Origin of the sequence: Pantoea sp. AG1095 (genome assembly GCF_003208415.1) — a bacterium.
Lineage (GTDB): Bacteria > Pseudomonadota > Gammaproteobacteria > Enterobacterales > Enterobacteriaceae > Pantoea > Pantoea leporis.
Genome location: NZ_QKMJ01000002.1, coordinates 346,029 through 403,699 on the forward strand (window position 1 = coordinate 346,029; position 57,671 = coordinate 403,699).

At 51.8% G+C, this 57,671-nt stretch carries 43 protein-coding genes (2 of these 43 cut by a window edge); 31 read left to right on the forward strand and 12 right to left on the reverse strand.

Annotated elements, in window-relative coordinates; translation table 11 throughout:
- From baeR to DEU53_RS08240, 8 genes are all read right to left on the reverse strand, one after another.
- Positions 1–85 carry the beginning of a two-component system response regulator BaeR gene (baeR, locus tag DEU53_RS08205; protein WP_101763346.1) on the reverse strand. Its footprint begins 623 nt before the window's first position, so the window shows 85 of its 708 coding nt (coding positions 1–85); the start codon lies at positions 83–85; the stop codon falls past the left edge of the window.
- Positions 86–94: 9 nt separating this feature from the next.
- A complete protein-coding gene (baeS, locus tag DEU53_RS08210; protein ID WP_110866635.1) occupies positions 95–1,480 on the reverse strand; it encodes a two-component system sensor histidine kinase BaeS in 1,386 nt (461 codons plus the stop codon).
- Positions 1,477–2,883, reverse strand: coding sequence for a multidrug transporter subunit MdtD (gene mdtD / locus DEU53_RS08215; protein ID WP_110866636.1), 1,407 nt, complete (start codon positions 2,881–2,883; stop codon positions 1,477–1,479). Before mdtD ends, baeS begins: the two co-directional genes overlap by 4 nt.
- 16 nt (positions 2,884–2,899) lie before the next feature.
- Positions 2,900–3,298 (reverse strand): tRNA(fMet)-specific endonuclease VapC, encoded by a 399-nt coding sequence (vapC, locus tag DEU53_RS08220; protein WP_110866637.1) that lies wholly within the window; start codon positions 3,296–3,298, stop codon positions 2,900–2,902.
- The gene (gene vapB, locus DEU53_RS08225; protein WP_101763423.1) at positions 3,298–3,531 is read right to left on the reverse strand and encodes a type II toxin-antitoxin system VapB family antitoxin; all 234 of its coding nucleotides are present in this window, start codon (positions 3,529–3,531) and stop codon (positions 3,298–3,300) included. The genes vapC and vapB overlap by 1 nt, the downstream gene beginning before the upstream one ends.
- Before the next feature lie 71 nt (positions 3,532–3,602).
- Entirely contained in the window at positions 3,603–6,674 is a 3,072-nt protein-coding gene (mdtC, locus tag DEU53_RS08230) for a multidrug efflux RND transporter permease subunit MdtC (RefSeq protein WP_110866638.1), read from the reverse strand.
- A complete protein-coding gene (locus tag DEU53_RS08235; RefSeq protein WP_110866639.1) occupies positions 6,671–9,793 on the reverse strand; it encodes an MdtB/MuxB family multidrug efflux RND transporter permease subunit in 3,123 nt (1,040 codons plus the stop codon). Before DEU53_RS08235 ends, mdtC begins: the two co-directional genes overlap by 4 nt.
- Positions 9,793–11,013, reverse strand: a complete 1,221-nt coding sequence (locus tag DEU53_RS08240; RefSeq protein ID WP_110866640.1) for an MdtA/MuxA family multidrug efflux RND transporter periplasmic adaptor subunit — start codon at positions 11,011–11,013, stop codon at positions 9,793–9,795. Before DEU53_RS08240 ends, DEU53_RS08235 begins: the two co-directional genes overlap by 1 nt.
- A 240-nt stretch (positions 11,014–11,253) precedes the next feature.
- Here DEU53_RS08240 and DEU53_RS08245 point away from each other — a divergent pair, with 240 nt between their 5' ends.
- Both DEU53_RS08245 and DEU53_RS08250 read left to right on the forward strand, forming a co-directional pair.
- Positions 11,254–12,216, forward strand: coding sequence for an aldo/keto reductase (locus DEU53_RS08245; protein WP_110866641.1), 963 nt, complete (start codon positions 11,254–11,256; stop codon positions 12,214–12,216).
- Positions 12,217–12,434: 218 nt separating this feature from the next.
- Positions 12,435–13,769 carry a carbohydrate porin gene (locus DEU53_RS08250; protein WP_199559687.1) on the forward strand — a complete coding sequence of 445 codons (1,335 nt, stop codon included), beginning with the start codon at positions 12,435–12,437 and terminating at the stop codon, positions 13,767–13,769.
- A 116-nt stretch (positions 13,770–13,885) separates the two neighbouring features.
- On the opposite strand, the gene yegD is transcribed toward DEU53_RS08250, so the two are convergent.
- The 3 genes from yegD to DEU53_RS08265 form a co-directional block, all read right to left on the reverse strand.
- Positions 13,886–15,238: a molecular chaperone gene (gene yegD, locus DEU53_RS08255; protein ID WP_110866643.1), complete on the reverse strand. Its 1,353-nt coding sequence runs from the start codon at positions 15,236–15,238 to the stop codon at positions 13,886–13,888.
- Positions 15,239–15,315: 77 nt separating this feature from the next.
- Positions 15,316–17,880 (reverse strand): diguanylate cyclase, encoded by a 2,565-nt coding sequence (locus tag DEU53_RS08260; RefSeq protein ID WP_110866644.1) that lies wholly within the window; start codon positions 17,878–17,880, stop codon positions 15,316–15,318.
- Positions 17,881–18,041: 161 nt separating this feature from the next.
- Entirely contained in the window at positions 18,042–18,653 is a 612-nt protein-coding gene (locus DEU53_RS08265; protein ID WP_101763357.1) for a phosphatase PAP2 family protein, read from the reverse strand.
- Positions 18,654–18,883: 230 nt separating this feature from the next.
- Between DEU53_RS08265 and udk the strand changes: the two genes are divergently transcribed.
- The 3 genes from udk to asmA all read left to right on the forward strand — a co-directional run bounded on the left by udk (position 18,884) and on the right by asmA (position 22,046).
- On the forward strand, positions 18,884–19,522 hold the full coding sequence (gene udk, locus DEU53_RS08270; protein WP_008104883.1) for a uridine kinase: 639 nt from the start codon (positions 18,884–18,886) through the stop codon (positions 19,520–19,522).
- A 72-nt stretch (positions 19,523–19,594) separates the two neighbouring features.
- The gene (gene dcd / locus DEU53_RS08275; protein ID WP_007888946.1) at positions 19,595–20,176 is read left to right on the forward strand and encodes a dCTP deaminase; all 582 of its coding nucleotides are present in this window, start codon (positions 19,595–19,597) and stop codon (positions 20,174–20,176) included.
- A 76-nt stretch (positions 20,177–20,252) separates the two neighbouring features.
- Positions 20,253–22,046, forward strand: coding sequence for an outer membrane assembly protein AsmA (gene asmA, locus DEU53_RS08280; protein ID WP_110866645.1), 1,794 nt, complete (start codon positions 20,253–20,255; stop codon positions 22,044–22,046).
- Positions 22,047–22,149: 103 nt separating this feature from the next.
- On the opposite strand, the gene DEU53_RS08285 is transcribed toward asmA, so the two are convergent.
- Positions 22,150–23,706, reverse strand: a complete 1,557-nt coding sequence (locus DEU53_RS08285; RefSeq protein ID WP_110866646.1) for a TerC family protein — start codon at positions 23,704–23,706, stop codon at positions 22,150–22,152.
- A 786-nt stretch (positions 23,707–24,492) separates the two neighbouring features.
- Here DEU53_RS08285 and wbaP point away from each other — a divergent pair.
- The 26 genes from wbaP to DEU53_RS08415 form a co-directional block, all read left to right on the forward strand.
- Positions 24,493–25,926 (forward strand): undecaprenyl-phosphate galactose phosphotransferase WbaP, encoded by a 1,434-nt coding sequence (gene wbaP, locus DEU53_RS08290; protein WP_101763360.1) that lies wholly within the window; start codon positions 24,493–24,495, stop codon positions 25,924–25,926.
- Positions 25,927–26,199: 273 nt separating this feature from the next.
- Complete coding sequence (locus DEU53_RS08295; protein WP_101763361.1) at positions 26,200–27,330, forward strand: polysaccharide export protein; 1,131 nt, start codon at positions 26,200–26,202, stop codon at positions 27,328–27,330.
- Positions 27,331–27,339: 9 nt separating this feature from the next.
- Positions 27,340–27,774: a protein tyrosine phosphatase gene (locus tag DEU53_RS08300; RefSeq protein WP_101763362.1), complete on the forward strand. Its 435-nt coding sequence runs from the start codon at positions 27,340–27,342 to the stop codon at positions 27,772–27,774.
- A 12-nt stretch (positions 27,775–27,786) separates the two neighbouring features.
- Positions 27,787–29,964, forward strand: coding sequence for a tyrosine-protein kinase Wzc (wzc, locus tag DEU53_RS08305; RefSeq protein WP_110866647.1), 2,178 nt, complete (start codon positions 27,787–27,789; stop codon positions 29,962–29,964).
- A 181-nt stretch (positions 29,965–30,145) separates the two neighbouring features.
- Positions 30,146–31,282: an EpsG family protein gene (locus DEU53_RS08310; RefSeq protein ID WP_110866648.1), complete on the forward strand. Its 1,137-nt coding sequence runs from the start codon at positions 30,146–30,148 to the stop codon at positions 31,280–31,282.
- Positions 31,283–31,297: 15 nt separating this feature from the next.
- A complete protein-coding gene (locus DEU53_RS08315; RefSeq protein ID WP_110866649.1) occupies positions 31,298–32,020 on the forward strand; it encodes an SGNH/GDSL hydrolase family protein in 723 nt (240 codons plus the stop codon).
- A gap of 24 nt (positions 32,021–32,044) precedes the next feature.
- Positions 32,045–33,223, forward strand: coding sequence for an acyltransferase (locus DEU53_RS08320; RefSeq protein WP_110866650.1), 1,179 nt, complete (start codon positions 32,045–32,047; stop codon positions 33,221–33,223).
- A 74-nt stretch (positions 33,224–33,297) separates the two neighbouring features.
- Entirely contained in the window at positions 33,298–34,215 is a 918-nt protein-coding gene (locus DEU53_RS08325) for a glycosyltransferase family 2 protein (RefSeq protein ID WP_101763367.1), read from the forward strand.
- Between the two features lie 73 nt (positions 34,216–34,288).
- Positions 34,289–35,041, forward strand: a complete 753-nt coding sequence (locus tag DEU53_RS08330; protein WP_110866651.1) for a glycosyltransferase family 2 protein — start codon at positions 34,289–34,291, stop codon at positions 35,039–35,041.
- Positions 35,042–35,091: 50 nt separating this feature from the next.
- A complete protein-coding gene (locus DEU53_RS08335) occupies positions 35,092–36,126 on the forward strand; it encodes a glycosyltransferase (RefSeq protein ID WP_101763369.1) in 1,035 nt (344 codons plus the stop codon).
- 57 nt (positions 36,127–36,183) lie between these two features.
- Positions 36,184–38,394 (forward strand): phage tailspike protein, encoded by a 2,211-nt coding sequence (locus tag DEU53_RS08340; protein ID WP_110866652.1) that lies wholly within the window; start codon positions 36,184–36,186, stop codon positions 38,392–38,394.
- Positions 38,395–38,626: 232 nt separating this feature from the next.
- Positions 38,627–39,889 carry a colanic acid biosynthesis pyruvyl transferase WcaK gene (gene wcaK, locus DEU53_RS08345; RefSeq protein ID WP_101763371.1) on the forward strand — a complete coding sequence of 421 codons (1,263 nt, stop codon included), beginning with the start codon at positions 38,627–38,629 and terminating at the stop codon, positions 39,887–39,889.
- A 4-nt stretch (positions 39,890–39,893) separates the two neighbouring features.
- A complete protein-coding gene (locus DEU53_RS08350) occupies positions 39,894–41,117 on the forward strand; it encodes a glycosyltransferase (RefSeq protein ID WP_101763424.1) in 1,224 nt (407 codons plus the stop codon).
- Positions 41,114–42,454 carry an MOP flippase family protein gene (locus DEU53_RS08355; protein WP_008104858.1) on the forward strand — a complete coding sequence of 447 codons (1,341 nt, stop codon included), beginning with the start codon at positions 41,114–41,116 and terminating at the stop codon, positions 42,452–42,454. The genes DEU53_RS08350 and DEU53_RS08355 overlap by 4 nt, the downstream gene beginning before the upstream one ends.
- A gap of 326 nt (positions 42,455–42,780) precedes the next feature.
- Positions 42,781–43,674 (forward strand): UTP--glucose-1-phosphate uridylyltransferase GalF, encoded by an 894-nt coding sequence (gene galF / locus DEU53_RS08360; RefSeq protein WP_101763372.1) that lies wholly within the window; start codon positions 42,781–42,783, stop codon positions 43,672–43,674.
- Between the two features lie 48 nt (positions 43,675–43,722).
- On the forward strand, positions 43,723–44,736 hold the full coding sequence (gene galE / locus DEU53_RS08365) for a UDP-glucose 4-epimerase GalE (protein ID WP_110866653.1): 1,014 nt from the start codon (positions 43,723–43,725) through the stop codon (positions 44,734–44,736).
- Between the two features lie 418 nt (positions 44,737–45,154).
- Entirely contained in the window at positions 45,155–46,234 is a 1,080-nt protein-coding gene (gene rfbB / locus DEU53_RS08370; protein ID WP_101763374.1) for a dTDP-glucose 4,6-dehydratase, read from the forward strand.
- Entirely contained in the window at positions 46,234–47,121 is an 888-nt protein-coding gene (gene rfbD, locus DEU53_RS08375; RefSeq protein ID WP_110866654.1) for a dTDP-4-dehydrorhamnose reductase, read from the forward strand. Before rfbB ends, rfbD begins: the two co-directional genes overlap by 1 nt.
- Before the next feature lie 39 nt (positions 47,122–47,160).
- Positions 47,161–48,042 carry a glucose-1-phosphate thymidylyltransferase RfbA gene (gene rfbA / locus DEU53_RS08380; protein ID WP_101763425.1) on the forward strand — a complete coding sequence of 294 codons (882 nt, stop codon included), beginning with the start codon at positions 47,161–47,163 and terminating at the stop codon, positions 48,040–48,042.
- On the forward strand, positions 48,042–48,590 hold the full coding sequence (rfbC, locus tag DEU53_RS08385; RefSeq protein ID WP_110866655.1) for a dTDP-4-dehydrorhamnose 3,5-epimerase: 549 nt from the start codon (positions 48,042–48,044) through the stop codon (positions 48,588–48,590). The genes rfbA and rfbC overlap by 1 nt, the downstream gene beginning before the upstream one ends.
- Before the next feature lie 55 nt (positions 48,591–48,645).
- Positions 48,646–49,581 (forward strand): glycosyltransferase family 2 protein, encoded by a 936-nt coding sequence (locus DEU53_RS08390; protein WP_255421531.1) that lies wholly within the window; start codon positions 48,646–48,648, stop codon positions 49,579–49,581.
- A 17-nt stretch (positions 49,582–49,598) separates the two neighbouring features.
- Positions 49,599–50,894: a rhamnan synthesis F family protein gene (locus DEU53_RS08395; RefSeq protein ID WP_110866656.1), complete on the forward strand. Its 1,296-nt coding sequence runs from the start codon at positions 49,599–49,601 to the stop codon at positions 50,892–50,894.
- Positions 50,894–51,694 carry an ABC transporter permease gene (locus tag DEU53_RS08400; RefSeq protein ID WP_101763379.1) on the forward strand — a complete coding sequence of 267 codons (801 nt, stop codon included), beginning with the start codon at positions 50,894–50,896 and terminating at the stop codon, positions 51,692–51,694. Before DEU53_RS08395 ends, DEU53_RS08400 begins: the two co-directional genes overlap by 1 nt.
- 4 nt (positions 51,695–51,698) lie before the next feature.
- Positions 51,699–52,472, forward strand: a complete 774-nt coding sequence (locus tag DEU53_RS08405; protein ID WP_101763380.1) for an ABC transporter ATP-binding protein — start codon at positions 51,699–51,701, stop codon at positions 52,470–52,472.
- Positions 52,473–52,602: 130 nt separating this feature from the next.
- Entirely contained in the window at positions 52,603–54,012 is a 1,410-nt protein-coding gene (gene gndA / locus DEU53_RS08410; protein WP_110866657.1) for an NADP-dependent phosphogluconate dehydrogenase, read from the forward strand.
- Between the two features lie 303 nt (positions 54,013–54,315).
- On the forward strand, positions 54,316–57,671 hold the 5' portion of the coding sequence (locus DEU53_RS08415; RefSeq protein WP_110866658.1) for a rhamnan synthesis F family protein. It continues 877 nt past the right edge of the window; only the first 3,356 of its 4,233 coding nucleotides appear in the window; its start codon is at positions 54,316–54,318; the stop codon falls past the right edge of the window.

Genomic DNA, 57,671 nt, shown 5'->3' on the forward strand with positions numbered 1-57,671 from the left:
CCTGCAGATAATCAATCATCAGCTGCGCCAGTTTGGGTTCATCTTCTACAACAAGGATCAGAGGGTCGCTATTTTCCGGGCTCATAAGTGGCGTCTAGTGAGGAACATACGGCAAGTTTAGCGTGATTTGCAGTCCACCTAAATCAGAGTGATCCGCACTGATGCTGCCGTCATGTGCTTCCACGATGTTTTTACAGATCGCCAGGCCAAGCCCAGAGCCGCCGCTGGCGCGATTGCGTGAACTTTCCGCGCGGAAAAATCGTTCAAATAATTGTGCCTGATGGGCCGGATCAACGCCCGGCGCGCTGTCCGCAAAGCGCAGCTGCCAGTTTTCGCCCGCCAGCTGCATCGAGAGCTGCACCGCGCCGCTGCTGTCGGTGTAACGCAGGCTGTTTTCCAGCAAATTGGTGAACAGCTGCATCAGGCGATCGGGATCGCCAAAGCTCTCCGCCTGCGCGGGTAACGCCAGATTGAGTGCCAATCCGCGGCTGCGATAACGTTCGCCGAAGCTGCCGGCCACCACTTCCAGCAGAGTGACCAGATCAACCGGCTGCTTGCGATAGGCGAGGGCACCCGCGTCGGACAATGACAGCTGATGCAGATCCTCCACCAGTTTCGTCAGCACCACCACTTCGCTTTGCAATGAACTGATGGCTTCCGGCGTCAGCTTGCGCACGCCATCCTGCATCGCTTCCAGCTCACCGCGCAGAATCGCCAGCGGCGTGCGCAGTTCATGGGAGATGTCGGCCATAAAGGCGCGGCGGTTGCTTTCGTTCTTTTCCAGCGAACTGGCAAGCTGGTTGAAGTCGCGGCCCAGTTGGCCGAGTTCATCGCTGCTGCCGACTTCCACGCGGGTAGCGAAATTGCCCGCCGCCAAATGGTGCGTGCCATCCACCAGCCGTTTTACCGGTGCCAGTAAACCGCGCGCCAGCAGCCAGGTGACCAGCGCGGCGAGTAACCCAGTCAGCGCCACAATCATCCAGCTGGTGCGTCGCTGCTGCTGATCAAAGTTGATGTCGGTGCTGCGCGTCAGACGTTCAGCCGGTGAGGCAATCACCCAGCCAACAATTTTGCCGTTGCTGGTGGTGATATTGCGCCGGGTACCTTCCGGCGGCACCGGCTGGCGCGGCCCTGACAGCACTTTGTATTGCTGATCGATAATCCAGAACTGCGTGCGCCAGCCGTGCGGCGGTAACTGATTCACGCTGCCCGGATTCTGCTCCAGCGAGCGCAAAATAGAAAAAATCAGCTTGTCATTGCTGCGCAGAAAATCCCAGCTACCGTGCTGTTCATACTGATCGGCCAGCGCATCGCTCAGCAGGGTTAAGCGCTGCTCGTTGCCTTTTTTGATGTAATCCACAAAGCCGTGCTCAAAGCTGAGCCGCACGCCCCAATGCATGGTGATGATCACCAGCATGCAGGTGGAAAAAATCGCCGCAAACAGCTTGGCACCAATGCCCCATTTTACCGGCCGCTTCATCCTTTGCTCCTGCCTCTAAGGTCAACGTTTTTACTGACATCCTTCGGTACGCGCCAGAACACCAGCGCCGGCAGCGCAATCACCAGCGCCATGCACAGATAGGTGTAAATGAAGGTTTGATGCGCCGCCGGGCTGTCGGCTACCACGCCGTGGCCAAATGCGCCCAACAGCAAACCGGCCACGGTGACGCCAATACTCATCGACAGCTGCATGATCATCGACAACAACGAGTTGCCGCTGGAAGCCAGATCGTCCGGCAGTTCCTTTAGCGTCAGGGTATTCATCGAAGAGAAGCGGATGGCGTTGACCATGCCCTGCAGCAGTAACACCACCGGCAGCAGCCAAATCCATCCCAGCAGCGCCACCAGCGGGAACAGCAGCACCACCAACGCCAGCGCCAGGGTCGCGCCGACCAGCGCATTGCGATAGCCGAACAGGTTGACGATGCGCACCACCACGCGCTTAGTCCCCATATTGCCGAGCACCATTGGAATCATCATCAATCCGGCGTGGAATGGGCTGTAGCCGAGGCCGACCTGCAGGAAAATGGGCGTCATAAACGGCAGCATGCCGCTACCGATGCGGCCGGTAAAACTGCCGATCAGGCCAATTGAATAGATGCGGTTATCAAACAGTTTCAGGCTGAACAGTGCGTTATCGTTGTTGCGGCCGTGCATCAGGTAGAACAGCAGCGAAAACACCCCAACCAGAATCAGTAAGCCGAGCAACAGCGGCGATCCGCCGGCGCTGCGCTGACCATCCAGCGCCAGCGTTAAGGTCGCCATGCCGACGGCCAGCAGCACAAAACCGAGGAAATCGAAGCGCCGCGTCTGCATGGTGTAATTCGGCATCAGCGTCAGCGTGGCAATCGCACCAATGATGCCAACCGGAATGTTGATCAGGAAAATCCAGTGCCAGCTGGCGTACTGCACCAGAATCCCGCCCAGCGCCGGGCCGAGCAGCGGACCAATTTGTCCCGGCGTGGTGACGAAGGTCATCGCCGACATATATTGCTCGCGCGGCACAATTTTCATCACCGTTAAGCGGCCAACCGGCACCATCATCGCGCCACCAATGCCTTGCACCACGCGCGCCATAATCAGCTCATCGAGCGTGGCGGAGAAGGCGCACAGCAGCGAGCCGATGCTGAACAGCACAATCGCGCAGAAGAAGATATTGCGCACGCCAAAACGGTCCGCCAGCCAGCCGCTGATCGGCAACGTAATCGCCACGGTCAGCACATAAGAGACGATCACCGAGTGCATATTCAGCGGACTGACGTTGAGATCGCGCGCCATCGACGGGATCGCGGTATTGACGATGGTGGTATCCAGCGCCTGCATAAAGAAGCCAAACGCGACGATCCACAGCTGCCAGCGCACGGTGGCGTTTTGAGGTGACATGCAGGTACCCGTTATGTCAGATCCAGTTTTCGCAGATCAGCCCATTCACGCGTGAAAATTCACGCAAATTGTTCGATACCAACGTCAGGGCGGCACTGCGTGCATGAGCGGCGATGTGAAGATCGTTCAGGCCGATCGGCGTGCCATTTTTCTCAAGCTCTGCGCGGATAGCGCCATAGTGGAAAGCGGCTTTGGCATCGTAATTCAGCACATCAAGGCGTGAGACAAAATCTTCAACGGTACGTAGGTTCCGCTCAGGAAAGGCGCTCTTTTCTGAGCCGTGAAACAGCTCCGCCAGGGTGATCGTCGAGATAACCATCCGGCCGACATTGGCGTTAAAACGTTCGAGCACTTCAATCGGCCGCCGCTTGATGACGTAGATAACAATATAGGTATCCAGCATGTAGCGATGCATTAAAACGCTTCCCGCTCAGATTGTTCCTGCGAAGCACGCTCATCCATAAAATCATCGCTCACCGTCGGACCGTCGAGGAAAAAACTGTCCCAGGCGTTCTCTATGGGCGTGAGGATGCGCTCCTTGCCAATCGCTCTGACGGTGACGTTTTTTACATCATCAGGAAAACGAACGTCTGCTGGAATGCGAACGTTTTGTGTCCTGTTGCTGGTGAACACGGTACCTTGTGACATATAAACCTCCACAGTAATGAACGGGTTAAAGTTTACGCTCTTCATGCTACATAGCAAGCGTATGTAGCAGGTCATTCAGCGGCTAACTGAACCTTTTTCTTACGCCGCCGCAACTTATCCATCATCAAATAGACCACCGGCGTGGTGTAGAGCGTCAGCAGCTGGCTCATCACTAAACCCCCGGCGATGGTGATGCCGAGCGGCTGACGCAGCTCCGCGCCGTCACCGCTGGTCAGCACCAGCGGCAGTGCGCCAAACAGTGCGGCGAGCGTGGTCATCAGAATCGGGCGGAAACGCAGCTGGCACGCCTGGAAAATCGCGTCGCGCGGCGACAGATTGCCGTTGCGCTCGGCATCCAGCGCAAAGTCGACCATCATGATGGCGTTCTTCTTCACGATACCGATCAGCAGCAGAATGCCGATCAGCGCAATCAGGCTGAACGGCGTGTTGAACAGCTCCAGCGCCAGCAGCGCGCCGACGCCCGCCGACGGCAGCGTGGAGAGAATGGTCAGCGGATGCACGTAGCTCTCATACAGAATGCCCAGCACGATATAAACCGCCGCAATCGCCGCCAGCATCAGGTAGAGCTGATTGGATTGCGACTGCTGGAACACCTGCGCGGTGCCGGCAAAGCTGCCGCGCACGCTGGAAGGCACGCCAAGCGCGGTGATGGTACGGTCAATAGCTTCAGACGCCTGCGACAGCGATACGCCTTCCGGCAGGTTGAAGGAAACGGTGGACGCCGCCGACAAGCCTTCGTGGTTCACCGATAGCGGCGCGTTGGCCGGTTGCCACTTGGCAAACCAGCTCAGCGGAATCGCTTTGCCGTCGCTGTTAATCACAAACATCTGATCGAGTGAACTGATGTCCTGGGTGTAGCGCGGATCAACTTCCATCACCACTTTGTACTGATTAAGCGGCTGATAAATGGTGGAGATCTGGCGCTGACCAAAGGCGTTATTCAGCAGGGCATTAGCGGCAGAGACATCAATGCCGAGCCGCGCCATGCTTTCACGGTCGTAAGTCAGGTTCATTTCACTGCCGTTGTCCTGCTGATCCGAGTTGACGTCCGCCAGCTCGGGCAGGGCGGCGAACGCCTGACGGATCTTCGGCTCCCATTCGCGCAAATCATTCAGGTTATCCGACAGCAAACTGTACTGATAGCTGGCGTTGGACTCACGTCCGCCAATACGAATGTCCTGCACCGCGTTGAGATAGAGATTGGCACCGGGCTCTTTCGCCAGCTTGATACGCAGCCGGGCAATCACTTCCTGCGCGCTTTCGCTGCGCTCGGAGAGCGGCTTGAGCGAGACGAACATCGAACCGCTGTTGGTACGTGAACCGCCAGTAAAGCCGGTGACGTTATCCACTGCCGGATCGGCTTTGATGATGTTCATGAAATCCTGCAGCTTGCCGCGCATCGCCTGGAACGAAATGCTCTGATCCGCCGAGATAAATCCTTGTAAGCGGCCGGTATCCTGTTCCGGCATAAAGGTTTTCGGGATCGAGATGAACAGCCAAACGGTGAGCGCCACGGTGCCGAGCAGCAACATAAGCACCCAAATGGCGTGATTCAGCACCCAACCCAATGAGCGCGCGTAGCCGTTTTGCACCTTCATCAGCAGCTTGCCGAAACCGCGGATGCGCGGCTGGCTGCGTTTGACCTGCGGTTTCAGCAGATAGGCGCACATCATCGGCGTCAGCGTGACCGAGATAAACAGCGAGATCAGAATCGCCACCGACAGCGTAATGGCGAACTCCGAGAAGAAGCGACCAATAATGCCGCCAATCATCAGCAGCGGCAGAAACACGGCAATCAGCGACAGGCTCATCGACAGCACGGTAAAACCAACCTCGCGCACGCCGGTCAGCGCCGCCTGCAGCGGTTTCATGCCCGCTTCGACGTGGCGCGCAATGTTCTCCAGCACCACAATGGCGTCATCGACGACAAAACCGGTGGCGATGGTCAACGCCATCAGCGACAGGTTATTCAGGCTGAAGCCACACAGATACATGGCGGCGAAGGTGCCAATCAATGAAACCGGCACCGCAGCGGCGGGGATCAGCGTGGCGCGCCAGTCACGCAGGAAGGCAAACACCACCAGAATCACCAGCGCGACGGCGATGATCAGCGACTGCTCCACTTCATGCAGCGAGGCGCGAATCGTTGGCGAACGGTCCTGCGCAATTTGCAGATCGATGGCGGCGGGGATCACGTCATGCAGTTCCGGTAATTCGCCACGAATGCGGTCGACGGTATCGATGATGTTGGCTTCCGGCGATTTACGCACCACCAACAGCACCGCCGCTTTACCGTTGGTCATCCCGGCGTTGCGTACATCCTGCACCGAATCCTGCACGTTAGCGACATCGCTGAGGCGCACCGCCGCACCGTTGTTGTAGTGCACCACCAGCGGCTGATATTCGCTGGCGGTTTGCAATTCTCCATTAGTACGTAACTGCCAGCGCTGCTGCACGTCATCAATCGCGCCCTGCGGACGGCGCTGGTTGGCGTTGCTGATGGCGGTGCGCACCGCATCCAGTGATACGCCCTGGTTGAACAGCGCCTGCGGATTGAGTTCAACGCGCACCGCCGGCAGCGAACTGCCGCCGACCGTCACATCGCCCACGCCCTCAATCTGCGACAGTTTCTGCGCCAGTTGCGTTGAGGCGTAATCATACAGCTGACCGGGATTATAAATGTCCGAGGTCAGCGTCAGGATCATGATCGGCGCATCGGAAGGGTTGGCTTTGCGATAGCTGGGACGGCTCGGCATGCCGGTTGGCAGCAGGCTTTGCGCGGCGTTGATCGCCGCCTGCACATCGCGCGCCGCACCGTTGATGTCGCGATCAAAATCGAACACCAGAATGATGCGCGTGCTGCCTAGCGAGCTGGTGGAGGTCATTTCGCTGACGCCCGCGATGCGTCCCAGAGAGCGCTCCAGCGGCGTTGCCACCGATGCCGCCATGGTTTCTGGCGACGCACCGGGCAGCGAAGCCGAAATCAAAATCACCGGGAAATCCAGCTGTGGCAGCGGCGCCACCGGCAGCAGACGGAAGCCGAGAATACCGGCCAGCGCAATCGCCAGCGTCAGCAAAGTGGTGGCGACCGGACGATGGATAAACAGCGCGAAAAACTTCACGACTGCGCCTCCGGGCGCTTAAAGCGACGGCGCGTTGCGTGCGACAGGCGATCAAACAGCAGATAGATCACCGGCGTGGTGAACAGCGTCAGCACCTGGCTCACCACCAAACCGCCCACCATGGCGATGCCCAGCTGACGACGCAACTCCGCGCCAACGCCGGTGCTCAGCATCAGCGGCAGTGCACCGAGCAGTGCCGCCAATGTGGTCATCAGAATTGGGCGGAAACGCAGCAAGCACGCCTGATAAATCGCCTCGCGCGGCGGCATGCCTTGCTCACGTTCCGCTGCCAGCGCGAAGTCGATCATCATGATGGCGTTTTTCTTCACGATACCGATCAGCAAAATAATGCCGATAATGGCGATGATATCCAGCTCATTACCGCTCAGCATCAGCGCCAGCAGCGCGCCGACACCGGCGGTGGGGAGCGTCGAGAGAATGGTGATGGGATGGATAAAGCTCTCATACAACACGCCGAGCACGATATACATCGCCACCACCGCCGCCACAATCAGCCACACGGTGCTGGACAGCGCCGCTTCAAAGGCCAGCGTGCTGCCCTGGAACTGCGTCATCATTTCGGCGGGCATGCCCACCTGATCTTCCGCTGCGCTCACCGCTTTCACCGCATCGCCCAACGAATACCCTTCCGCGACATCAAACGAGAAGGTCGCCGACGGGAACTGGTCGAGATGGTTAATGCTGAGCGCGGCGTGGCGCTGCTCAATCTGCGCGATGGCGCTAAGCGGCACGCTGCCGCCGTCGCTGCTGGTCAGGCGAATGCCGTCGAGGCTCGCCAGTCCTGGCGTGGCATCGCTGTTCTGCTCCAGCACCACGCGATACTGATTAGCCTGGGTGTAAATGGTGGAGATCAGGCGCTGGCCAAAGGCGTTATACAGCGCGTTATCCACGTCGGCCATGCTGATGCCGAGGCGGCTGGCGCTGTCACGATCGACTCTTACAAAAGCTTCCAGACCTTGATCCTGCCAGTCGCTGCTGACGTCGCGCAGTTGTGGCAGCGTGTTAAGTTGCGCCAGCAGTTTCGGCACCCACAAACTCAGCGACTCCAGCGAACCCGATTGCAGAGTGAACTGGTACGGCGTACGGCTCGCCTGGGTATCAATGGTCAAATCCTGCACCGGCTGCAGCCACAGCGAAATGCCCGGCACTTTGGCTAACGCCTGTTGCAGACGCTGCTGCACAGCCGGAATGCGATCGTCACGCTCATCCAGCGGCTTAAGGTTGATTTGCAGGCGCGCGCTGTTGAGCGCGGCGTTGGTGCCATCGACGCCGACAAACGAGGTCATGCTCTGCACCGCCGGATCTTTCATGATGATCGAGGCGACATCGCGCGTGCGCTCTGCCATGTTGGCGTAAGAGACCGACTGTGGCGCCTGCAAGGTGCCCTGAATAATGCTGTTATCCTGCTGCGGGAAGAAGCCTTTGGGGATCACGATCCACAGCAACACGGTGATCAGCAAGGTGCCGAGCGCTACCGATAAGGTGATCCACGGATGCAGCAGCACGCGCGTTAAGCCGCGTCCGTAACGGGCAATAATGCGGTCAAACATCGCTTCGCTGGCCCGCGAGAAGCGGTTCTGCTTGCGCAGCGATTCAGCGCTTAACATGCGGGCGCACATCATCGGCGTCAGCGTCAGCGACACCACGGCGGAGATCAAAATCGCCACCGCCAGCGTCACGGCGAATTCGCGGAACAGGCGGCCAATCACATCGCCCATAAACAGCAGCGGAATGAGCACCGCAATCAGCGAGAAGGTGAGGGAGATAATGGTAAAGCCAATCTCGCCCGCGCCTTTCAGCGCCGCCGTCAGCGGCTTTTCGCCCTTTTCGATATAGCGCGAGATGTTCTCGATCACCACGATGGCGTCATCAACCACAAAACCGGTGGCGATGGTCAGCGCCATCAGCGTCAGGTTGTTGATCGAGAAGCCCAGGAAATACATCGCGGCAAAGGTGCCGACCAGCGACAACGGCACGGCGACGGCGGGAATGAGGGTCGCCGGAACGTTACGCAGGAACAGGTAGATGATCATCACCACCAAACCCATCGCCAGCATCAGTTCGTGCTGGGTATCGCTAACCGAAGCGCGGATGTTGGTGGTGCGGTCGGTAAGCAGTTTCACCTCCACCGATTTAGGCAGCGTGGCGGTTAATCCGGGCAGCATGGCGCGAATATTATCGGCGGTGGCGATGATGTTAGCGCCGGGCTGGCGCTGCACGTTGAGCACAATCGCCTGCTGACGGTTCGCCCAGGCGCCCAGCCAGCTGTTTTCGGCACCTTGTTCGATGGTCGCCACATCGCCCAGTCGCACCGGCGCGCCGTTGTTATAGCTGATGATCAGCTTGCGATAGTCTTCCGCCGAGGTCATCTGATCGTTAGCCGACAGGGTAATTGAGCGCGTTGGGCCGTCGAGGCTGCCTTTCGCCGAATTGACGTTAGCGTTAGTAATGGCGGTGCGCACCGATTCGCTGGTCAGGCCGAGCGCAGCCAGCGCCTGAGTGTTCATTTTCACACGCACCGCAGGACGTTGCCCGCCCGACAGCGTGACTAAACCCACGCCCGACACCTGAGAAATCTTCTGCGCCACGCGCGTTTCCACCATGTCCTGCACCTGCGTGAGCGGCATGCTGGTGGTGGTGACGGCGAGCGTCATGATCGGCGGGTCGGCCGGATTTACTTTACTGTAGACCGGTGGATTTGGCAGATCGCTCGGCAGAAGATTGGTGGCGGAGTTGATCGCTGCCTGTACTTCCTGCTCGGCAACATCCAGTGGCAGCGTCAGCTGAAACTGCAATGTGACAACCGACGCGCCGCCCGAACTCTGCGACGCCATCTGCTTCAGGCCGGACATCTGGCCAAACTGGCGTTCCAGCGGCGCGGTAATGGAAGAGGTCACCACATCGGGAGAAGCGCCGGGATAGAGCGTAACCACCTGAATGGTCGGATAATCGACTTCAGGTAACGCGGAGACCGGCAGAAAACGGTAGCCGAGCACGCCGGCTAACAGAATGGCGATCATCAGCAGCGTGGTGGCGACCGGGCGCAGAATAAACAGGCGCGAAGGTCCACCGCTGCTGTCAGGAGGCATCACCTGCATTATTGACGCTCTCCGCGTGCGGGCTGCGCAGCGCGCGTGCTGTGGGTCGCGGCGCTTTGCGGTGCCACCACTTCAACGGTGGCACCTTCCGTCAGGCGATCGAGCCCGTCGGTCACCACGCGTTCGCCTGCTTCGAGGCCCGCACTGATCACCACTTTCTGGCTATCCTGTAACCCAGCGGTGACGCGTTTTTTGCTCACTTTGTTGTCGCTGTTGACCACCCAGACAAAGTGACCGTCGTTGCTCATCTGCAACGCGGCGGTGGGGATCACCACCGCATCCTGCAAGGTGTCCACTTTCAGACGCGCATTGACAAACTGATTAGGGAACAGCGTATCATCTTCGTTGCTGAAGCGTGCTTTGAGTTTGATGGTGCCGGTGGTGGCATCAATCTGGTTATCGAGGCTCAACAGCGTGCCGCTGGTCAGCAGCGTTTTGTTGCTGCGATCCCAGGCTTCGACGATCAGCGGCTGTCCGCTTTTCTGCGCTTTGAGGATTTGGCTGATGTTGTTCTCGGCGACGCTGAACACCACGTCAATGGGGTGCGTTTCGGTGATCACCACCAATCCGGTGGTATCGCCGGAGGTGATGTAGTTGCCGACATCCACCTGCTTCAAGCCGACGCGTCCACCAATCGGCGCAGTGATGCGGCTGTAGGTGAGATTGAGCTGGGCGCTGGCGACGTTGCCTTCATCAGCTTTAAGGGTGCCGAGCGTTTCGCTCACCAGCGAACGTTGCGTATCGAGTTCCTGCTGCGATACCAGCGAGGTTTTCGCCAGTTTTTCATAGCGACTGAGATCGCGGCGCGCGTTGGCAAGCGTAGCCTGGTCTTTTGCCAGTTGGCCCTGCGCCTGAGTTAACGCCACCTGATAAGGGCGCGGATCGATTTCCGCCAGCAGCGCGCCAGCGGCCACTTGCTCTCCTTCCTGGAAGTGCAGCGCCATCAATTGGCCGTCAACGCGGCTGCGCACCGTAACGGTGTTGGCGGCGGTCACGGTGCCAAGGCCACTGAGGAAATACGGCACGCTTTGGGTGGTGGCAGCGGCGGCTTGCACTGGCGCTAAGGGGCGTTTGCCACCTGCGCCGCGACCACGCTGCTGCTGACCTTCGGCCTGCGGCTGTTTATTCGGTTCCGCTGGATGCTGCCACCAATAATAGCCGCCCGCCAGCACGGCAATCACGGCTACGGCCAGTAAGCTTGTTTTAATTCGACGGTTCATCAAGGCGTGTGCTCTCCAGCATTTCTCGTTTTCCCCAATGCGAAATATAAAAATAGCCATTTCGCAAACGAATGATTGTAGTCGCCCGGACCGGGCAAAAATTGAAGGAAATAAGAATATCGCCCCATTGAAGGTAAGTATTCATATTCTGTAAATATTCTGCCAGCAATAGGCATAAGCGCGGCAATTTCCTTTGCTAAGCTCAATACAGACCTGTCTCGTTTGAATAAGGAGAACAAAATGAGTCAACAGAAACTCCGCCAGCTCGGCGACAGCGGTATTGAAGTTCCCCGTCTCACCTTTGGCGGCAATGTGTTTGGCTGGACGGTGGATGAGAAAACCTCATTTTCCCTGCTTGATGCGCTGGTGGAGAAGGGCTTGTTCTTCATCGATACCGCCGACGTTTATTCGCGCTGGGCGCCGGGTAATGAAGGTGGCGAATCGGAAACCATCATCGGTAAATGGCTGAAGAAAAGCGGCAAGCGCGACAGCATCGTGCTGGCCACCAAAGTCGGCATGGAGCTGTCGCCGGAGAAAACCGGCCTCAAGCCGGCTTACATTCGTCAGGCGGTAGAAGATTCGCTGCGCCGCCTGCAAACCGACGTCATCGATCTTTATCAGGCGCACCGCGATGATGACGCGACGCCGCTGCTGGACACGCTGAAAGCCTTCGATTCGCTGATCAAAGAGGGCAAAGTGCGTGCCATTGGCGCGTCTAACTATAACGCTAAACGTCTGCAGGAAGCGCTGGACGTGAGCAAGCAACATGGCCTGGCGCGCTATGAAACCCTGCAGCCGGAATACAATCTCTACGATCGTCAGGAGTATGAAAGCGGTTTGGAGCAGGTTGCGGTGAAAAATGGCCTCGGCGTGATTAACTACTATTCGCTGGCCAGCGGCTTCCTCAGCGGTAAGTACAAAAAGCCAGAAGATGCCAGCAAAAGTCAGCGCGGGCAGGGCATCGTCGACAAGTATCTGAATGAACGCGGCAAGCGCATTGTTGAAGCGCTGGAAGATGTTGCCGCCTCGCACGATGTGTCGGCAACGCAGGTGGCGCTGGCGTGGCAGATTGCCCGTCCGAGCATTACCGCCCCGATTGTCAGCGCCACATCGCTGGAGCAGTTGGATGAGTTGGTGAAAGCCACCCAGCTCGAGCTCAGCAAGCAAGAGATCGAAGAGCTGGCGAGCGCCAGCAAACTGTAAGGTTTTCAGGGACGCTACGGCGTCCCGCTATTTTCCAGCTCTGCCTCACAAAAAATGCCATTTCCCACAAAAGATTTTCAATCATCGACAGACGTCACAATTGCGCTAACGCACTATCATCCTGCAGTAAACTGCGCACATATTTGCAAAAACTGACAAATCCTCAGCACTATCCTCTGTTCGATCCTTTCCAGTAACTTCATATAAGAATAACCATCATGAACAGAAAAGAAGCAGTGCAGCATTTACCCCGCCTGGCAGCGGGAACTCTGATGTTTGCGATGCTGAGTGCATCTGCGCTGGCCGCTGATGCTTTCAGTTACGACTCTCCCTATATGTTTGGTGATTGGGGCGGTTACCGAACGCAGCTGGAAAATGACGGCATAAAATTCGACGTTAACTACACCATGGAAAGCGGCTCCAATCTGGCGGGCGGCGCCGATACCAACACCTCAATGCGCTACAGCGATCAGTGGGCGTTTGGCGCTAACTTCGACCTGGAAAAACTGCTCAACTGGCAGGATGCGCAATTCCAGATGACGATTACCGATCGTAATGGTCAGAACATTTCCGACCAGGTCGCCGATCGTCGCACTGGCATGTTGTCCTCCACTCAGGAAGTGTACGGACGCGGCCAAACCTGGCGTTTAACCCAGTTCTGGTTAAGCAAAGGTCTGTTCGATAACACCGTGAACCTGAAAGCCGGTCGCGTCACCGTTGGTGAAGATTTCGATAACTTTGACAGTAAGTTCCAGAACCTGGCGTTCGGTAGCGGCCAGGCCGGTAACTGGCGTGGCGATCGCTGGTTCAACTGGCCGGTGTCCCAATGGGGCGGCCGCGTGAAGGTGAATATCACACCTGAAGTGTTCTTCCAGGTGGGCTTCTATAACCAGAACCGCGCCAACTACGATCGCGGCGACGGATTCCGTCTTGATACCAGCAACTCAGAAGGCAATCTGGTGCCGGTAGAGTTGGGCTGGAAACCGACGTTAGGCGCCGACAAGCTGCCGGGTAATTACCGTATCGGCTATTACTACTCTTCGGCTAAAGGCGACAACTACGGCAGCTGGCGCGATGGGGCTTATCAAAGCCAGGATCACGCTTACGGCGGCTACGTGCTGTTGCAACAGCAACTGACCGCGCAGGGCGGCGATGCCAGCCGTGGTTTGGGCGTCACCGTTCAAGCGGTGATGAACGACCATAAAACCTCTAAAACGGATAATTATCAGTCGGTTAGCTTCACCTGGAAAGGGCCATTTGATGCGCGTCCGCAGGATGAGATTGGTGTGGGTGCGGCACGTATTCACGTTAACAGCGCTTACACGCGTTCGCAGCGTGAGCAGAACAACGCGAACGGTGAGACCGACTTCAATAGCCCAACCTACCTGCCGATTCAGGATGGCTCAGAGTACAACTATGAGATCTACTACAACGCGCAGCTGACCAAATGGCTGCAATTGCGTCCGAACCTGCAATATGTGGTGGCGCCGGGGGCGGTAAGTGAAGTGAAAGATGCGTTTGTGGGTGGGATCAGTGCGAACGTGAATTTCTAATCTGGCAGAATCTGTGGCTTTGCCCTCTCCCTTTGGGAGAGGGCAGGGTGAAGGGGATAATCGTACGGAGCGGTCTGACCCTCACCCTAACCCTCTCCCGCAAGCGGGAGAGGGGATTATCTGAACATCACTTCAGCCCAGCGGGCGAGGCCGGCGGTCACCGAGGCGAAGTCATCGCCGCTGGCGATAGGCGTATCGGGCAGCGCCTGCTGTAACGCCGCACGCAACACCGGAGAACGTGCGCTACCGCCGGTGAGATAAATCACTTCCGGCTTGGTTTCGCAGGTGGCGAGCGCCAGATGCACTTGCTCCAGAATGCGCTCCAGCGGTTGATTAATCGCTTCTTCCAGCTGCGCAGCGCTAATTTGCGCCTGCAATTGCGCGGCGATAAACGCCAGCGAGGCATCGGTCTCTTTCACCTCCGACAGCGCAATCTTGCTCTCTTCCGCTGCACGCACCAGACGATAGCTCAGCTTCTGCTGCCACACTTTCAGCAGGTGCGCCACTTTGTCGCTGTGTTCAGCATCGCGAATCAAATCGCGCAGCAGTTTGCCGCTGGCCGCGGAATAGAAGTCGCTTTGTGCCGGAACGTCGTTGATCGCCACCGCATTCCACCACGGCAGCGCGGGCAGCGCGGTGCCTTTCTGCGTATTGCCACCGAGCCCCAGCAGCGGCATCAGGGTTTTAAACGCCAGCATAATGTCGAGATCGTTTCCGCCCACGCGGCATCCGCTGTGGCCAAGTAAACTTTCACGGCGATCGGTTTTATGACGCCATTCCGGCCCCATCAGCAGCATCGAGCAGTCGGTGGTACCACCGCCGATATCGACGACTAATACGCGCGTCTCTTTCTGCAGCGTGGCTTCGAAATCGAGGCCCGCCGCCACCGGCTCAAACTGGAACTCCACATCACGAAAACCGGCGCGCTGTGCCGCACGCAGCAGAATGCCCTGCGCCTGCTGGTTAGCCTCTTCGCCGCCTAAACCCTGGAAGTTAATCGGGCGGCCAATCACCGCTTGCTCAATCGGGCGATCGAGCTGGGTTTCGCCTTGCTGACGAATGTGCAGCATCATCGCGCACACCAAATCTTCGAAGAAGGCGATCTGCTGCGGTTTCAGGCCGTTAGCGCCGAGGAAGGATTTCGGTGACTTCACGAACCACACTTCTTCGGGATCGACCATATATTGCTGCAGCGCGGTCAAACCGAACTGCACGCTGCCTGGCGTGACGTCGATATCTTCTTCGCGGTTATAGCGCAGCGCACGCTGCAATAAGGCGGTGCCTTCGCTGTCCGGCGTTGGGACTTGATGATGGCGATGCAGCCATTCGCTGATCGCTTCACGCGTTGGCGCGCAAATCATGGAGGGAAGCAGGCGCTGACCATTCTCCAGTGTCAGCAGGCGCGGCGTGCCATTATCGCTGACCGCAATTGAGCAGTTTGCTGTGCCGTAATCGAATCCGATAAACATATTTATCCCCCATGCCGGAAAAAAGGGGGCGACTTTAGCGCAGCCAGCGCGGGCTGGCAATGGGCAGACGTGGCAGATTACATCTGCACTTCCTGATAAACGTGATACTGACCACGGCCCGCGTGTTTTGCGCTGTAACAGGCGACATCGGCCTGTGACATCACCACATTGCTGATGCAGTTGCGTTGATCAATTTGCGTGATGCCGGCACTTGCGCCGACATGATAAGTCTGCTCCTGCCACATAAAGCGATATTCGCTCACGGCGGTGACGATACGCTGCACCACGTCGCGCACCTGATCCACTTCGCAATTCGGCATTAGCACGCCAAATTCGTCGCCGCCCAAACGCGCCAGCATATCGCTGCTGCGCAGATGATGCAGCATCAGCTCTGCCAGTTCGCGCAGCAGCGCATCCCCGGCGGCATGCCCGGCGGTATCGTTCACCGCCTTGAATTTATCCAGATCGATAAATACCAAGACGTGATGGGTATTGTTGGCCGCCGCATCATTCACCAACTGCTTCAAACGCTGCTCGAAGCTGTGACGATTTGGCAGGCGCGTCAGCATATCGTGTGAAGCGCTGTAGCTCAGGCGCTTCATCACCTTGCGCGATTCACTGACGTCCTGAATAACCATCACCGCGCCGATGCTGGCGCCAGTCAGGGTTTTCAGCGGCGTGATGCTGTAGTGGATCTCCACGCGCGTGCCGTCTGGTGTATGCAGCACCAGCTCTTCATCGAGTTCGGGAGAGATTTTTTCGTCCGGCAGCTGGCACAACAGCAAATTATCGACGCGCGGGCCGCTCGCGCCGCGCGTGATGTTAAGCAGTTCGGTAATGGGTACGCCTGCGGCTTTTTCCTGTGGCCAGCCGCTCAGCGTTTCGGCCACCGGATTCATAAAGGTGACGCGCATTTCATCATCGGTACTGATCACCGCTTCACCGATGGAATCGAGGGTGATCGCCATGCGCTCTTTTTCCTGGAACAGCGCTTCATTCAGCGCGCGCAGCGGCGTGATGTCCTGACAGATGCCGAGCATACGTTCAATCTGCCCATCCTGACTCAGAATGCGGTTGGCCTCAGAGCGCACGTAGCGCGGGCCTTCCGGTAAATTAATCCGGTATTCCAGCTGGAAAGCGCTGCGGCGTTCGATGGCCTGCTGCACCGCAAGCGTGGCGGTTTCCCGCTCGGCCGGATCAAGCAGATGCACCCACAGATCGTAGGTGGGCGTCTGGTGCGGACTTAAGCCAAACAGCTCATACATGCGCTTGTCCCACAACATCTCGCCGGTCAGCAGATTCCACTCCCACACGCCAATGCCGCCAGCTTCATTGGCCAGCGTGATGCGCTCCATCAAGCGTCGATTAATCTGCTCACTCTGCTTCAATTCGGAGATATCGATAATCTGCGCGATGAAGTAGTGCGGCTGTTGCGCGGCGTCGCGCACCATCGATACCGTCAGGCGCGCCCAGACGATTTCGCCATCCTTGCGGAAATAGCGCTTCTCCATGGTGTAGGTCATGATTTCACCCGCCACCAATCGCTCCAGCTGCTGTAAATCGTTGTTGAGATCGTCGGGATGGGTGATTTGCTGGAAGGTGAGCTTTTTCAGCTCATCGGCCGGGAAACCCAGCGTCTGGCACAGCGAATGATTGACCTGCTGCCAACCGCCATTCGGCGAAACCAGCGCCATGCCAATCGCGGAGTATTCCATGGCGTTACGGAAGCGGGTTTCACTCTCGCTGATATGATGCTTCTCGCGCTGGAAGGCATCCATCACCAGCGCCATCACGTGGCTCGGCAGCAGCACCAACAGAAATGGCAGCCATGTGCTGACCTGGCCGAGCAGCATGCCGTTTTGCGCCAGGTTGACCCAGTTAAAGGCCAGCAGAATCGAGATGAAACTGGCGTTGAGGAAGAACAGCAGAAACGCTTCGAACTTGGGTAGCCGCACCGAGCACCAAAAAAGAATCACCACAATAAAAGTGAAGGGCCACGGCAGAAAACGCAGCGACAAATAGCTGGCGAGCAGCGTGACAAGCAGCGTCAGGCCGGTTTCCAACTGACGGCCTGGCGTCAAAATCTGGCGCAGCGGTTTATTTGGCCACAGCAATAACACCGGGCCAAACGCCAGCACGCCGATCACCTCAGAAATCACCCACGTCGAGAAGAAGGGCAGTGACGCATTGCTGCCCACATGCAGCATCCACAATGCCACGACGCCACCTAACAGCGGCGCAATCAGGCCGGCGCACAGGGCAAAGCGCACCCAGTCGAGTAACGAATTGAGCGGGGCGCGGCGATCGAGCAGCGCGCGCAGCATCACGCCGCCCAGAATCGCCTGTACCATATTTAAGATGGCGAACTTAATGTTACTGAGTGCGGGACCAATAATGATCAGATTGGCCAACGCGGTACCCAGTACGCAGGCAAGCAGCAGTAAGGGAACGTGTTTGGAGTGGGCGCGAAACACGATCACCGTCATCAGCGCGGTGGAGTACCAAAGCGGCGAAATACGGCCACTGACAACAATCAGTTCCAGGCAAAATAGCGTCAGTAGAAAAGTGAGCCCGCCAATGAGCAAGGCATTGAGCCAGGTTCGCTGTGGCCTTTCCTGTGAAGTTAGTATCTCGAGGGTCATGCAAGAATCCAGCAGCGCGCACCTGATTCACGATGGAAAATGCGCCAATCAATCACTATTTTGCATGCTAGCACATCTGTTTGAGATGTCTGCGGGGAATTCGACTTTAGTCGTTATTCACTGAATTGATTGGCCCTTTGCGCGCAAAGGGCCAAACGGGATTAGCGAAAAAGATCGGCGCGGGTAAACGGCTTTTCTAAGCCGGCAAGGTTGGCAGAGAAGCGTTCGAGGAACTGTTGCGTGGTGGCGACGCGGCCGTGGCTCAGCAGCAACAGCGGCACCAGCAGCGCGACGCCAATCTGCGGCAGGCTAAAGCCCTTTAGTGAAGTGCGGCGCTGCGTCAGCAGGAATGCGGTGCTAAGCGTAAAGCCAAGCATCAGGCCCGCCAGCACTTCGCTTTTGGAGTGCGCGTGGATGACCAGGCGCGACAGGCCAACCATCAACGGGATCAGATAGCCGATGCCAATGGTAAACAGGCGCCAGCGCGGCGACCAGCGGCCGGAGATCAGCCACATCATCACCGGCCAGAGCGTGGCCGACATCGCGCTGTGGCCGCTGAAGCCGGTAAAGTTGAATCGGGCGCTACCAATGCCAAAGCCGAGAAACAGGATTTTCGAGACGCTCACCACCAGGCCAGCCAGACCAAACGCCAGCACCCAATACCAGACGGTTTGGCGGTTGTCGCTTTTCCATGGCAAGACCAGCGCGATGATCACCGCGGTCGGGATCAGCAACATGCTGTCGCCAAAATAGGTCAGGGTTTTCCAGCTCATACTTTTCCTTGCGGCTATATTCGGAGTGCCAACGCCAGCTGCAGTGTTGGCAGATGAACAGTGTATCGATTAAGCGTCTGGCTGCAAAAGAGGATATTCTGAAAAGCCGTTGGCCCATTTCTCTGGCATCAACCCGGTGAAATACCTATAATTGCCGCCAACTAACCCTCTCATTCGGCCCGTTGCAGCTTCGGCTTAGGCAGGCTCCAGTTATCAGGTCTTAAAAAAGTATGACTGACAAGTCTCATCAGTGCGTGATCGTTGGCATCGCAGGTGCATCCGCATCCGGAAAAAGTCTTATCGCCAGCACGCTCTATCGTGAAATCCGTGACCAGGTCGGTGACGAGCATATCGGTGTGATCCCCGAAGATGCCTACTATAAAGATCAGAGCCACCTCACCATGGAAGAGAGGGTGAAAACCAACTATGACCATCCGAGTGCGATGGATCATGATCTGTTGTTGCAGCATCTGCGCGCGCTTAAAGCTGGTCAGGAAATTGAGTTGCCGGTTTACAGCTATGTTGAGCACACCCGCACCAGCGACTGTATTCATCTCAAATCGAAGAAAGTCATTATTCTCGAAGGCATCTTGCTGTTAACCGATGCCCGCCTGCGTCAGGAGATGAATTTCTCTATCTTCGTCGATACGCCGCTGGATATCTGTTTGATGCGCCGCATGAAGCGCGATGTGAATGAGCGCGGTCGCTCCATGGATTCGGTGATGAGCCAGTATCAGAAGACCGTGCGTCCGATGTTCCTGCAATTTATTGAACCTTCCAAGCAGTACGCTGACATCATTGTGCCGCGCGGCGGAAAAAACCGTATCGCCATTGATATCCTCAAGGCCAAGATTAATCAGTATCTTTGACGACATAGCGTCCGCCCCGGCGTGACGCGCTGTCGTAGCCATTCGCTACACTTAATTCATGGAGTACCTGCGATGAGATTATGCGATCGCGATATTGAAGCCTGGCTGGACAACGGAAAGTTGGCGATTGAGCCGCGCCCGCCAGTGGAACGCATTAACGGCGCCACAGTGGATGTGCGCCTCGGCAATCAGTTCCGCACTTTTAGCGGTCATACGGCGGCGTTTATTGATTTGAGTGGTCCAAAGCATGAAGTCAGTGCCGCGCTGGACCGTGTGATGAGCGACGAGATTGTGCTGCCGGAAGGCGAAGCCTTTTTCCTGCATCCTGGCGAGCTGGCGCTGGCGGTAACGCTGGAATCGGTCACCATTCCTGACGATCTGGTCGGCTGGCTGGATGGCCGCTCTTCGCTGGCACGCCTGGGTTTAATGGTGCACGTCACGGCGCACCGTATCGATCCGGGCTGGCAAGGCCGCATCGTGCTGGAGTTCTATAATTCAGGCAAACTGCCGCTGGCGCTGCGTCCAGGCATGTTGATTGGTGCATTGAGCTTTGAGCCGCTGTCGGGCCCCGCTGCGCGACCGTATAACCGTCGCGAAGATGCCAAATATCGTGGTCAGCAGGGCGCGGATGCCAGCCGCATCGACAAAGACTGACTATCAGTAAGTGGCCGGGGTGAGCGAGCGCAGCCAACGCTGCTGCAACGTGAAGTATGAAGGCAATGAGGATGTGATGAGAAGAGTGATAACAACGCTGGCCATCCTGTTAGTGGTGGTGGTAGCGGGCATGACGGCATTGGTGTTGCTGGTCAATCCCAACGACTTTCGCACCTACATGGTAAAGCAGGTAGAACAGCGCAGTGGTTATCAGCTTCAGGTAGGCGGCGATCTGCGCTGGCACGTCTGGCCGCAGCTTAGCATTCTCGCCGGACGCATGAGTCTGACCGCGCCTGGCGCGACGCAGCCGATGGTCACCGCCGATAACATGCGCCTGGATGTCCATCTCTGGCCGCTGTTGTCGCATCAGCTGAGCGTCAGCCAGGTGATGCTGAAAAACGCCATCATCCGCGTCACGCCAGACAGCGCCGCACAAAAGCCGAGCGGCGCGCCAGTAGGCCCGGGTGATGCCGAGCCAGTGAGCAGCAGCGATAACGGCTGGTCATTCACGATTAGCAAACTGCGTCTTGCCGACAGCCTGCTGATTTGGCAGCAGCCCGGCGGCGACGAATATAATTTCCGCGACCTCAATCTCAACCTCGATCAGGATGCCAGCAAGCAGGCCAGCATCAATCTGGCTACCCGGATTTCGCGTAATCAGCGCAATGTTAGCGTCAATCTCAAAGGGCAGATGAATGTGGCGCAATATCCACATCGTCTGGTCGGACAGCTGGATGAGTTGAATTACGCCATCGACGGCGCCAATCTGCCGACGCAGGGCATCAAAGGCACCTTGAGCGGGCAGGGCGAATGGAACGGTGACAATCAGCGTTTTTCCCTACAGAAGATGCAGCTCACCGCCAATGACAGCGCACTGGATGGCAGCGCCGAGGGGCGTCTGCCGCAGCAGCTTAATCTGGCGCTACACGCCACCCGTTTAGACATCGACGCGTTGATGGCGAATGCACCGGTGACGGATAGCAGCGCGCCGCAGCGAGCCAATGTGGTGAGCACGCCAGTGATTGCTGAACCGCGAATGCGTGATAACAGCAACTCGCCGCTGAATCAGCTGGATTTGACGCTCAATCTCACCGCCGATAGCAGCGTGTGGCGCGGCCTGACGCTGACCAACTTGCAGATCGATGCCAGCAATCAGCAAGGTTTGATGACGCTAAGTAAGCTGCAAGGCAAATTTGGCGAAGGCCATTTCTCCGTTCCCGGTTCAGTGGATATCCGCAAACCGGTGGCGCAAGTGGCATTCCAGCCTGAGCTGGATAACATCGCCATTGCGCCGCTGCTGAAAGCATTAGAACTGCCAGAAACGCTGCAAGGCACGATTTCACTGCAAGGCGATGTGAGCGGCGCTGGATTGAGCATTGAAGAGGCAAAACGTAACTGGCAGGGCAGTGCGGATCTGGAAGCCACTAATTTGCAGCTTTCGCAGCTGAATCTGCAGCAGATGGTGCGCCGTGCGGTGGCGCGCGTCAGTAATCGTGTCACCAACGATCAACCCGACGACCAGGGCATTCAGCAGTTGAGTGGGCGCGTGAGTCTCAAGCAAGGCATCTTCAGCCTGCCGGATCTGCAGGGCGGCAACAGTCGTCTGGCGGTGCAGACCAAAGGCAATGTCGATATGGTTAAACAGCAGCTCGACGTCACCATTAATATGATGCTGCGCGGCTGGCAGGGCGACGATAAATTAGCTGCGCTGCTGAACCAGCAAACTATTCCGCTGCGCATGTACGGTGGCTGGAATAATCTGCAGTACTCGTTGCCGGTGGATGACGTGGTGCGTCAGCAACTGCAAAGCGAAGCGAAGTCGCGGCTCAATCAGTGGCTGGATCGCCAACAACCGGCGAAGCAGCCGTAGGGGCGCCATTCAGGGCGCAATGCCGAACAGTTAAGCGCAAGAGCGACTTTCGTTCGCCTTGCACTCAGGCAGTTGCAGCATGTTCGTGCGGCGACCAGGTTAATTACGGTGCTATCGGCACTATTTCCACTTTCTGCACGCGGTGATTTTCTACCTGCAACGTTCGCAGCAGATAATCACCGATCTGTAACTCTTCGCCTTCCTGCGGCACATGTTGCAGGCTGTCCATCAGTAATCCTGCCAGCGTGTGGTAATTGCGCTTTTCATCGAGTGGCAGCTGCACGTAGACGGCTAAATCCTCTAACGGCATATGACCATTCGCCACCCAACCGCCGTCGGGCAGCACTTGAATATCATAGCGCGCATCGATTTTTTCCCCTTCATTCGGCAGATTGCCGGCGATGGTTTCCATCAGATCGCTCAGCGTGACCACGCCTTCCACCGAACCAAACTCATCCACCACAAAGGCGAAGTGGGTGCGCGCGTTGCGGAACTGTTCCAGCGCCTGTAATAAGGTGACGCGCTCAGGAAAGATCAACGGCTGGCGAATCAGCGAGCGTAAATCCAGTGATTTGCTGTGCAACGATTGATGCAGGAGATCAATCACGTGCACCACACCGAGCGGGTCGCGGCCCTGTTCGGTCACCAGAATACGCGTGTGTTGATTGCGATCGAGCTTCGCCATAATCTCCGCCGGATCTTCGGTGAGGTCGATATGCTCGACGTCGTGGCGCGACGTCATGATGCTATTAATCTGGCGCTGACCCAGCCCCAGCACGCGCGCAATCATGCGCCGTTCCTGACGGTTAAATAGTGCGCCTTCTTCGCTATCGCTGACCAGTGACGCGGTATCGGCGTCCAGTTCCGCACGCTGCGCCTCGCCGCGCAGAATGCGCAAAACGGCTTCTGACGTGCGCTGACGCAGTGGACGGCCGGCAGTGAGAAAGCGGCGGCGATTGAACATCGCCAACTGATTGAGTATCTCAATGACGATAGAGAAACCAATCGCCGCGTAGAGATACCCTTTTGGAATAATGAAGCCTAACCCCTCGGCCACCAGGCTGAAGCCGATCATGAGCAGGAAGCTCAGACAGAGAATCACGATGGTCGGATGGCCGTTAACGAAACGCGTCAGCGGCTTACTCGCCAGCAGCATCAGCAGAATCGCTATCGTTACTGCCGCCATCATCACCGGCAGATCGTTGACCATGCCAACGGCGGTAATCACCGAGTCCAGCGAGAAGATGGCGTCCAGCACCACTATTTGCGCCACCACCGGCCAGAATTTAGCACCGTTTTTATTTTGACCGGTTTCCTCGTCAGCGCCTTCCAGGCGACTGTTTAACTCGGTGGTGGCTTTATAAAGAAGAAAGAAGCCGCCGCACAGCAGCAGCAGATCGCGGGCGCTGAAGTCGTGGTGCAACAGAGTAAACAGCGGTTGTGTCAGGGTTACCAGCCAGGAAAGTGAGGCGAGCAGCGCTAAACGCGACACCAGCGCGAGAAGCAGGCCGATAATGCGCGCACGGTCGCGTTCCTTCGGCGGCAGCTTTTCGACGAGGATGGCAATGAAAACCAGGTTATCAATGCCCAACACCAGCTCCAGAACGATTAGCGTTACTAATCCTGCCCACAGCGACGGATCAATGATCCACTCCAACATGTGTTAATCACCTTAATGTCTGTGTTATGCGCTTAATCTGATGATAGTGAAACGGCGTTAAGACTGTAAATAGCCGCTGACTCGGTCAATTGGCGGGTCAGCCACGAGAGAAGAATATCGCTGATTGCCGATTTGCACCGATAAGATGAAAGTATGGATAAAGATTGCACCTGAATGAAAGAGACAATTATTTTTTTTCAGCAGATAACCACGTGCATTTTTAATGCAGTCTATTGCGTGGTTGAGTATCGAATTAATCTGAATTTTGCAGGGGGATGGCCTGAAAGGGCTGGCATCAATACTTATCGCTGGTAGTCTTTTTCCTAAAATAGTGCAGGGAACACGGGGCCTACTTGTAAACAAGCCAGTAATAACTAGTATAGCAACGTGTTAGTAAATGTCTGCGCCAAAGTTGTTTATAGCGTGCTCCTTAGCCTCTTAATGTTGCGAACTGTGATCGCACGCGGACCACGGCCAGTAATTAGCGCAAAAATGCCGCATAAAACAAGTTGTAATTAGGATGAAAGCGGTATTGGCAGCGACAGCCAAGGGCGGTAGCGTGCCTGAAGCGCCTTTCTCTTGGTTTAATGGTCTGCCACTGTGGTAAGGGAAGTCGGACTAATCTGTTGGTATTAATCACAATTCTCTTGCTTACTATTGTGAGAATTGATTTGGCCTCAGAGAATTTACCGCAGATTGCCTCAACAAATGCAGTGAATATTTCGCTCATTTATCAAACAGCGTTGAGGCATTAGGGATTAAAGAAATAATATAAAAGAGTTAACTATGCGCGATAACGAAATTACATATAAAAGTCTTCTGACAAAAATTTTACTGGCGTGCTCGGATTTAATTTGTTTCAACGCAGCATTATTTATTGCGATGGCATTGATTAATTCGTTTACCCATTCTCCACTGGCAGATATATCTGAAAAATACCTGCATTTAAAAATTGCTACGCACATTGCGCTTTCCGTTATTTGCGTGGGCTGGTTCTGGGTTCGCCTGCGTCATTATACCTATCGCAAGCCATTCTGGTTCGAGCTCAAAGAGATCTTTCGTACCATTCTTATTTTCTCTGTCATCGATTTGTCAATTTCAGCCCTTTCACAGTGGCAAATGTCGCGCTTTGTCTGGGTAGCGACCTGGGTTCTGGCGTTGATTATGATTCCTTTAGCGCGCGCCATCTCTAAGCGTGTGCTGAATCATTACGGCATGTGGAAGAAGCAAACCATCATCATCGGCAGCAGCCGCAATGCCCAGGAAGCCTGGCAGGCGCTGCAGAGCGAAGAAGTAATGGGCTTCGATGTTATCGCCTTCTTCGATGTCGATAAGAGCAGCCCACAGGCCAGCATCTCAGGCGTGCCTGTGCTGCACAATGAACAAGAGTTGTGGCAGCTGACCAACAGCGAAACCCAATTCATCGTGGCGGTGGAGTTCGAACAGAGCCAGCACCGCGACCACTGGCTGAAAACCCTGGCGATGCACAATTGCCGCTCGGTTTCTGTTATTCCAACACTGCGCGGTGTACCGCTGTATGGCACCGACATGGCTTACATCTTTAGCCATGAAGTGATGATTCTGCGTGTGAATAACAATCTGGCGAAGCGCACGTCACGTTTCCTTAAGCGTGCATTCGATATCGTCGGTGCGCTGAGCATTATCCTCGCGCTGTCCCCGGCGTTGCTGGTCCTTGGATTTATGGTTGGCCGCGATGGCGGACCACCGATTTACGGTCATGAACGTGTGGGCTTAGGCGGCCGTAAGTTCAAATGCCTGAAATTCCGCTCAATGGTGATCAACTCGAAAGAGGTGCTGGAAGAGGTACTGCGTACCGATCCTGTTGCCCGCGCCGAGTGGGATAAAGATTTCAAACTGAAGAACGATCCGCGCATTACCAAAGTCGGCCATTTCATCCGTAAAACCAGTCTGGATGAGCTGCCGCAGCTGTGGAACGTGGTACGTGGCGATATGAGCCTGGTGGGGCCGCGCCCGGTGATTGAAGATGAGCTCTGCCGTTATGCCGGTGATGTCGATTATTACCTGATGGCGAAACCAGGCATGACGGGATTGTGGCAGGTTAGCGGTCGTAACGACGTTGACTATGAAACACGCGTCTATTTCGACTCGTGGTATGTCAAGAACTGGTCGCTATGGAATGACATCGCGATTCTGTTTAAGACGGTTGGCGTAGTGCTGAAACGCGACGGCGCCTATTGATAGACAGCGAAGCCGGGGAGGGCAGCAAGCTCCCCGGTTGAAAACTGCGGGTGCTGGGTGTGTCGTTATTAGACAGCTGCACTGATTGAGTCTGTATAACCATTTTAATTGATGTCGTCTTTAGACTCGGTGACAACATAAAACCAAGGGAGCGCATAATAATGACCCACAGTTTCAGTGTTTAACCCGTCACATTCCATTTTTGTAAGACGCTACACAGCGGGCGATTTCGCCTCTATCAATCAATAACTGATAGCGAAGAATCAGATGATAATGAAAATTAAATTGATACCTTTACTGGTATCCGCGACTTTTCTCTCCGGATGCACCATTGAGCCGGGTTCTCACCTTTCCACCAGTGGAAAAGATGTCATAGAGCAACAGGATAGCAACTATGACATCGACAAATATGTCAACGTCTTCCCGCTGACGCCGCGTCTGGTTGAACAGATGCGTCCGAAGCCGTTAGTCGCGCAGGCTAACCCGATGCTGCAAAATGAAATTCAGAGCTACGAATACCGTATCGGTGTCGGCGACGTGCTGAACGTCACCGTCTGGGATCACCCAGAGTTGACCACACCTGCCGGTCAGTACCGTAGCGCCAGCGACACCGGTAACTGGGTACAGGCAGATGGCACCATTTTCTACCCGTACATCGGTAAAGTGCGCGTAGCAGGCCGAACGGTTACCGAGATCCGCAGCGAAGTGGCGCGTCGCCTGGCGCAATACATCGAAAGTCCGCAGGTTGACGTTAACGTCGCCTCGTTCCGTTCGCAGAAAGCGTACGTGACCGGTTCGGTCACCACCTCCGGACAACAGGCGATCACTAACGTGCCGCTGACCGTGCTGGATGCCGTCAACGCCGCCGGCGGTTTAGCGGCTGACGCTGACTGGCGCAACGTGGTGCTGACGCACAACGGCAAAGAACAACGCCTTTCGTTGCAGGCGCTAATGCAAAACGGCGACCTGAGCCAAAACCATCTGCTCTATCCGGGCGACATCCTTTACGTACCACGTAACGACGATCTCAAAGTCTTCGTGATGGGTGAAGTGAAGCAGCAGTCAACGCTGAAGATGGACCGCAGCGGCATGACGCTGGCCGAAGCACTGGGCAACTCGCAGGGTATGGATCAGACCACCTCTGATGCCACCGGCGTGTTCGTGATTCGTCCGATTCGCGGCGCCAACCGCACCAAGATCGCCAACATCTATCAATTGAATACCAAAGATGCGGCATCGATGGTGATGGGCACCGAATTCCAACTGGAGCCGTACGACATCGTCTATGTCACCGCGACACCAATCACCCGTTGGAACCGTGTGATTTCGGGCCTGCTGCCGACCATCGTAGGTATTGACGATGCCAGCTCCTCGGCCCTTCGTTTCCGCAACTGGTCGAACTAAGGGTTCGCCATGATTAAGTCCGTGTTAGTCGTCTGCGTCGGCAATATCTGCCGCTCCCCCACCGGGGAGCGTCTGTTCAAACGCGCGCTACCAAACATCCGGATTGCCTCCGCAGGGCTCAGCGCGCTGCAAGGCTATCCGGCGGACCAGAAAGCCCTGGCTGTGGCCGCCGAACACGGCGTGTCGCTGGAAGGGCATCAGGCTCAGCAGTTAACGGCCAGCATGTGCCGTGACTATGACCTGATTCTGGTAATGGAAAAGCGTCACATTGAACAGGTGAATCGCATCGATCCAGCCGCACGCGGAAAGACCATGCTGCTTGGCCACTGGCTCAATCAGCAGGAAATTGCGGATCCGTACAAAAAAAGTCGCGAGGCCTTTGAAGAGGTCTACGGGTTACTGGAAAACGCTACCCAGAAATGGGTCAACGTATTAAGCCGATAGTTGGGAATATCCATGAATATCAAAAACAAGGTTATGACCGCGCCAAAGGAAGATTCGAATGGATGGGATCTGGCGCATCTTGTGGGACAGCTGATTGATCATCGCTGGATCATTGTTGCCGTTACCGCCTTCTTCATGCTGGTAGCCACGCTCTACACACTGTTTGCTACACCAATCTACAGCGCGGATGCGTTAGTCCAGGTTGAACAGAAGAATGCCAGCTCAGTACTGAATGAATTAGACAGCATTCTGCCGCCAACGCCGGCGTCCGATACCGAGATTCAGATTCTGGAATCGCGCATGGTTATCGGTAAAACCGTTGGCGATCTGGGTCTGGACACCGTTGTCACCCAGAACTATTTCCCGGTAATTGGTAAAGGTCTGTCGCGTTTGATGGGTAACAAGCCATCAACTGTCGCCATCTCCCGCCTGGAAATTCCACGCACCATCGATAAACGTACCGTTGAACTGGAAGTGACCGGTCCTGACTCGTATACCGTATCAGCGGACGGTGATGAACTGTTCAAAGGTAAAGTCGGTCAGCTGGAAACGCACGGTGAAGTGACCATGCTGGTAAGCGGCATCAATGCCGATGAAGGCACCAGCTTCAGCGTTACCAAACTGAACGAGCTGCAGGCGATTAACTCCGTGCTGGCCAACCTGACCGTTGCGGATAAAGGCAAAGATACGGGCGTGCTGGGTCTGGAGTATCTGGGTGAAGATCCAGAGCAGATCAGCAAAGTGCTGAACCAAATCGTCAATAACTACCTGCTGCAGAACGTTGAACGTAAATCTGAGCAAGCGGAAAAGAGCCTGGAATTCCTGCGCAACCAGCTGCCGCAAGTGCGTGGCAAACTGGATGATGCCGAAGACAAGCTGAATACCTTCCGTCGCCAGAACGAGTCGGTTGACCTGTCGCTGGAAGCGAAATCGGCGCTGGATTCTTCTGTCAGCGTGCAGAGCCAGTTGAACGAACTGACCTTCCGTGAAGCCGAAGTGTCTCAGCTGTTTACTAAAGATCACCCAACCTACCGCGCGTTGCTGGAAAAACGCAAAACGCTGGAAGGTGAGCAGGCGCAGCTGAATAAAAAGATTTCTCAGATGCCACAAACGCAGCAAGAGATCTTGCGTCTGACGCGTGATGTGCAGTCTGGTCAGGAAATCTACATGCAGTTGCTGAACCGTCAGCAAGAGCTGGGTATTAGTAAAGCCAGCACCGTGGGTGATGTACGCATCATCGATGGCGCAGCAACCGGCAATAGCCCGGTGGCACCGAAGAAACTGCTGATCATCGCGGCGAGCGTGATTCTGGGTCTAATGGTTTCTGTTGGTCTGGTGCTGTTGAAAGCGCTGCTGCATCACGGCATCGAAAATCCAGAGCAGCTGGAAGAGCTGGGCATGAACGTCTATGCCAGCGTACCGCTGTCAGAATGGCAACGTAAGAAAGATACCGAAGCACTGGCGCGTCGTGGCAACAAGGTGAAAACCGATCCCCACGAAACGCTGCTGGCGCTGGGCAATCCAACTGATCTGTCAATTGAAGCGATTCGTAGCCTGCGTACCAGCCTGCACTTCGCGATGATGGAAGCGAAAAACAACATCCTGATGATCACCGGCGCCAGCCCAGGTATTGGTAAAACCTTTATCTGTGCCAACCTGGCAACGCTGGTCGCCAAAGCGGGCCAACGTGTGCTGTTCATCGATGGTGATATGCGTCGCGGTTACACCCACGAACTGCTGTCAGCCGATAACAAATCCGGTCTGTCTAACGTGTTGTCAGGCAAAACCGAGTTCAGCCCGGCGCTGATTCAAAAAGGCCCGTACGGTTTTGACTTCCTGCCACGCGGTCAGGTGCCACCAAACCCATCTGAGCTGCTGATGCATCGTCGCATGGGTGAGCTGCTGGATTGGGCGAGCAAGAACTACGACCTGGTGTTGATTGATACGCCTCCGATTCTGGCGGTCACCGATGCGTCTATCATCGGTAAGCTGGCCGGTACGTCGCTGATGGTGGCGCGTTTCGAAACCAACACGCCGAAAGAACTGGATGTCAGCTTCAAGCGCTTTGCCCAGAACGGTATTGAGATTAAAGGTGTGATCCTTAACGCCGTGGTGCGTAAAGCCGCCAACTCTTATGGTTACGGTTACGACTATTACGACTACGAGTATGGCAAACCGACCAAAAGTTAATTTGCCCGTCATTCACAGTTAATGATGAGGGTAATCCGGTGAAGAAAGGGGCGGGTTGACCGCCCCTTTTGATCGCACCGTTTGAATGACGACACGCAACGATTTACACAGGTGATTCTCTCTATAACGCCATTAAAAGCCACCGCTGGCACGAGAACTTGTGGAATTAAGGAATCACACCATGGCTCCATATTGGTATTTATCAGGGTTTTTGCTGTTGCTTGCGCTGGTCGAAATCCTGTTGAAGAAAGACGAACGCACCACCCATATTCTGACTTACCTGCTGTGCATCGCCACGGTCACGCTGATTATTTTCGCCGGTATTCGCGGTCTCGGTACCGGGATGGACGACTATCAATATCGCAGCTTCTTTGCCGACTTCGTCCGCCGTATTGAGGTCAACGGTTTTGCCAACACCGTCGCCTTCTTCCGTTATGAACCGCTGATTTTTGCTATCGCGTGGATCACCAGCCTGTTTTCACACAATGCCAGCGTGTTCCTGTTTGTGTTCAGTATTCTGGCAGTTTCAACCAACGCCATCTTTTTCAAAAAGATGTCACCGTATCCGGTGTTGGCATTGGCGCTTTATTCGGCGCATATCTTTATCAACAAAGATGTAAACCAGATTCGTTTTGGCCTGAGCTCGGCGCTGTTCCTTGGCGTGATCTGGACTATCTACCTCAAGCAATACTGGTGGGCGTTTGCCTTCTTTATTCTGTCCTTCCTCAGCCACAACACCGCAGTAATGGTGGTGACCATCATTCCGTTCCTGTTCATTCGGGAATCGCGCTGGTGGCCGGTGGCCATCATTATATTCAGTGTGCCACTTTCGGTGGTGGGCGGGACCGGCTTTATTGCCTTGATCGCCGGACATCTGGGATCGATGGGCGAGAGGGCCGCAGGCTACAGTAACGAAGCCTCGAATGCCGGTGACGGCAGCGTGGTGTCAGTCTCCAACCTGAAAAACATCATGCTGGTGTTTATCTTTGTCTACTTCATGCTGAGCAACCAGCTCAAGCGTGAACAGTACGACGTGTGGAAGCTGAACTATCTGTTGATTCTCACTTTTGCCATCGGCGGCGGTATCAGGATCTTCTTATACAACTACTCATCGGGTGCGCGCCTGTCGAACTACCTGCTGCAGGTCGAACCGATTATTTTGACATCGCTAATCTTCCAGTCAAAACGCGTACTGAAACCCGCGATGTTTGCGATGTTCGCTTTCTTCCTTGTTTATTACCTCTACTACAACACGATCTCACTGAAGCAGGCCGTTGTGGGCTATGAAGTTGCTCGTGAATTCAAATTGTTTCATTAACCGATGAGAGGAAATATGCGGAAGACTTTACTGGCAGTTCTGATCACCTCTGCGCCGTTTCTGGCGCAGGCAGAGGATCATCCCGGCACCTTTATCATCGCCGCCTACGGTGACTCCACCACCGCCGGCGTTACCGCGTCGGGCAATCGCAATATCCTCAGTAAAAATAATGAAGTGAGTTTTTTGCAGCAGATGTTGCGTGAGAAATACGGCAACAACATTGAGGTGAAGAACCACGGCATGCCGGGTGCACAGGTTTCGGTGCTGGTTTACGACAAAGACAATACGCCGATGGATTGGTCAGAACGCATGGCGAAATCCGATGCCAACATGATTCTGATTAACTATGCCATCAACGATGCGCGCATCAACTTCTTCAAAGACAAAGGCGAGCGCATTGAAACGCCGCAAGAGTATAAGCGCATCATCACCGAGCTGGTCAAAGGCGCCAAAGCGAATAACAAGCTGGTGGTTCTACAGGAACCGAATCCCATTTGTGGCAAAGCCGAGCGCTGGAACGTCTGGCCGTATGTTTATCAGTTAAATGAAGTGGCTAAAGAGCAGCAGGTGCCAATTGTGAAGCAGTACAGCGTCATCAAGCAGAACCGTGACTGGCAATCTGAAATGTCGCCTGATTGCATTCACCCGAACGAGATGCTTTATAAGCAGAAAGCAGAAAGAACCTTCAACGTCTTAAGCAGCACTTTCGATAGCGTTTTGTCGCGGCACAGCAGCTAACCCAACTCAGATTCAGGAGCTGACATGTATGTATTAATCATGGTGCTGTCATTTTGTCTGGCGCTAATCATTCTGCGAGTATTCTCCTTCCACAAAGGCGTGTACAACAGTAGCGGTATTAAAAGTATCTCTGGTATGCGCGCGCTGCTGGCCAGCATCGTGGCGTTCTCACACTTCGCGCACTACATCTATTCGCTGGATGGTCAGTGGGTGTTCGATAAAGACTATTTTGCCTGGTTCTCCGAAGGCAACTTCTTCGTTAACTCCGGTAAATTCGGTGTACTGCTGTTCTTCATGATCTCCGCCTTCCTGTTCTATCGCTGGCTGGATAATGAAACCCTGACGCCAGGGCAGCTGACACACAAGCTGCTGAAGTCGCGTATCCGCCGTATCGTCCCGATGTTCTGGTTCTCCGGTTTTGTCATCATCGCGGTAGGCGTGGTGCAGGGCGATCTCACTTATAGCCTCACGGCAGTGAAAGATGCCGTGCTGTGGTTGCTGTTTATTGGCAGCTATCGCATGGGTGATTTCCTGACGGCGGATGTCAACGCCGGTGTGGAATGGACGCTGCGCCTCGAATGGTTGCTGTACCTGTCGATTCCGCTGATTTACGTGCTCAACCGCGCCACCAAAGGCAAATACAAAACGCTGCTGATTCTCGGCTCGATCGGCGTGATTTTCTGCGTGGCGGTTGGCCTGCGTCTGTGGGGCAAAACCTATACCGATCCGCGTCCGGTGCTGGGCTTCGCCATGGGTTATCTGGCGTATAAGTATCGCGACATGTTTGCGCACTACAAAACCTCCAGCCTGGCCGGCTTTGCGGTGATTGTGCTGTCGCTGTTCTCGCTGTCGTTCACCAGCAACACCTTCTGGTATCTGATTTTCCTCTGCTGCCTGACGGTAATCTTCTTTATTGTCAGCAGCGGCAACGCGGTGTTTGGCATTCTGGAAAACAAAACCCTGATGTCGATTGGTGAGGTGAGTTACAGCCTGTATCTGATTCACGGTGTGGTGCTCTATTTCATCAAGCAGATCCCGGAAACGCTCTATCCGCATTCGTTCCTGTTCTACACCTTGCTTTCAACGTTGTTCTTTGTCGCCTCCTTCTATGTGGCGAAATTGACGTATCTGTTTGTCGAGAAACCGTTTATCGGCAGTAGCAACAAGAAGAAAGTGGCGATGAAGACCTCGCCGACAAATTAGGACATCACCCATTATTCTTTTGAGCCCACAAGTTATATCATTGATTTTGTAACTTTTTTAATGAGGTGCTGGCAATGCAGGAGATTCGCTTCTCAATTGTTATTCCCGCGTATAACGCGTCGAAATCGATTGTCACGACGCTAGATTGCGTCAAAGCGCAAACCTATCGCAATTTTGAAGTCATTATTGTTGATGACAAATCGGCCGATGCGGCTGAACTGGCGCAGGTGGTACGCAGCGAACGTTATCAGGATTTGGCTATCAAACTGGAGCTGTCTGAGGTCAAACTCAACGGCGCTGGCGCCCGTAACAAAGGTATTGAGCTGGCAACCGGCGACTTTATCAGCTTCCTCGATGCCGACGATGAGTGGCATCCGGACAAGTTATTGGTGGCGAGTGAAACCATCGCCAAACTGGAAGCGCAGGGCAAATCGCGCTACGTCATCTTTAGTCAGGTGAACATCCATCAGGATGGCAGCTTCCTCAAGGTGATGCCGATGCAACCGCCCGGCAAAAACGAAACCGTGGCCGAGTATCTGTTTGGCTGTTACGGCTTTATTCAAACCAGCACCATTGTGCTGAAGCGCGAAGATGCGGCGCAAATCCAGTTTGACGCGCGCTATATTCGCCATCAGGATTATGACTTCTGCATCCGCGCTGACCGCATGGGTTACGCCTTCGTGATGATCGACAAACCGCTGGCAACCTACCATCTGGTGACCAAATTTGGTTCCAAGCACAAAGGCGAATCGGTCAAATACTCGTTCTTCTGGCTCGATACCATGAAGCCGCATCTGACCACGCGTGACATCCATACTTACAAGGCGTTCAAGCTGCCGCTGCGCTACAAGATGGATGGTAAATCGCTGCAGGCCAGCCTCAGCTTTGCACGCTACTTCTTCCTCACCAACCGTGACAATCGCGCCTACTTCATGAATCGCCTGCTCGATAAGGTGAAGTCGCGCTTCTCGGGCAGAAGAGCCGTCTCCTGATTCACTTTTAAACACTTTCACTTGCTCCCTACACGGGGGCAATTTTTTGGTTCCTGAAACTCCGGGTAGACAAATGACAAATCATGTTGGCACCGTCGGTATTGTGATGCCGATGTATAACGCGCGAAATACCGTTCTGCGCGCGGTTGAGTCGATCATCAACCAGACCTACAGCGACTGGCATCTTTACCTGATCAACGACAAATCCACCGATGATTCACTCGCCTTGGTGCGTGAACATTGTCAGGACGCGCGTATCACCATTCTCGACAACGAGGTCAATCAGGGCGCAGCCGAAACCCGTAACGTGGGGCTGCGCGCGGCGAAAGAAGCGATCATCGCGTTTCTCGACAGCGATGACGAATGGCACCGCGAAAAACTGGCCGAACAGACGGCCGCGATCGCCGCCGGCGACGATTTCGTGATCACGCATTATCACTACAAAACCAAAACCGCTGACCACGATATCAACTACAGCAAACCCTACCTGCAGCAGGAAAACTTCGTGAAGAAGCAATATCGCGTTTGCTTCTCCTCGGTGTGTTTCCGCCGTCCTCCACAGGGCATCTTCTTCCAGCGCAAAGGCCACGAAGACTTCCTGTTCCTCTATGAGTTGTTCCTCCGCTACAAACAAGCCCGCGTGATCCAGAAAACCCTGGTCAACTATTACGAGTTGGGCGATTCACTGTCGCGCAATAAAAATAAAGCGGCGAAGTGGCACCTCGAATTATTAAGAATTATCTATAAAAACAATCCGTTAAAAGTATATTACTATTATGTCTGGTATATGGTGAATGGGGTTCTTTTTGCCTTAAAACACCGCTAAGCGCAACGGTGATTTAGCTGCTTTTATATTTTTGAGGTGGAAAGGATTGTATGAAGAAGATCGTTTTGGTGATTAAAGATGCCTACTCGTATGCGGGCACGGAAAACATCTGCAACTTTATGTCTGAATGCCTCGGCGAGCAGCATGAAGTCACCATTTACTCGCTGGAAGGCCATGGCAAAACCTTTTATCCGTTCGAACGGGTGAAAAAAATTGTCAGCTTTGAAGGCCACAGCAACCCAATTAAAAGCGCCGTTAGCAGCATTCATCAGGAAGGCTTCGACAGCGTATTCCTGATCAGCATGGGTCGCCTGAGTGTGATGTTCGCCTTCTGGAATCTGATGGCGCTGAAGAAGAAGCGCTTCAAGGCGTATGCCTGCGAACACATCGCGATTAACTCGTTCAGCAAGCCGATTAAACTGCTGAAGTGGCTGATGCTGCGCTATTACGACCAGGTGATCGTCCTGACCGACAAAGATCATCAGGTGTTTAACCGCTGGAATATTGCCAGCCAGCAAATCCCCAATCCGGTGGTGTACAAAGCGTTTCAACGTCAAACGCGCAGCCGTCAGGCGCTGGCGGTGGGACGTCTTGATAACCAGAAAGGCTTCGACCTGCTGCTGGATATCTGGGCCGACTTCAGCAAAAAACATCCCGAGTGGAAACTGGTGATTGCCGGTGACGGCGAACTGCGTCAGCAGCTGCACGATCAGGCTGCGGCGTTAGGTATCACCAATAGCGTTAACTTCGTCGGCAAAGTCAGCAACATCAACGATTACTACCGCGAAAGCGACATGGCGCTGATGACTTCGCGCTATGAAGGCTTGCCGCTGGTGCTGCTGGAAGCCAAATCCTGGTCGCTGCCGGTGGTGGCATACGATTGCCCAACCGGGCCGCAGGAGATCATCAACCACGGTGAAGATGGCTTCCTGGTGCCGATGAATGACAAAACCACCTTTATCAAGCGGATGGAGCAGCTCGCCAGTGATGATGGCCTGTTCTATGCCATGAGTGAAAAAACCAAAGAAACCGCGCTCAAGTTTGACGGTAATCAGATCAAGCAGAGCTGGCTCGCCCTTGTTTAGCGACAATTATCGTGCCTCGGGAATCCTTTTTGGCCGCACAACCACGGGAATTGAAGCATGAAAAGAAGAGAAGTCTTGCAGGCCGCAGCCTCCTCGATTGTTACTGCGCTCTCAGTGAGTGCGTTTTCCAGCTACGCCGCAAAAAGTGGTCAGCCAACGTTAAAATCCGTCGATCCTGCCAGCGTACCGGCAGGCGATGTGCCGATTCTGACGCCAGAAAACGTCTATACCATGCCGCCGCAATTCTGGCAGAACTTCGAGGGCAAACTGTGGATCGGTAAAGCGGGCAGCGATGCCAGCCAGGCCGGCAATCAGATCCCGGTGTTTCTGCGCGATGCCAATGGCAAAGTGTCACAAATCAGCCAGCCGATTGCGCTGAACAAAGGCAACTTCGCCCAGTTCATTCACGACAATGCGGCGTTGATCGCTAATCCCGCGCACTCAATGGTGGTGGAGGACGATCAGGGCCACACGCTGTTCTCCATCAGCGATGTTTCGCGCCCCAATCAAAGCAACTTCAGCCAGCGTCTGGCGCAGCCGAACGGCTACCAGCTGATTGGTGAAATCCCATCGGTTGAAGAGCTGCGCAAAACCCGTCCGCTGTTTGCCGGTGCCAAAATCAAGCTGAAAAGCTGGCACGAAGGGCTGGAAGTGGGCGGCGGCGAGTTCGTCGGCACCTTCGGTGATGGCAAAGATGACGGCGGCGTGAACTTCAGCGGCAACGGTTTTACCTGGCGTCGCGTGGTGGAAGATTTTAATCGCCTGACGCTGTTTGATTTCGGCGCGATCGCCGACGGCAAAACCGACACGGCACCGGCGATCAAAGCCATGTATCAATGGTCGATTGATGCCAGCCAGCAGATTTGCGTGCAATTCCCGGCTGGCACCTTCTTTGTCTCTGAATGTGATTTCGGTGACGAAGGACGTCGCTTCTTCCGCATTTCCGGCGCGATGGTCAACTTCGGTTATTTCCCGGCGACCACGCTGGTTTCCGACGGTCGCTCCGAATTCCTGTTCCAGGTAAATGCGCGCTGGACGGAAATCTCCAACCTGAATTTCAACGGCAATACCGACAAGCGTCCGAACAAACAGGGTTTGTTCCGCAATACCTGTCCGGGCGGCCAGTTCTTCCGTGGTGCCTGCTTGCGCTTCAATCAGGTGGGCGGCGTCTCGCTCAGCCTGCTGGATACGCTGGATTGCAAAATCGATCAGTGGTACGCCAACGCCTGTACCGGCGATGTGATTAAAGCCAGCTGGTCGGGGCAAAAGGCCGGTGCCTGGGATCACAGCACCGCGATTGAGCTCTCCAACTTCAACGCCCAGCACTGTAAAGGCGGCATGGTGTTGAATCTGCCGCGCTGCAGCCAATCCATCATTCATAACGGCTGGATTGAGCACAGCGATTTCCCTGGCGACATCTCGAACGGCCAGTGGATTGTCGATGCGCTGAGCATTGAGGACTGTAAGAACCCGCTCAATGCGCGTAACTCGCGCCTTAATATGCGCCAGACCAATCTGCAGTCGGGCAGCTGGATTGATAACTCACTGGAAGGCGAACGCTGGCTGAACATCTGGGAAATGGGCTCAACGCGCGTTGAATCTTACGGCGTCGCCATTGATGGCAGTCTGAAATACAACTACATCACCTCGCGCTTCCGCCTGACCAACAACAGCGATCAGCAAACCTGGTTTGAACTCGGCAACTTCTACTCGCCAACGGTGGGCGATAGCTGGGAGATCGAGGTATTTGGTCAGTCGCAGTTCAATAACGGCACCGCCAATCAGCCGCTGATGGATGTCATCGACGGTAAAGGCACCGGCGGACGCGCGGTGATTCATCTGCAGCGCAAGAAAAACAAAGCGGAAGCCAGCTGGTCAGCGGAAGGTAGCTCGCCGGTGGTGGAGGTACGTTTCGAACCGCGCACCGATACCGACACCAAAGTGTTCGTGAAGTTAGCGGGCTGGACGCCGACCACCGCTGTGCTGATCAAAAGCACCGCCAAGGATCGCTTCCTGACCGGTCGCTGCGCGCGCGTTGACGCCGTAATGGACAAAGGCGCGCCGGGCAGCGCAGCGCAACAGGCTCCGCAGCGTTTTAGCCTGCACAACGGCAAAGCCGGCGTCGGCGGTAACGAGCAGGGCGATCTGCTGCTGGCCTCGCGCGCGCTGAAGCCGGAACAGGTGGATACGCGCGAACCTAAAGGTTTCATCTCGGTGGTGATCAATGGCGAGCAGGTGGCTATGCCTTATTTCGCCGTTAAATCGTAACGCACACTAATTGTAGCGGCGCAATTCATTGCGCAATGCCAATTTCAGGTACGCGCGATGCATCGCGCCGCTACGGAATGTGCATAGTTTGTAAGCAGTACTGAATAGAAATGCAATTAGCACCACTTTTTTGGGGTTTACTCCCATTGCAGTCCTTTGAATCAGAGTTCACTTTGCCAGTGCAGCTATTGGCGGCTTGTAAAAATTACAAAAATTTTTCCGGAGTTTTTTTATGAAGATTTTATTGGTAGGAAACCATACCTGTGGAAATCGTGGGGATGGCGCGATTTTACGTGGGCTGATTGATTCACTGAAATCCGCGCGCGCGGATTTGGATATCGATGTGATCAGCCGTTATCCAACAAGCTCTGGCTATTTACTGCAGCAGGATATCCAGCAGGATTCCCTGTTCCTGCACAACAGCAAATCGGGCAAAGGGTTAGTGGGCAGCCTGAAACGCAAAGTGGCGAACCGCTTGATGCCGGACATCATGATGGCGCACCTTGGCAAAGGCGGCGTATACAAATCCTTCTCGGTGCCACCGCATCTGGCGGCGTTCACCCAAAGCCTTGCGCAGTACGACGCGATTATTCAGGTTGGCGGCTCGTTCTTCGTCGATCTCTACGGCGTGACCCAATTCGACCACGCGCTTTGTGCGCTGATGGCGAAAAAGCCGCTGCATATGGTCGGTCACTCGGTCGGTCCGTTCGAGAACCCGCGCGTTAATGCGCTGGCGAACTTTGTCTTTGATCGCGTTGACAGCCTGGTGCTGCGCGAAGAGGTGAGCTACGACCGCCTGAAGCAGGATGGCGTGACCACCAGCAAAGTGAAGAAGGGCGTTGATACCGCGTTCCTGGTTGAAGCGCGTGAAGTGGCTAATCCTAGCCATAACCTGCTGCACTGGCAGGCGATTATCAGCGCACGCAAAACCATTGCGATTACCGTGCGTGAACTGGCGCCGTTCGACAAACGTCTCGGCGTCACGCAGAAAGAGTATGAAGCTGCCTTTGGCCGCGTGATTAACGCGATGATTGCCGAAGGTTATCAGGTGGTTGCCTTCTCTACCTGTACCGGTATTGATAGCTACGCCAAAGATGACCGCATGGTGGCGCTGACGTTGCGCGATCATGTCGAGCATCCCGAGCATTACCATGTCATCATGGACGAGTTCAACGACCTCGAACTCGGCATCCTCCTCAGCCATTGTCATCTGACCATTGGTACCCGCCTGCACTCCGCCATCATCTCCATGAACTTTGGTACGCCAGCCGTGGCCATCAACTACGAGCACAAGTCGCTCGGCGTGATGAAACAGCTTGGCCTGCCGCAGATGGCCACCGATGTGCAGAGCCTGATGGACGGTTCGCTCATTGATAAAGTGCAGACGGTGCTGGCCGACTACGACAACGTGAAACACAAAGTTGATACCGCGGTGGCGCAGGAGCGTGAGATTGGTAACCGCATTACAGCAGAAATTCTCAACGTCCTGGGGTGAAGTGATGAAGCTGACCTTTTTCACCATGCGTTTTCCTGTTGCCTCTGAGACCTTTGTGCTCAATCAGGTGACGCATTTCATCGATGCAGGCTACGACGTGGAGATTATCTCCGTGTTTCCGGGCGATATGATTAATCGCCACGCCGCGTTCGATGACTACAATTTGGCAGCGAAAACCCACTATTTACTGCCGGAAGAGAAAGTATCCAATCTTGATAAGCTGACGCAGCGTATCGGGTTGATACTGCCGAAAATCACCAAAGGTGCACTGCTGAAGTCGCTGAATGTGCGTCGCTACGGCGCACAGGCCAGCAAACTGCTGCTGCCGGCGATTGTCGCCAACACCAGGCAGCCTTACACCGCCGATGTGTTTCTGGTGCACTTTGGCTATGCCGGCGCGCTGGCTAACAAGCTGCGCGAACTCGGCGTGCTGAAAGGCAAGCAGGCGACGGTGTTCCACGGTGCGGACATTTCGCGTCGTCACATCCTGGAAGAGCACAAGCTCGACTACGTCAACCTGTTCAAACAGAGCGAACTGATGCTGCCTATCAGCCACTTGTGGGAGAACAAGCTGATTGAGATGGGTTGTCCGCGCGCCAAGGTGCATGTCACGCGTATGGGCATCGAGCCGGAGAAGTTTAACTTCCGTCCGCGCGAGGCCTTCCATCAACCGCTGCGCATCGTCTCAGTGGCGCGTCTGACCGAGAAGAAAGGGTTGGATGTGGCGGTGAAAGCCAGCGAAATCCTGCGCAATAACGGCGGCCAGTTCCAGTTCACCATCATCGGTAACGGCGAGCAGGATGGCATGATGCGCGAGCACATCGCGCGCGCTGGATTGCAGGATTACGTCACCATGCCGGGCTTCAAGCCGCAGGATGAAATTCGTCAGGCGCTGAACGAGGCGGATATCTTCCTGCTGCCGTCTAAAACCGCCGCAGATGGCGATATGGAAGGCATTCCGGTGGCGCTGATGGAAGCGATGGCGGTTGGCTTGCCGGTGGTGTCGACCTATCACAGCGGCATTCCTGAATTGATTGAGAACGACGTCAGCGGGTGGCTGGTGGCCGAAAACGATCCTGACGAGCTGGCAGCGACGTTGCTGCGCCTGTCGCGTGGCGATGTGGATGTGGCACCGGTGGTCGCCGCTGCGCGGCAGAAAGTCGAAACTGAGTTCAATCAGCACATCGCTTACGGTGAGCTGGCGAAAATTCTGGAGCGCATGGTGTGAGCGGATTAAAAAAACAGGCCGTTTGGCTGTTTGGTAGTACCTGTTTTGCCGCATTGCTTCAGGTGTTACAGCTCGCCGTGCTGGCGCGCAAACTGGAAACGCACGAGCTGGGTTTACTGGCGATCATCAATGCGATTCTGGCGGTGGCGACCGTGCTGCAGGATATGGGCATGAGCAGCTATATCGTGCATCGCCAGGATATTAATCGCCGTGAGCAGAGCACCATTTATTGGGTGAACGTGTCGCTCAGTTTCTGCACCGGCTTGATTATGCTGGCGATTGCCTATCCGGTGGCGTGGTTCTATCACTTGCCGGAGCTGGTGGGCCTGATCATGCTCACCAGCCTCAACTTCCTGGTGCTGGGACATCTGTCGCAGTATCAGGCGCACTATGTGAAAACCAAACGCATGGTAACGCTGGCGAAGATTGAGATGGCCACCAAGCTGTTTGCGTTTCTGTGTACCGTCGCGATGCTGTATTACACCTCGCTTACCGTGGCCGCGGCGATTCTTGGTCTGTTCATCAACGCCTTCACGCGCATTCTCTGCATGATCTACTTCGGCGAGAAATCGTGGCGTCCGACCTGGGAATTCGACGGCAAAACCTTCGTCAGCGCCGTACGTTATGGCGTGTATCAGCTTGGTTCGCAGACCATCAATCAGCTGCGTACCCAGGCCGATGCGCTGATCGTCGGTAAAGTGATGGGTGCGGAGATGCTGGGGATTTACTCGCTGGCAAAAGAGCTCATTCTGCAACCGCTGAAGCTGGTTTCGCCGGTGATTAACCGCCTGGCATTGCCGCGCTTCGCTGAGAAGCAGCACGATCCAGAGCAGCTGAAAAAGCTGTTCCTGAAAGGCACTTTCGTCATCATGCTGTTCAGTAGTGCGATGTATCTGGCGATTGGCATCCTTTCCCCGGTCATTGTGCGCGTGCTGTACGGCGCTTCACATGAGCAGGTTTACCATCTGATTCCGCTGATGCTGCTGTTTGGCATGCTGCGTCCGATGGGCGGCTTAACCGGCGCGATTTCGCAGGCCAACGGCCGCACCAATGTTGAGTTCTACTGGAACATTGTGGCGAGCCTGGTGGTGGTTGCGGTGCTGGCGACAACCTACATCTGGCCGAACGTGCTGTATGTGGCGCTGACGCTGTCGATCTCGCAGGTGCTGATTTCTGCCTTTGCCCATCCGTTCTTCATCAAGCCGGTGATTGGCATCCGCTTTATGCCGTATGCGCGTCAGTGGGTTTCGGTGTCGGTGGTGTTTGTTGCGCTGATGATGCTGGTAAACCACTTCAACCTGTTCGTGATGCCGGAATGGTTTGAGGGCTGGCTGTAGTCATCAACATCCAACCCGCGTGATGAATCGCGCCGCTACAGATGACTCAATGTTTACACGGTCCGTAGCGGCGCCATTTATGGCGCATTATCGACACAGCTTTCAGTCAATCTCTGGTCTCGTCATCTCAAATCCTTTCACGATTTTTCAGCGGTTTAGCGCATCGGTTCCTCATTGGCATTTCGGCGTTTTTACCGGCCAAATTGGCGATTTTTGATGGTGTGACAGAGAGTTAGTGCCGGTTTTTCAGATAAAGATTATACTTGCTCGACCGGCCGATCCTGCATAATCGACCCCACGTATTCACTTCATGAAATGGAATAAATATGACCAAGCTTAAAGCAGTAATCCCCGTTGCGGGTCTCGGTATGCATATGCTTCCTGCGACGAAAGCCATTCCGAAAGAGATGCTGCCAATTGTCGACAAACCAATGATTCAATACATTGTTGACGAATGCGTCGCGGCTGGCATCAAGGAGATTGTGCTGGTCACCCATGCTTCCAAAAATGCAGTGGAAAACCACTTCGATACCACTTACGAGCTGGAAGCGCTGCTAGAAGCGCGTGTTAAACGTCAGCTGCTGAGCGAAGTGCAGTCAATCTGTCCGCCGGGCGTGACCATCATGAACGTGCGTCAGGCCAACCCGTTAGGCCTGGGCCACTCTGTGCTGTGCGCGCGTCCAATGATTGGCGACAACCCATTTGTGGTGGTGCTGCCAGACGTGCTGCTGGATGACTCCACCGCTGACCACCTGCGTTATAACCTCGCATCGATGGTTGCTCGCTTCGAAGATACCGGCCACAGCCAGGTGCTGGCGAAACACATGCCGGGCGAAGATCTCACTGAATACGGCGTGCTGACTACCGAAGAGCCGATTGATAACCCAGGCGATATCAGCACCATCACCAGCTTTGTTGAGAAGCCAGAAGCGGGTTCTACCGACTCTGACCTGACGGCAGTTGGCCGTTATGTGCTCTCTGCGGATATCTGGGAAGAGCTGGAGCGCACTGAGCCTGGCGCATGGGGCCGCATTCAGCTGACCGATGCTATCGCCTCTCTGAGCAAGAAGAAGCCAGTTGATGTGCAGCTGCTGACCGGTACCAGCTACGACTGTGGCCGTAAACTCGGTTATATGCAGGCATTCGTCTCTTACGGCTTGCGTAACAACGATCAGGGCCGCGATTTCCGCGAATCTATTCAGAAAATCCTGGCGAAATAAGCTTTCTCATTCTCTACCGCGCCGTTAGCGCGGTTTAAAGGAGTACACATGGCTATTTTGGTAACGGGCGGAGCGGGTTACATCGGCTCCCATACGGTGCTGGCGCTGTTAGAGCGCGGCGACAACGTTGTGGTCCTGGATAACCTTTGCAATGCTTCCCGCGAAGCCATCAACCGCGTGGAAAAGCTCTCAGGCAAAAAAGCGGTGTTCGTTGAAGGCGATATCCGCGATCGCGCCTGCCTGCGTGACCTGTTTGCCACTAACGATATCAGCGCTGTGATTCACTTCGCCGCACTGAAAGCCGTTGGTGAATCCACGCGCATGCCGCTGGAATATTACGAAAACAACGTAGCTGGCACCGTGGTGCTGCTGGAAGAGATGCGCGCAGCTGGCGTGTGGAACTTCATCTTCAGCTCATCTGCGACCGTTTATGGCGCCGATGCACCGGTTCCTTACGTGGAAACCACGCCAATCGGCGGCACCACCAGCCCGTACGGTACCTCGAAGCTGATGATCGAATTCGTGATGCGCGATTTCGCTAAAGCCGATCCAAACTTCAAAGCCATCGCGCTGCGCTACTTCAACCCGGTTGGCGCGCATGAGTCTGGCGAAATCGGTGAAGATCCCACCGGCATTCCTAATAACCTGCTGCCGTACATCGCGCAGGTAGCGATTGGCCGTCTTGAGAAGCTGGGCGTGTTTGGCGATGATTACGACACGCCGGATGGCACCGCACAGCGCGACTACATTCACGTTGTCGACCTGGCAGAAGGGCACCTGAAAGCGCTGGACCACTTAGCCAAAGTTGAAGGCTACAAAGCTTACAACCTCGGTGGCGGCGTGGGCTTCTCCGTGCTGGAGATGATCAAGGCGTTTGAGAAAGCGTCTGGTAAACCGATTCCGTTCGAGTTTAAGCCACGCCGTGACGGCGATTTGCCGGCGTTCTGGGCAGATGCGACACTAGCGAACAACGAACTGGACTGGCGCGTGACGCGCGGGATTGATGCCATGATGCGTGATACGTGGAACTGGCAGTCGAAGAATCCGAATGGATTTGAGTAACATTACAGCGGGCCCAGCGCCCGCATTTTTAACACCTCGTCTGAAAATCACTTCTAAGCTTTCATCAAAATCTGATTGAGTTGAATTATTGACTCAGCAAACATCACCTCCGACCCAAAGCGGTCAATACTTAAACTAACACCCCGGTAAAATCTGTAATTTGTTCGTCATTGAACTTTACGAGTGGTAGAATTCTTAGCTGCTTACCGTTAAACCCTATTTATCGGTTTCGGTAATAAAGAATAGAGTTAACAGCAAGATAGCAGCATTAAAGCCGGTGCGCTTTTAATTAAATTTTGCCTTAAACATCAGCTATGTGGGAGCTGCAACCCAAGGGCGGTAGCGTGGCTGAATGAAACAGTAGAATAATTCCAATTGGTATAAGCCTCACTGAGCGAGTCAGGAAAAACGGGACGTTATGAAAATCTTAATTACAGGTGGTGCAGGATTTATCGGTTCGGCAGTAGTTCGTCATATTATCAACCATACCAATGATGAAGTGATTAACGTCGATAAATTGACCTATGCTGGCAACCTTGAATCACTGAAAGCTGAAAGCCAAAACGCGCGTTATAACTTCAGAAAAGTTGATATTTGTGATGGTGTAGCTTTACTGAACGTATTCAACGAATTTCAGCCTGATGCGGTAATGCATCTGGCAGCAGAGAGCCATGTTGATCGCTCTATTACTGGACCATCAGAATTCGTTCAGACGAATGTCGTCGGAACCTATGCGTTACTGGAAGCAAGCCGCCAATATTGGGCTGCATTGGACGCTGATAAAAAACAGGCTTTTCGTTTCCACCATATCTCTACAGATGAAGTGTATGGCGACTTACCTCATCCTGATGAAACATCAGGTGAGCTTCCATTGTTCACTGAAGAAACCCCGTACGCACCAAGCAGCCCATACTCTTCTACCAAAGCCGCAAGCGACCATCTGGTTCGCGCATGGGGCCGCACCTACGGCTTGCCGATCGTTGTGACCAACTGTTCCAACAACTACGGCCCTTACCATTTCCCGGAAAAACTCATCCCGCTTATCATCAGCAATGCGCTGGAAGGAAAACCGCTGCCAATTTATGGTAAAGGTGACCAAATTCGCGATTGGCTGTATGTAGAAGATCATGCTCGTGCGCTTTATACCGTAGTGACGCAGGCGAAAACTGGCACCACTTACAACATCGGCGGCCATAACGAGAAGCAAAATCTCGAAGTGGTGCACAAGGTATGTGAACTGCTGGATGAGCTGCGTCCGAAAGAGACTTCATACGCTCAGCAAATTACCTATGTTGCAGATCGTCCGGGCCACGATCGTCGCTACGCGATTGACGCTTCGAAAATTGAACGCGATCTCGGATGGAAACCGCAGGAAAGCTTTGAGTCCGGCTTACGTAAAACCGTGCAGTGGTATCTCGACAACCAACAGTGGGTTGAGCATGTTAAAAGCGGGGCGTATCAAAACTGGATTGAGCAAAACTACGAGAAGCGTAGCTAATGAAAATTTTGCTATTAGGTAAAAATGGGCAGGTTGGTTGGGAACTGCAGCGTGCTTTGGCACCGTTGGGTGAGATCATTGCTTTAGATCGTCATTCAACAGATTACTGCGGCGATTTAACTGATCCTACCGGCATCGAAAAAACGGTACGGGATATTAAGCCTAACGTGATTGTGAATGCCGCGGCTTATACGGCTGTCGATAAAGCTGAAAGCGATTTGCACAATGCTGAGTTGATCAACGCAACCAGCGTAAAAGCATTGGCCTGCGCGGCGCGTGATGTCGGGGCGTTACTGGTTCACTACTCAACGGATTATGTTTTTGATGGCAGCGGCGAGCGTCCCTGGAACGAAGACGATGCGACTGCACCACTGAATGCTTATGGCAAGACTAAGCGTCAGGGTGAAGAAGCGATCATCGCCAATGCACCACACTATTTAATTTTGCGCACCAGTTGGGTCTATGCCGCCAAAGGCAATAACTTCGCTAAAACGATGATTCGTTTGGCGCAGGAACGAGAAGCCCTATCTGTCATCAACGATCAATTCGGTGCGCCAACCGGCGCAGAATTGATTGCGGACAGTACCGCGCATGCAATCAAAGCGACTCTGGCTAATCCTGAAAAATCGGGCATTTATAATCTTATCGCTTCAGGCGTGACAACCTGGCACGCCTATGCCGAGTTCGTGATTAATTGTGTCCGTGAAAAAGGTCTAGAGCTGAAAGTAAAAGCGGTGAACACCGTCGAAACTGCAGCTTTCCCTACGCCAGCAAAACGCCCATCTAATTCAAGGCTCAATACCAGCAAGTTCACCAGCGCTTTTGAATTAACGCTTCCGGAATGGAAGGTTGGTGTAAAACGTATGCTGGATGAACTTTATAATTAAGCAGTATTGAGACAGATTACTAAATTAAAGGATAACGTTGTGAATAGTAAAAAAGGAATCATCCTTGCTGGCGGTTCAGGAACACGCCTTTATCCAGTGACGATGGCCGTCAGTAAGCAGCTATTGCCAATTTACGATAAGCCAATGATTTACTATCCGCTCAGCACTCTGATGTTAGCGGGCATTCGTGACATTTTAATTATCAGCACGCCGCAGGATACGCCGCGTTTTGAAAGCCTGCTTGGCGACGGTTCCCAATGGGGCTTAAACATTCAGTACAAAGTGCAGGAAAGTCCAGACGGTTTGGCGCAAGCTTTCATTTTGGGTGAAGAGTTCATCGGTAACGATAACTGCGCGTTAATTCTAGGCGATAACATTTTTTATGGTCACGATTTACACAAGCAGCTCGAAGAAGCCTCAAGTAAAAAAAGTGGTGCGACAGTATTCGCTTATCATGTTCACGATCCAGAACGTTATGGTGTTGTTGAGTTTGATGAAACTGGGAAAGCTGTTTCACTAGTAGAGAAGCCTACTGAACCTAAAAGTAGCTATGCGGTAACGGGCTTATATTTCTATGACAATAGCGTTGTTGAATTGGCTAAAAATCTTAAGCCTTCACCACGTGGTGAGTTAGAAATTACTGATATTAATAACTTGTATTTAGAAAAGGGTGAATTGTCAGTGTCCATTATGGGGCGCGGTCACGCCTGGTTAGATACAGGGACTCACCAGAGCCTGATTGAAGCGAATAACTTTATACAAACCATCGAAACCCGTCAGGGCCTTAAAGTTGCATGCCCGGAAGAAATTGCGTTCCGTATGGGCTTTATTGATGCTGAAAAATTGAAAGAGCTGGCGCAACCGCTGCTGAAAAATGATTACGGCAAATACCTGATGGCGCTCTATAACGGAAAGCTCTAATGAAGATTATTGATACTGATATTTCTGATGTGAAAATCATTGAGCCAGCCGTTTTTGGTGATGAAAGAGGTTTCTTTATGGAAACCTGGCAACAGAAGAAATTTGAAGAGCTGGTGTGTCCACGGACCTTTGTACAGGATAACCATTCAAAATCTTCAAAGGGTATTTTGCGTGGTTTACATTATCAAACCACAAATACACAAGGTAAACTCGTCAGAGTTGTCTCTGGTGAAGTGTATGATGTCGCAGTTGATATGAGAAAGTCCTCACCAACTTTTGGAAAATGGGTTGGTGTATACCTGTCAGCTGATAATAAGCGTCAGCTGTGGGTTCCAGAAGGCTTTGCTCATGGTTTTTATGTTACATCTGAAAGTGCTGAATTTGTTTATAAATGTACTGATTATTATAATCCTAAAAATGAACATTCATTACTTTGGAACGATTCAGTTCTCAATATCACCTGGCCAATCGATGCAAATGAAACCCCCGCGCTTTCTGCTAAAGATAAAGACGGAACGCCATTTGCACAAGCAGTGACATTTGATTGATTCCCGAAACTAAGGATGAGGATTAGCTCATCCTTTTTTTATATAGCTGATGATGATGAGCGATAAAGGAAAAATAAGTATCCTGATGGGTACTTATAATGGTGAAAAATATTTAGAAAAGCAACTGCGTTCCATTGCTTCTCAAACTTATACTAATTGGACGCTCATTGTTTCTGATGATGGTTCAACAGATAGCACCTGTGAAATCATTACCCGCTTTGCCAAAGAATTTTCTGAAGGCAGAGTTATCCTGTTTCAGGGGCCAGGTAAAGGATTTGCTGCGAATTTCTACAACCTGCTTAATAGAAAAGATATTGATTCGCCGTTCTATGCCTTCTGTGATCAGGATGACATTTGGTGTAACAATAAGCTGGAAGAGGCTATTAATCAGTTAACAACAAATGATTTCTCTACTGACAACTATGCTTTATATGGCTCCCGCACAAAGCTAATTGATTCTGACGAAGTTAATATTGGTTATTCACCCTGTTTTCTCAAAGAATTTACTTTTAGTAATGCACTTTTGCAAAGTTATGCGGGCGGCAACACGATGGTTTTTAGTCGTGGACTAAAAACGGTGTTTGAGACATTCCCTGCCAACCTTCCGATTGTTTCTCATGACTGGATTTTGTATATCATATGCAGTGCAATGAATGGAACAGTAATCTACGATCGGGAACCAAAGATTCTCTACCGCCAGCATGGGCAGAATTTAGTGGGCAGCAACACGGGTATTTTGTCTAAGCTCACAAGATTTAATCGTTTGTTTGCAGGTGAATTTAAATGCTGGAGCGAAAAAAATTGTATGGCGCTTGAGTGTTTGAAAGACAGAATGCCGGCTGACAACAGACGTGATTACGAAAGATTTAGTGCTTTGAATGGAAGTCTTTTGAAACGAATTACTAACTTTATTAAGGGTGGATTTTATAGACAAAGCTTCATTGAAACATGTGCTTTCTTTATCATGAATCTCTTTAGGAAATTAGTTTAACCATCGACGGTGTTAATATGAAAAGAATTATTTTTATGATTATCAGGTTTTTCCTGAAAATTGTAATTTATCTATATTATGGCGTACTATCAATTCGCGATGATATTAAGACAAAAAAATATACGAATATTAAAGTCAAGAATGACTTCACGGGTGGCAAGGTTATGCTGCTTGCGCTCTATGAGAAATCATCGCTTAGAAATGATACACTTGAGCTGTTAAAAGAAGCGAAGCGCAATAATGTATTTGTTATTGCCGTTAATACCTTAAGGTTAGAAGAACAAAATTACCCTTCTGAGTTAACCGATGTTTATATAGAGCGTGATAATTACGGGCGTGATTTCGGCAGCTATAAAGCAGGGATGAAATATTTCTACGATGCAGGTTTTGAAGAAAAATGTGAACGGTTACTTATCATCAATGACAGTGTGTTTTTCTCAAAGAAAGGCTTGCCTGAATTTGTTAAAAATTTATTTGATACTAACGTTGAAGTAATCGGTGCTACAGAAAACAGTCAGCACTCTCATCACCTTGGCTCATTCTGTATTTCAGTAGCAGGAAAAATAACTAAGAATGAAAAATTCAAAAGTTTTTGGTTAAACTATAAGTCATCGAACGTTAGACCTTTAGTAATAAAAAGAGGTGAGTTCGGTTTAAGTAAGCTTCTTAAATCACTGGTTAATTCAGAGCAAAATTTCAAGTCTCTTTTCAATGTCTCGTTCATGGAGAAAAAGCTTAGCAGTGATGAGGTTTTCTATGAGAATTACTATTACTATCGTCGTGAAGGTGTCAGTGCCTGGACAAATAAATCCATTACCGGCTTAATCGCAAGTGATGAAGTCTTATCATCTTATTATAATAAATACATTCTCTCTAATAAGAGAACTGAAAAGTTGGTATTTGCAAGTGACAATGTTGTGGAATACAACTCTGTTGATAAAGAATATTCAACACTAAGCTCAAGCAAGGTTGATTACTTAGAAGCAGTGAATTTCTTCAGAAATTACTCGCACAAAGAAGCATTGCTAAACAGCCAGTTCAAACAAAGATTGATATCTTTGTATCTGGATGAATTTACGATGGGGTCGCAAATCCACGTTAATTGCCTCGCATTGCATAATTGTGGTTTACCTATAATTAAGCTTGATTTGATGTTCCGCTGCGTTTGTAGCATGAATGATATTATCAAGTTAAGAGATCAGCTTGATGAATCTCAAAGGGAAGAGTTTATGACACTTATCTTGGCTCGTCTGTGCGGTGATAAGTTCCTTGTCGGATTAAATCGTCTGGCGTACCAATTTGGAATTTTGTAATGTCGAATAAGCAAAAATCAGTAGGGTGGGATGACTTCACCTCTGCGTTAAGAAACTTTCACGTTGTAAAAGTGATGGGTGGTCAGGACATTAAGATGCGATACAAACGGTCCAAGATGGGGCCGTTTTGGATCACAATTAGTATGGCAGTTATGATCACGACCATGGGATTAGTTTTTGGTAATCTTTTCAAAACCAATGTCAAAGAGTTTTTGCCCTATCTAACTCTTGGTTTGATAACATGGAGTTTTATCCAAAGCTCCATCTCAGAAGGTTGTGATGCCCTGATATCTTCAGAAGGGATTATTAAGCAGTTACCTGTTCCATTACACGTTCACGTGATGCGTGTAATTTGGAAAAACTTCATCATCTTCCTGCACAATATCGTTATATTCCCTCTGGTTCTGATTGCAGTGCAGAAAAGTGTAGACTGGACTGTTTTCCTGGTGATACCTGGTTTTATCCTGCTGATTTTGAATTTAACCTGGGCATTAATGATTCTTTCGATGATTTGTGCGCGCTTCCGTGATATGACACAAATTGTGTTAAGTATTATGCAGGTTATTTTCTATCTGACCCCAGTAATTTGGATGCCGAAACTTCTCTCACACAGTGCTGCCGCAGCATTACTCACCTTTAACCCTCTTTATCATTTGATTGACTTGGTAAGAGGTCCATTATTAGGTGAGATCCCAATGATGAGCAGTTACATCATTGCTGGCGTTATGGCAGTAGTCGGTTTGGCTCTATCGATTGCGATGACGAGCAAATATAAATACCGCGTTCCTTATTGGGTGTAATGTAATGGCTATTATTAAATTTGAAAACGTGGGTATTGATTTCCCAATATTCAACGCCCAGGCAAGATCGATTAAAAAGAACTTTATCAATTTTGCTACCGGTGGAAAGGTTGGTCAGCACGATGGTAAAGTTGTGGTTTCGGCCCTTAATAATCTTAACTTCGAAATCAAAGATGGCGAGCGAGTCGGGCTAATTGGCCATAATGGTGCGGGTAAAACAACGCTGCTAAGGATGTTTAGTAAAGTCTATCATCCAACCAGCGGCAGCGCTAAGATTGAAGGCGACATTGGTTCGTTAATTTCTATTTCATTAGGGATCAATCAGGAATTTACGGGAAGAGAAAATATCTATATTCGCGGTGCCTTATTAGGATTGCGGAAAAAAGAAATCGATACGCGAATTGAAGAGATCATTGAATTCACCGATCTGGGTGACTTCATTGACATGCCTGTTCGTACTTACTCGTCTGGTATGCAGATGCGTTTAGGGTTTAGTGTTAGTACTATTTTTACTCCCGAAATCCTCCTTATGGATGAATGGCTATCTGTAGGCGACGAAGGCTTTAAAGAAAAAGCTGAAACTCGATTAACCAATATTATTAATGCAACGAAGATATTGATTCTTGCAAGCCATAGTAACGAATTGTTAAGAAAAACCTGTACAAGAATTCTTTGGCTCGAGCACGGCACGGTAAAAATGGACGGTACTCCAGAGGAAGTGTTGCCGTTATATTTCAAGTCAAATATCAAAAAAGGTGATTTGTTAACCAATACATAATCATCCACATTTCTTGTGTGTTTTATCATCGCACCATTCACTACCTTTATTGGTGATAGATGAGTTAACATATTTGCCACTTCAATCACAAACTTGTGTTTGTGACGGTAACTTCAGACAGGAGTAGATAATGTCCAAGCAACAAATCGGTGTTGTCGGTATGGCAGTTATGGGCCGTAACTTGGCTCTTAACATTGAGAGCCGCGGCTACACAGTCTCTATTTTCAACCGTTCACGCGAAAAGACGGATGAAGTCATCGCTGAGAACCAAGGCAAGAAACTGGCACCTTTTTACACCGTTGAAGAGTTTGTTGAATCGCTGGAAAAACCACGTCGTATCCTTTTGATGGTACAGGCTGGTGAAGCTACAGATAAAACGATTGCTTCTTTGACCCCGCATTTGGACAAGGGCGACATCTTGATTGATGGTGGTAACACCTTCTATAAAGATACTGTCCGCCGTAACAAAGAACTTTCTGATCAGGGCTTCAATTTCATTGGTACCGGTGTTTCCGGTGGTGAAGAGGGCGCACTGAAAGGGCCTTCCATCATGCCTGGCGGCCAGAAAGAAGCATATGAATTGGTTGCACCAATTTTAGATAAGATTGCTGCTCGTGCGGAAGATGGCGAAGCTTGTGTTGCTTACATCGGTCCAAACGGTGCTGGTCACTATGTAAAAATGGTGCATAACGGCATCGAATACGGTGATATGCAACTGATTGCTGAAGCTTACGCACTGTTGAAAGGCGCGTTAGGCCTCGATAATGAAGAGCTGGCAAAAACCTTTACTGACTGGAACAACGGTGAGTTAAGCAGCTACTTAATCGACATCACCAAAGATATCTTCACTAAGAAAGATGAAGACGGTAAATACCTGGTTGATGTGATTCTGGATGAAGCCGCTAACAAAGGCACCGGTAAGTGGACTAGCCAGAGCTCGCTGGATCTCGGCGAGCCGCTCTCACTGATCACTGAGTCAGTATTTGCACGCTATCTTTCTTCTCTGAAGACCCAACGTGTTGCAGCTTCTAAAGTGCTGAGCGGCCCTCAAGTTAAAGAATTTACTGGCGATAAGGCTGAGTTCATCGAGAAAGTACGTCGCGCTCTTTATCTGGGCAAGATCGTTTCCTATGCTCAGGGCTTCTCACAGTTGCGCGCTGCGTCGGAAGAGAATAACTGGGATCTGCAGTACGGTGAAATTGCGAAGATCTTCCGTGCCGGATGCATTATTCGTGCGCAATTCCTGCAGAAGATTACTGATGCATACGCACAGGACGCTAACATTGCTAACCTGCTGCTGGATCCTTACTTCAAGAATATTGCTGATGAGTACCAGCAGGCGCTGCGTGACGTAGTGTCTTACGCTATTCAGAACGGTATCCCAACGCCGACCTTCTCAGCTGCTATTGCTTACTACGATAGCTATCGTTCAGAAGTTCTGCCGGCAAATCTGATTCAGGCTCAGCGTGATTATTTCGGTGCGCATACTTATAAGCGCATTGATAAAGATGGCGTGTTCCACACCGAGTGGCTCAGTTAATAAATTGATTAGGCTTCCTCAAGGGAGCCTTTTTTATTTATCAATTATAAGCTTCGACATTTTAAACTATAAAAATCAATGGGTTGTTGTATGATCCTCATGAATCAATTAACTTATAATCACATAAGCAAATTAAAAATCCATTATAGATTTTAAATCCCCTTTTTATTACATGATTCTAATGTCTTTTTTTTAAAATTTGATAGATATGTTTAATAAAATGCTCTATTAAGTGTGTCTATTTCAGGCCTTAATGTTTACTTCAGTGTGTAGAATTGTACTTTTTTCTGGAAAGGAACATGTATGTCTTTTAATAAAAAATATGATCCAATATTAAATGAATCCACCTCTAAAAATGGAAAAGATAATTTCATTTTTTCCTCAAACACTTTAAGAATATTATCGGACGAAGATTCCGGATATTCGAACATTTCTATAAATGCAATTGCATTGATGAAGCCAATTGAGCTCACTTTGTCAGCATGGCTTGAACATATTCCTTTTGCATTCTGGTTAACAAATGCTCATCGACCAAGCGTTTTTGTTGAACTTGGTACACATTATGGTTCATCGTATTTTGCATTTTGCCAAGCTATTGAACAATTGAGGATTTCAACACGTAGTTATGCCGTTGATGCATGGAAAGGCGACGAGCATGCAGGTTTTTATGAGGAAGATGTTTATAGTTCAGTTCTTGCACATAACAATAAGCTTTACTCTCGCTTTTCAAGCCTAATGCGTATGAAATTCGATGAGGCAGTTAAATATTTCAAAAATGGAGAAATTGATCTATTACATATTGATGGTTTTCATACATACGAAGCAGTAAAAAATGACTTCGAAACATGGCTACCAAGAATGTCGAAACGTGGTGTAGTTATTATCCATGATAGCAACGAAAGAAAAAAAGACTTTGGTGTTTATCGGTATGTAGAAGAATTACGCAAAGTTTATCCTTGTTTTGAATTTTCTCATGGTCATGGACTTACTGTTATAGGTGTCGGTGAGGAGCAATCTATTTCAATGCGTCAGCTTTTTGATGCTGATAAAAATGACAAAGAAGTTCGTAATGTCCAAGAGGTTTTTTCTCGCCTTGGAAAAGCATGTTTTGATGAATATGAATTGAAATCAATAAAAAATTCATTAAATTTTATCAAATCTGATAGGGATAACGCAATTAAGCTTAATGAAAAACTGAATCAGGAAATCAAGAAGTTACAAACGATTTTGCAAGAAACTAAAACGGAATTAACGCAAAAAAAATCGGATTTGCTCAATGAAGTACAGCAAAACGCTACTGCAAATGATGAAATTGTATGTTTAAAAAATGACGTTCAAAAAATAAATGAAACTCTTAATGCACTCTCATCAGAACTAGTTGTTAAAGAATTTGAAATACACAAAATCCTTAACTCTACGTCATGGAAAATATCTTTACCTATAAGATTTACAAAACGTGTACTACGTTATATCAAACGTAATATTTTTAAAACCACTATTTCACACTCAGTTGTAGATGAGATTACACAGGTTGAAAATACTGAATTCAATGAATTTGATGTAGCATGGTACTTAGCTACTTACCCTGATGTAGCTTCCTCAGGCATAGAACCATTCGAGCATTATGTTGTGCATGGTAAAGATGAAGGACGTTATCCTTCTGAAAAAGCTATGCAGATGTCTGAAGCTCCTGACATGGATGAAGAATGGTATCTTGAAACTTATTCGGATGTAAGAGACGCAGGTTTATCAGCTATTCATCATTATCTCTCACATGGAAGAAAAGAAGGAAGATTCTCTTCATTAGCACGTTTACATGCACAAGACTTAGATACTGAGTGGTATCTAAAACAGTATCCAGATGTAGCTGCAATTGAAATTGATCCTTTGAAACATTTCCTTCTTTATGGATATTCTGAAGGTCGTAAACCATGCGCGATGCCAAGGATGTTAGAGGCACCATATTTTCGTTATGGGCCCTCTGAATATGGGGCTAGAGGCAAACCATTAATTTTTGATGCGGATGTGAATTTAAATGTAGGGTTTTCTAAAACTATAGGTGTGCATTTACATCTTTATTATGTTGACTTGTCTGATGAATTTATTAAGCGTTTAAGTTCTATTCCGGTTAAGTTTGATTTGTTTATTTCTATTCCTAAAGGAAAGTACTCTATAGGGGAGATTAGCTCTCATTTTTCAAATGAATTGAAGTTATTAAATGAATTAGAGATAAGGGAGACTGAAAATATTGGAAGAGACGTCTTCCCATTTATAGTTGAGTTCGGCAAGGAACTTTTATCCTACGACATAATTCTTCACATCCACTCTAAAAAATCACCTCAAACAAAAACCAAGGGATGGAGAAGATTCCTTTTGCACTATACTCTGGGTAGCCGTTCAATAACTACGCAGATATTGAATGCATTTGATGAAGATTCAAAACTAGGTGCTTTTTTTCCTGCTTATTTTTATGGCACAACACGTCAACCGCTCTGGGGTGGAAACAGCTCGATAGTTGAGGAACAATTGAATAGGCTGGGGTTCACCTATGATATGACTTACTGTCCTGATTATCCGGCAGGATCTTTTTTCTGGGCACGTTCAGAGGCATTAAGACCATTACTCGATGGCCAGTATAAGATAGCGGATTTTGATACTGAAGCAGGACAGTATGATGGAACACTAGCTCATGGTTTCGAAAGATTATTTGGAGTAATTCCTCTTCTGCTAAATTACACTACCAATATGAGCTTTGTAGATAGAGATTATCGTCTTGTAAACTACTATGATCGTGAGAGGTTTGCACAATTACCATATGGAACATTGCCGCATTTTCAACATGACCGCTCTTTAGATATCCATTCTTATCAGTTAGCTTTAAAGCAAGAAAAGACTCGTCAAGCACGTATTGCATTGGTGACGGCTATTATTGGTCCATTTGATACATTACTTCTTCCAGAATATATTGAAAAGGATGTGGATTATTATTGTTTTTCTGACAATGTCACGGATGGATATGGTATTTATCAAATAAAACAACCTCCTTATATTGATTCAGATCCCCGTCGTACTGCACGATACATAAAAACTAATTTATTGAAATACATTACCGGTTACGATTATGTGCTTTGGATTGATGCCAACGTTGAACTTAAAATACGAGTTTCAGAACTCGTTCAGCAAGTGAGTTCTTCGAATCATAAATTAGGAGCTATTAAACATCCATTAAGAGAAAATCTTTTTGATGAAGCTGATGAGATTCTCGAGTGGCAACTTGATGATCCGATTACAGTTAAAGAGCAGATAAAACGCTATAAATCCATTGATATTCTTCAGACGGACCCACTAATTGAAAGCAACGTTTTGGTTATCAATGCTCGTGACGAAAGCATTAATAACTTTATGCGTTTATGGTGGAATGAAATTAATAACCATAGCAGACGCGATCAACTTAGCATTGGTTACGCCTTAAATCAGGCTGGAGTTACCTGGCTTCCATTATTAGATGAATCACAATCTGTGCGTGATTCTGATAAATTCGCCTTATATAGACACGGTTTAAATGAGTGGGGGCCAAAGCCGCATATTTATGCAAGCTGGTACAAGCCCACTTTAGATACAAACGAAGACACTTTTAAACATTCCAAGCATACTGAAAT

Coding starts and splice junctions, on each gene's coding strand:
- rfbD (WP_110866654.1), top strand. CDS start 46,234: ATGAAAATTTTGCTATTAGGTAAAAATGGGCAGGTTGGTTGGGAACTG.
- DEU53_RS08330 (WP_110866651.1), top strand. CDS start 34,289: ATGACAAATCATGTTGGCACCGTCGGTATTGTGATGCCGATGTATAAC.
- DEU53_RS08405 (WP_101763380.1), top strand. CDS start 51,699: ATGGCTATTATTAAATTTGAAAACGTGGGTATTGATTTCCCAATATTC.
- DEU53_RS08315 (WP_110866649.1), top strand. CDS start 31,298: ATGCGGAAGACTTTACTGGCAGTTCTGATCACCTCTGCGCCGTTTCTG.
- DEU53_RS08320 (WP_110866650.1), top strand. CDS start 32,045: ATGTATGTATTAATCATGGTGCTGTCATTTTGTCTGGCGCTAATCATT.
- mdtD (WP_110866636.1), bottom strand. CDS start 2,883: ATGTCACCTCAAAACGCCACCGTGCGCTGGCAGCTGTGGATCGTCGCG.
- galF (WP_101763372.1), top strand. CDS start 42,781: ATGACCAAGCTTAAAGCAGTAATCCCCGTTGCGGGTCTCGGTATGCAT.
- dcd (WP_007888946.1), top strand. CDS start 19,595: ATGAGATTATGCGATCGCGATATTGAAGCCTGGCTGGACAACGGAAAG.
- wzc (WP_110866647.1), top strand. CDS start 27,787: ATGAATATCAAAAACAAGGTTATGACCGCGCCAAAGGAAGATTCGAAT.
- DEU53_RS08300 (WP_101763362.1), top strand. CDS start 27,340: ATGATTAAGTCCGTGTTAGTCGTCTGCGTCGGCAATATCTGCCGCTCC.
- DEU53_RS08325 (WP_101763367.1), top strand. CDS start 33,298: ATGCAGGAGATTCGCTTCTCAATTGTTATTCCCGCGTATAACGCGTCG.
- rfbB (WP_101763374.1), top strand. CDS start 45,155: ATGAAAATCTTAATTACAGGTGGTGCAGGATTTATCGGTTCGGCAGTA.
- DEU53_RS08285 (WP_110866646.1), bottom strand. CDS start 23,706: ATGTTGGAGTGGATCATTGATCCGTCGCTGTGGGCAGGATTAGTAACG.
- DEU53_RS08295 (WP_101763361.1), top strand. CDS start 26,200: ATGAAAATTAAATTGATACCTTTACTGGTATCCGCGACTTTTCTCTCC.
- vapC (WP_110866637.1), bottom strand. CDS start 3,298: ATGCATCGCTACATGCTGGATACCTATATTGTTATCTACGTCATCAAG.
- DEU53_RS08260 (WP_110866644.1), bottom strand. CDS start 17,880: ATGACCCTCGAGATACTAACTTCACAGGAAAGGCCACAGCGAACCTGG.
- rfbC (WP_110866655.1), top strand. CDS start 48,042: ATGAAGATTATTGATACTGATATTTCTGATGTGAAAATCATTGAGCCA.
- wbaP (WP_101763360.1), top strand. CDS start 24,493: ATGCGCGATAACGAAATTACATATAAAAGTCTTCTGACAAAAATTTTA.
- DEU53_RS08250 (WP_199559687.1), top strand. CDS start 12,435: ATGAACAGAAAAGAAGCAGTGCAGCATTTACCCCGCCTGGCAGCGGGA.
- asmA (WP_110866645.1), top strand. CDS start 20,253: ATGAGAAGAGTGATAACAACGCTGGCCATCCTGTTAGTGGTGGTGGTA.
- DEU53_RS08350 (WP_101763424.1), top strand. CDS start 39,894: ATGAAGCTGACCTTTTTCACCATGCGTTTTCCTGTTGCCTCTGAGACC.
- DEU53_RS08310 (WP_110866648.1), top strand. CDS start 30,146: ATGGCTCCATATTGGTATTTATCAGGGTTTTTGCTGTTGCTTGCGCTG.
- baeS (WP_110866635.1), bottom strand. CDS start 1,480: ATGAAGCGGCCGGTAAAATGGGGCATTGGTGCCAAGCTGTTTGCGGCG.
- DEU53_RS08335 (WP_101763369.1), top strand. CDS start 35,092: ATGAAGAAGATCGTTTTGGTGATTAAAGATGCCTACTCGTATGCGGGC.
- DEU53_RS08245 (WP_110866641.1), top strand. CDS start 11,254: ATGAGTCAACAGAAACTCCGCCAGCTCGGCGACAGCGGTATTGAAGTT.
- galE (WP_110866653.1), top strand. CDS start 43,723: ATGGCTATTTTGGTAACGGGCGGAGCGGGTTACATCGGCTCCCATACG.
- gndA (WP_110866657.1), top strand. CDS start 52,603: ATGTCCAAGCAACAAATCGGTGTTGTCGGTATGGCAGTTATGGGCCGT.
- udk (WP_008104883.1), top strand. CDS start 18,884: ATGACTGACAAGTCTCATCAGTGCGTGATCGTTGGCATCGCAGGTGCA.
- vapB (WP_101763423.1), bottom strand. CDS start 3,531: ATGTCACAAGGTACCGTGTTCACCAGCAACAGGACACAAAACGTTCGC.
- yegD (WP_110866643.1), bottom strand. CDS start 15,238: ATGTTTATCGGATTCGATTACGGCACAGCAAACTGCTCAATTGCGGTC.
- DEU53_RS08390 (WP_255421531.1), top strand. CDS start 48,646: ATGAGCGATAAAGGAAAAATAAGTATCCTGATGGGTACTTATAATGGT.
- DEU53_RS08240 (WP_110866640.1), bottom strand. CDS start 11,013: ATGAACCGTCGAATTAAAACAAGCTTACTGGCCGTAGCCGTGATTGCC.
- DEU53_RS08395 (WP_110866656.1), top strand. CDS start 49,599: ATGAAAAGAATTATTTTTATGATTATCAGGTTTTTCCTGAAAATTGTA.
- DEU53_RS08340 (WP_110866652.1), top strand. CDS start 36,184: ATGAAAAGAAGAGAAGTCTTGCAGGCCGCAGCCTCCTCGATTGTTACT.
- DEU53_RS08235 (WP_110866639.1), bottom strand. CDS start 9,793: ATGCAGGTGATGCCTCCTGACAGCAGCGGTGGACCTTCGCGCCTGTTT.
- DEU53_RS08400 (WP_101763379.1), top strand. CDS start 50,894: ATGTCGAATAAGCAAAAATCAGTAGGGTGGGATGACTTCACCTCTGCG.
- wcaK (WP_101763371.1), top strand. CDS start 38,627: ATGAAGATTTTATTGGTAGGAAACCATACCTGTGGAAATCGTGGGGAT.
- DEU53_RS08265 (WP_101763357.1), bottom strand. CDS start 18,653: ATGAGCTGGAAAACCCTGACCTATTTTGGCGACAGCATGTTGCTGATC.